Consider the following 57,671-nt stretch of genomic DNA (forward strand, 5'->3'; position numbering starts at 1 on the left):
AATTTCAGCTTTACCTTTTCGTTAAAAATCAAAGAAAAAATCACAATTTTTCATTGAAAACTTCACTTTCGGTTGGCATAGATCCCCGAGAGGTTGTCGTCCGGTGAACCAGTAAACGGTTCTTTCGGGGATTTTCTCGTTTTTCAGAGTAAAACGCATCTTTTGGAGAAGACTAAAATATGGCCTTGAATATTCTGGATACAAACGGCGCTACAATCACCAACACAGGCGCTGAATTCGAAGCCTACGACGTTATTCGCTACTCTGAAGCCACTCCTTCCGTACCTGTCTCTCTCATCGTCTCCGATTCCTCGGCTGCAGATCTGGCCGACGAGCTGGGCTCGGTATCGGCGAACGTGACCGGCTCGAGCGGCGACAACACGATTACGACGGGTGCCGGCAACGACACCATCTCAGGCGGCGACGGCGCAGACACGCTGACCGGCGGCGCTGGCGACGACACGATCTATGGCAACGCCGGCAACGACATACTGATCGGCGGCGACGGCAATGATCGGATCAGCGATGGCGGTTTTGGCTTTGTGCTCGGACCTGACGGCGGCCTGCAGCCAGAAATCATCGACATTGACGGCGGCGCCGGCGACGATCTGATAACCATTGAGCGATTCGCTCCACTAATATCGGGAACGATTGATGGCGGTGCCGGGATCGACATCTTGCGAGCCTCGGCGCTCCGCGGCCTGACGATCGAGAACGTCGAAGTGCTTGAACTGGCCGATTTCCAGGTAAGCGGCTCGAGCGCGCAGTTCGAGAGCTTTGATAGGATTGTCAGGTCGACCGACCCCTTCTTCAGTTATGACCCCTCGCTAGTGGTGACGGACAGCGCCCATCTCGATCTTTCCGACGAATTAGGAGATCTCGGAAGTCGTGTCCACGGCTTCTCCGGTATCGACGTCAAGACCGGCGACGGCAACGATGAGTTCACGGGCAGCGACGTCAACGACATTTTCGACGGCAGCGGCGGCAGCGACGTCATCAGTGGTCATGACGGCGACGATAAACTGACCGGCGGCGGCGGCAACGACACTATCGATGGCGGCTCGGGCATCGACACGGCTGTTTTCGCCGGCAATTTCGTCGATTATTCCTTCACGGTCGACAATGGCAGCCGCGTCGTGACGAGCGCGCTGGAAGGCACGGATACACTGATAGACGTTGAATTCGCGCGCTTTGCCGATGGCGTCTACGACTTCGCGACGGAAAGCTTCACGGTCAACAGCACCGAGCCGGGAACCCCGCTCAATATCCTGGACACCAACGGCGCCACGATTACCAAGACCGGGGCGGAGTTCGAAGCCTACGATCTCATCCGCGACTCCGAAATCAATCCTCTCGTTGCAGCTCACCTGGTCATCTCGGATTCCGGGACGGTAGACCTTTCGGACGAACTGGGCTCGGGCTCGGCAGATGTCACGGGCTCAGGCGGGGACAATGTGATCACGACAGGCGCAGGCAACGACACCATCGCAGGCGGCGACGGTTCAGACACACTGAACGGCGGCGCCGGAAACGATTGGATCAATGGCGGAGTTGGCAATGACACGCTGAATGGCGGTGACGGCAATGACCACATCTCCGGGGACATCGGAAATGATGTCATCAGGGGCGGCGCGGGCAACGATACGATCGACGATGGTGAGATTTTCGGCCCGAACCCTGAGGTCGTTGAGATCGATGCGGGAGACGGCGACGATTCCATAGCTGTAGAGACATTCGCTTCAATGAATTTCGGAACGATCGATGGCGGCGCCGGAATCGATACGCTACGAGCCAGCTCGCTTCTGGGCCTGACGATTAAAAACGTCGAAGTCCTGGAAACGGCAGGATATACCGTTTCCGGTTCGAGCGCGCAGTTCGAAAGCTTCGACAAAATCGTCTGGTCAACCGATCCGTTCGGCGATTTTCGCGCCTCGGTGGCCGTGACGGACAGCGCTCATCTCGATCTCTCCGACGAACTGGGAGATCTCGGATCTTTCGTCGCCGGCCACGCCTCCGGCATTGACGTCAAGACCGGTAGCGGCGACGACGAGTTTACCGGCACCGACGGCAACGACATTTTTGACGGCAGCGGCGGCAACGATATCCTCAACGGCAATGCCGGCAACGACAAATTGACGGGCGGCGCCGGCAACGACACCATCGATGGCGGCGCCGGTATCGACACCGCGCTCTTCTCAGGCAATTTCGCCAATTATTCCTTCGCGGTGAACAATGGCGATCACATTCTGACGAGCGCCGCCGAAGGCACGGATACGCTGACAGAGGTCGAATTCGCCCGCTTTGCCGATGGCATCTACGATTTCGCCACGCAAACTTTCACGAGCACCAATAACGCGCCAACCAACGTCCAGCTCTCGAAAACCGCCCTCTCCGAGGACACACCGATCTGGACAACGGTCGGTCTGCTCAGCGCCAAGGATGCCGACGGCGACGCCCTCACCTACACGCTGCTCGACGGTGCTGGTGATCACTTCCGGCTGAAGGGCAACCGCATCGTCACCTCGAAGGCGCTAGATTACGAGACGGCCAAGTCGCACACGATCAAGGTCGCCGTTTCCGACGGCAAGGTCACGGTCGAAAAAGACATCACGATCAACGTGCTCGATGTCGATGAGGCACCGGTCAACCAGGCGCCGATCAAGCTCTCCTTCTCGCGCAGCTCAATCTCCGAGAACGTCGCGATCGGCACCTCGGTCGGCCTTCTCTCCGCCGTCGATCCGGAAGGCGGCACGGTGAAGTGGCGGCTGACGGATGATGCCGACGGCATCTTCAAGCTCGTCGGCAACAAGATCCAGACGAAGGCTGCGATCGACTTCGAAAGCACCCACAGCCTTACCTTCACCGCCGAAGCCTATGACGCGGCCGGCAACATCACCAGCCACGACTTCACCCTCGCCGTGAAGGACATTTTTGAGCCGTTGGTTTCAGCCCCGTTGCATGAAGCGCTGATCTAGCCGCAACGCCATTGCCGCCGACGCAGAGATGCGTCGGCAAAATCCATCCTTTTGAAAGTTTCAATATGGCCTTGAATATTCTGAACACAAACGGCGCCACAGTTACCAAGACCGGAGCCGAGTTCGAAGCGTACGACGTCATCCGCTATTCCGCCGCTAATCCTCACGCCAAGGTCAGCCTAGTCGTCTCGGGTTCCGGTGCGGCAGATCTAGCCGATGAGCTCGGGTCGGTTTCGGCAGAGGTCACGGGCTCGAACAGTGACAATGCGATCACAACAGGCGCAGGCAACGACATCATTCGGGGTTATTCCGGAAATGACCAGTTGAATGGCGGCGACGGCGACGACCAGATCAGCGGCGGCGCCGGAAATGACGTCCTCAGGGGCGGTGCGGGCAACGACACGATCGGTGATGGCGATGCTGGTGTTGCCGCTGGCGTGGTCTACGATATCGATGCGGGCGACGGCGACGATACCGTGGTTGTAGGGAACGATTTCTACGGCTTCGCGAATTCCGGGATAATCGACGGCGGTGCCGGCATTGACAAACTGCACGCCTCAGATCTAACCGGCATAACGATCCAGAACTTCGAAATCCTTGAATCGCAAATAGACATTATCGCCACTGCAGCGCAGTTCGAAAGCTTCGACAAGATCACTTACTCCGAGATGCCGGGCGGCGAAAACCTTGCCGTCACACTGAAATTGGCAGACGACGATCATGCCGACCTTTCAGACGAGTTGGGAAGCCGCTCGGCCTACATCAGCGGCATCGGCTCCAGTATCGACGTCAAGACCGCCGGCGGTAACGACGTGTTGATCGGAACTGACGGCAACGACATTCTTGACAGTGGCACCGGTGAGGATGGGATCAATGCGGGAGCGGGCAACGACATCATCAAAAGCGGCGCAGGCAATGACACCATCATAGATGGCGAGTCTTACGGCTACGGCGAAGTCTTCGATATAGACGCCGGCAGCGGCAACGATATCGTGACCCTGACCGTATATGGATCCGGCATCGCGTTCTCGGGAACAATCGACGGCGGCGCCGACACCGATAGCCTGAATGCCGGCAGTCTTGTCGGTCTCACCGTGAAGAACTTCGAAATCCTGGAAACGTTCGAAGGCAACCTTCTTAGTGGTGGCGTGCTTGGTTCGGCCGCGCAGTTCGACAGTTTCGAACAAATCATCCTCTCCCGCGGATCGGTTTTCGAGGACATGATTATCTCCCTGAGGTTGGCGGACAGCGCCCATGCCGATCTCTCCGACGAGTTGGCAACCCGCTCGGTCTCCATCAGCGGCACCGCCTTCGGCATCGACGTCAAGACCGGCGGCGGCGATGACGTCTTCACAGGGACAGGTGGCAACGACACTTTCGACGGCAGCGCCGGCACCGACACGGCAATCTTCTACGGCAATTTCGCCAATTATTCCTTCGCGCCCGACAATGGCGCCCACATCCTAACCAGCGAGCAGGAGGGGACGGATACGCTGCGTGACATTGAATTCGCCCGTTTTGCCGATGGTCTCTACGATTTCGCCACGGAAACTTTCACACGCAACAACAGCGCGCCGACCAATATCCAGCTGTCGAAAACCGCCCTCTCCGAGGATACTCCGATTTGGACCACCGTTGGTCTGCTCAGCGCCAAGGACGCCGACGGCGACACCCTCACCTATACGCTGCTCGACGGCGCTGGCGATCACTTCCGGCTGAAGGGCAACCGCATCATCACCTCCAAGGCGCTCGACTACGAGACGGATCAGTCGCACACGATCAGGGTCGCGGTCTCCGATGGCACGGTGACCGTCGAAAAGGACATCACCATCAACGTGCTCGACGTCAACGAGGCACCGGTCAACCAGGCCCCGATCAAGCTCTCCTTCTCGCGCAGCTCGATCTCCGAGAATGTCGCGATCGGCACCTCGGTCGGCCTTCTCTCCGCCGTCGATCCGGAAGGCGGCACGGTGAAGTGGCGGCTGACGGATGATGCCGACGGCATCTTCAAGCTCGTCGGCAACAAGATCCAGACGAAGGCTGCGATCGACTACGAAAGCACCCATAGCCTGACCTTCACGGCCGAGGCTTATGACGCAGCCGGCAACATCACCAGCCACGACTTCACCCTCGCCGTGAAGGACATTTTTGAGCCGTCGAGCCTGCTGCACGATGCTTTGATCTAATCACGACAGGATTTCTGCCAGACGCCGATATGCGTCATGATCGGCTTTCAACGCCGGTGGGGCTCGCAGTCTTGCGGGCCTCACAGCGGCAATCTAAGGCATTTGCCTGCCGCCACCAGCAGGAGATGCAGAGGGGGCGGCCACGTCGAGACACCTCCGAAAATGCCGCTCCACCTCGACGCGCGTTTCGGCTATGATTCTCTGCTCATCCGAGGAACGTCCGCATGCGTCTGCCCGCTTTCATTCTCGCCCTCGCCGTCTCGGCGTTCGCGGCCGTGCCCGCCGCGGCGGAGACCTACAAGACGCCGAAGGCGCTGCTCCAGGCGCTTTACAGCTACGACACCGACAGGAGCGACGCCGAAGCGCCCTCGCCCTATTCGATCTTCTTTTCCGACCATCTTAACAAGCTTCTCCAGGCCGATCTCGACAATACGCCGGAGGGTGATGTCGGCGCGGTCGATTTCGACCCCGTCATTGCGGGCCAGGACGGCGAGGCGAGCAACGTCAGGATCGGCCAGCCGATCCTGCTGGATGACAGGGCCGAAGTGGAGGTGGAGTTCGAAAACGGCAAAGAGGTGACACTCTTCTACACCCTGGTCCGCGAGCACGGCGGCTGGAAGGTCGACGACATCGCCGATCAGCAGGGCGATAATCCCTGGAGCCTGAGTGCACTGCTGGGGGATGCGCAGTAAAGCCGCAGGCGCCAAAAGAGAGCCCTCCTGGTGAGGAGGCCCAAGGGGCCGTCTCGAACCACGAGGGCGGGAGCGCAACTCCTTACCTGCATTCCACAAAGCCCCTATGCAGAATCAAGGCAATGGGGCCGGTGAGCCGCCCCCCGTCCTTCGAGACTTCGTCCCGCGGGCTCCGCACCTTAGGGAGAGTGCGGAGCAAAGACGGGACCGGCAACACCAGAGGCAGGCTCTGCGATTCTCTTCACGATGAGGGCTGATCAATGTGGCCTGCCGCTTCGACCGCCGCTCCGCAAAATCCATGCGCGGCCACGTGCCCCTCATCCCGTTTCGGCACGGAATCCCGATATGGCACGTCGGCGCAAGGATCCGCTAACTTTTTGTCAAGTACCTGAATCTTCGGCATTTCCGGTCATTATCAAGGTCATGCCACAATATTGACGCTTGCATTTTGACCGAAATGATGGCACCAATCCACCTACTCGGGCATTTGCATGCCGGTGACTGGACTGATGTGGTATCTCTTCCGTTCCGGAAGGGGCGCGGGAATACCCGCCTGCGTAGACGTTCTTTCCCCGTACGTGACTTCTCCGACTGACCCTTCGTACCCAACCCCAATCGGGACGAAAGCTAAAGCCGTCCGCTTCCTCTCGGGGGCGCGGATAAACACAGACTAAGGGAAAAGGACTATCCCAATGGCCACCAAAGGCACCGTAAAATTCTTCAACCAGGACAAGGGTTTTGGTTTCATCACGCCGGACGGCGGCGCAAAGGACGTTTTCGTCCACATCTCCGCGCTGCAGGCTTCTGGCATCCAGTCGCTGCGCGAAGGCCAGCAGGTTACCTTCGACACCGAGCCGGACCGCATGGGCAAGGGCCCGAAGGCTGTCAACATCTCGGCTTCGTAAGCTAGATTATCGCTTCGGCGGCAGGAACGGCGCTCTGAAAGGGGCGCCGTTTTTGTTTGCCACGCTTGGATTTGTCCATCGCAAGGCCAGGTGTTATATGCGCCTTTAATGATGATCTCGCCGGAGCGGCGATGCAGGGCGCCAACATTGAGGCGCCGCGGCTACAAGGAACAATGGACCGTCGATGACTGAGAAGAGGCCGATATTTGCGGTCGCCCCGATGATCGACTGGACGGATCGGCATTGCCGTTATTTCCACCGCCAGATCAGCCGGGAGGCGCTGCTCTATACCGAGATGGTGGTGGCCGACGCCATCATCCATGGCCCGCGCGAGCGGTTGCTCGGCCATGACCCGGCGGAACATCCGTTGGCGCTGCAGCTTGGCGGATCGGATCCGGCCAAACTTGCGGAGGCGGTGAAAATCGCCGAACCCTATGGCTATGACGAGATCAACCTCAATGTCGGCTGCCCCTCCGACCGCGTGCAATCGGGCACCTTCGGCGCCTGCCTGATGCTGACGCCGGAGACGGTGGCCGAATGCGTCGCGGCGATGAAGGCGATCGCGACCGCGCCCGTGACGGTGAAATGCCGGATCGGCGTCGACGAGCAGGAGCCGGAAGAGGCGCTGCCGGAACTCATCACCCGCGTTCTCGATGCAGGCGCCGACGCGATCTGGATCCATGCTCGCAAGGCCTGGCTGAAGGGCTTGAGCCCGAAGGAGAATCGCGAGATCCCGCCGCTCGACTACGAAATCGTCTACCGGATAAAACAGCGCTGGCCCGATGTGTTCATCGGCATCAACGGCGGCATCCGCACACTCGACGAGGCCGCCCAGCACCTCGCCCATGTCGACGGCGTCATGCTCGGCCGGGCCGCCTACCAGAACGCGGCGATCCTCGCTGACGTCGACCGGCGCTTCTTCGGCGCGCCGGCGGTCGAGCCTGACTGGCAGGCGCTGTGCGACCGGATGATGGCCTATGCCGAGCGTCATATCGCCGCCGGCGGCCGGCTGCAGCACGTGGCCCGCCACATGGTCGGCCTGTTCACCGGCCTTCCCGGGGCGCGGCGCTACCGCCAGATCCTCTCTACCGACGCGGCAAAAAGCGGTGCCGGCCCGGAGGTCTTGGCGGCGGCCTTCGCGGCAGTGGATTTTTCCGGGACGGAGCCGGAGGCGGTCAGCGCCTGACGTAACGAAACGGTGTCTCTCTTTTCACCGCCAAGTCATGGCTGGCGCCTGGAGGGCTCCTTCTCAACGAGCCAGTCGCGGTCGCGCGCTCATTCGGTAAGCCGAGGCTGTCGGCAACGTTTCGTGGCAACAGTCATCATGACCGCGACATCGTCAGCAATATCTTCTTCTCGATCCGGCCGGATACTGAGAAAACCAAAATCTCGGTCTCCCTGCCGATCTTGCTGCCATCCATCAACCTGACGATATCGTCGACGCCGCCGACCGGGTTGCCGTCGATGGCGAGAATGTAATCGCCCTCCTGCAGCCCGCCTTTTGCAGCCGGCCCCTCCGGTTCGACCCTGCGGACGCGGACGGATGTCGTTTGAACCGTACCCGCCGCGAGCGCAACCCGGCGCGGCAACACGATCGTGTCGCCTGCTATACCGATGAAGGCGCGCCTGACTTGACCATAGCGGAGAAGCTCGGACACCACGAAGTTGGCGGTGTTCGATGCCACAGCAAAGGCGATGCTCTGTGCGCCCTGGATGACGGCGGTATTAACGCCGATAACCTCGCCGCCGGAAGACACCAACGGCCCGCCGGAATTGCCGGGATTGAGCGCGGCATCGGTCTGGATGACATCCTCCATCAGCCGGCCGCTGGCCGCCCGCATCGATCGGCCGAGCGCCGAGACGATTCCGGCAGTGACGGTCCATTCGAAGCCCAGCGGATTGCCGATCGCGATCGCGATATGGCCCCTGCGCAGCCGCTGGGAATCGCCGAGCCTCGCCCAGGCCCCGGTGCTGGCATTGGCGCGAATGAGAGCGATATCGGTATCGACATCCCGGCCGAGCACCCGGCCTTCGGTGACGAATCCGTCAGGCGTCGTGATGCGAACCACCTTGGCGTCGTCGACGACATGGCTGTTGGTAATGATCAGGCCGTCGGGCGAGACGGCAAAGCCCGACCCGTGCCCCTGCCGGCCACCCGCCCGCTCGATCCGGCTGACCGCCGGGCCGACCGTGTCGACTGCTGCTGCGATCGATTGCGAATAGGCATCGATCAGCGCCCCGTCATTCTGGGGCACTATATCCTTTTCCATGTAACCCATGTTCTGATCCTCAGGCGGCAGACGGCCGTCCCGCCGCCGGCAAAGCAATCGCAGTTGCGATCGTCGCTATGGCGTTGTTGTGAGGATTAGATGGTTGGGCGTCGATCCCTGTTCAAGTGAGCGCCAGCGCGCTGCATCCGCAACAACATAACCGAAGGCGAAACACACCTACCCGAACGTATAGATTGCAAGAACCGGAATAAAGTGGCTCATTGCGGACGTTGCCCGTTAGCTCGGCCGCCTCGCGGTGCTGCCGAGCTAACGTGATGAAGGAAAGTCGCAGGGCGAAGCAGTCGGGCAAGTGCCGCCATATTGCGTCGCCGTCACAGGTTAACAGGGCACTGAACGTCCTGGAACAGACCATGAAAACTTATGTTATACCAATAGCGTAGAACGAGGCATTCAATAAGCACATCATATTGTCCATTCCAGGCGCGATTTTTTTATCCCGGCGTCACGGCGCTCGTGGCGCTGCCAATCCCGCCTGCAGACAGCCTGCTAGTCAAATCCAACTATAAGGAGCCATGAGATGAGCACAGTCACAACCAAGGACGGCGTTGAGATTTTCTACAAGGATTGGGGGCCGAAGAGCGCCCAGCCGATCATGTTCCATCACGGCTGGCCGCTGTGCTCCGACGACTGGGACGCCCAGATGCTGTTCTTCCTCGACAAGGGTTACCGCGTCGTCGCCCATGATCGGCGTGGCCACGGCCGCTCCACCCAGGTGGCCGACGGCCACGACATGGACCATTACGCTGCCGATGCCGCAGCCGTCGTCGAGCATCTCGATCTCAGGAATACCGTCCATGTCGGCCATTCCACCGGCGGCGGCGAAGCGACCCACTATGTCGCCCGCCACGGGCAGCCGCAGGGCCGGGTCGCCAAGCTCGTCATTATCGGCGCCGTACCGCCGATCATGGTGAAAACCGAAGCCAATCCCGGCGGCCTGCCGATCGAAGTCTTCGACGACCTGCGCAGGCAGCTCGCTGCCAACCGCGCTCAATTCTATCATGACCTTCCCGCCGGCCCGTTCTACAGCTTCAACCGACCGGGTGCGAAAGTGTCGGAACCGATCATCAACAATTGGTGGCGCCAGGGCATGATCGGCGGCGCCAAGGCGCATTACGACGGTATCAAGGCCTTCTCGGAAACCGACTTCACCGAAGACCTGAAGATCATCACCGTGCCGAGCCTCGTCATGCATGGCGACGACGACCAGATCGTGCCAATCGCCGACTCCGCGCTGCTTTCATCCAAGCTCCTGCAGAATGCGACGCTCAAGGTCTATGAGAAATTTCCGCACGGCATGTGCACGACCCATGCCGATATCATAAATCCCGACATCCTCGCCTTTATCAAAGGCTGATCCGACGTGTCGCCGGGCGCTGATGATGCGCCCGCCGGCCGCGCCGCTTTTTGGCAAAACGGTTTTATCATGAAACCGTTTTCGTCGATTTGCGTTTAGCGGCCATGAAAAGAGAACGTGAACCCTCATCAAAGGCTTACCGGCAGGACCGTTTCGAAAATACCGAGCGTGCCGCAAAGGAAACCATCGAGGCGGAGCAGCGGGCTCGCCGGGAAAAGACCAAACGCCTGAAAGAGCTGCGCCTGTCGCAGCAGGGCGGTAAGGATCCCGCGGCCAAATAGAGATCTTCTGCCCCGCCTATTTCGTCCGGCCGAGGCGCCGATTGATTTCAGCTCCACCCCAGCGCCGCGTCTTGCCGCGGCTCCCATATTGGTCTGATTTCGGACGTTCGCCCATCTTGCGAAGCAAGGGCTGCGAAATTATCTTTTTGCACAATACCGATTCACGGCATCCCAAAAGGGCTGATTGCGATGTCAGACAAGCTTTTCAGCACGCGTGACGAACCACTCGCCTCCGCAGATCTCGATATTTGCAGGCGCGTGCATGAAGCCCTGTGTAGCGGGCTCGATATCGACAGAGCAGGCGGAGAAGCCGATCGTCTCGGAGCCCTGATTATCGAGCTTTATCGGCAGGGTGTGCATGATGAAGACCAGCTTCGACTGCTTGCCGGCGGCAAGCGAGTCTGACGGCACGCGTCAGTTTCCGCACGACACCCTGCCCGTGATCCTCGTTTCAGACGCACAAAAGCGCGCTAACAATTTGATCCACGTATCGGCCCGGAAATTTATGCCGATTTCGAACCGATACGCTAGCCATTTCCGGTGATTTAGAGGCCAGTCGCCTCGGTACTCGTTGCTGTGGCCGAGGTTTCGGTTGAATCTACAGCCGGCGCCGATTCGGTCGTTCCCGATACTTCTTCCGTGCTGCCCGTCTCGGCTTCCGGCGTTTCCGCGGTTGCGCTAGGATCTGTCGTCTCGCTGCCCTCGGCGGTTTCGCCAGTCGGAGTCTCGGTTGCCGGAGTCTCCGTCGTCGGGGTCTCCGCCATTGGTTCTTCCGCGACCGGCGCCGCAGCCGCCAACGCGTCTCTCATTTGGTCGATCGTGCCGACAGCCGTGCCGATGCCGAGCGTGTCCTTAGCCCAGGCCAAAGCTTCGGGGCTGAGCGTGCCCGTCTTGTTCGCCGAAGCCAGTGCTGTCGTCAGAGCGGCGTCGCCGAGAACAGGATCGTCCGCCGGCGGGGCAACCCCGTTGGCCAACTCATACTGAGCGTAAGCGGCAGCGTACGCCGCGATCGCTGCCATCTTTGGGTCCGCGGTATTCATCAGCGCGTGGTAATTGCGCTTCAGCGAATTCAGTCCCGCGAGTTCCGCCGCGGGCTTCTTCGCGGGCCTAGTCGCAGGCGCTGCGGCGATAGTCGTCTTCTTGGCCGCGCCTTTCGTGCTGACGGTCTGCTTGGTCGATTTCGTCTTCCCGGCCTCGACCGACTTGCCCGAGCTCTTCGCGCTGCGGCTGCCGGTCGTCTTGCCGCTGGAGCTGGCGCTATCCTTTCCGCCGCTGCTCTTGCTGCCGGCGCCGCCATGGCTGCCGCTGCTTCCACTGCCGCCGCCATGGCTGCCGCCGCCGCTTCCACCACCGCCACCGCCGCCGTTGCCGCCCTTGGCGAAACCTGGCGAGAGATCTGGAAAGATGGTGTTGAGGGGCGCGAGCGCCAAATTGGTGGAGAGACAGAGAACGCCAAAAATTCTGGAGAGCTGCATAATGATCCTTCCTACCCCGGCGCCGCAACGCCGCTACGTCGAGATCATCGAGCTTCCCAGTAAAGATCCAATTGGACATCTTTTTTCAATTTGAACTTTTCCCTGAATATTCAGCCACGAAAGGTGAATCCATCCCAAAATGAAACCAAATCCCTCCCGCAACGTTGTCCCTGATACATCGGTTTACCTAAGGTGAGTAACATGCAAAGATTCGCCATCATTGCCCTGTCGATTGCGACGGCATTCTCAGGAATGCCCGCATCTGCAGGCCCAGTCTTTGTACCGAGCTCGGTACAACAGGCGGTGCTGCCGGAGACCGGGGGCGGCGATGCTCGGATCATCGCGGTCGGCTGCAATAACTTCACGAACTGCCCTGGCCAGTTCAGCAATGGCCGCAGGTGGTATCCGCGACGCCATTACCACCGCGATCGCGACTATTACCGAGACGACCGCTACGGCTGGGATCGCCGTTATGACCACCGCTGGCACCACCACCACCACGACGACACCGGCGCTATCATTGGCGGCTTGGCGGCTGGCGCCCTCATCGGCGGCATCATCGCGTCGCAGCCGGGCGCCTACAGTTCACGTGGCTACAGCTCGCATGCTGAATATTGCTACGCCCGCTACCGGTCCTACCGAGCCTACGACAACACCTACCAGCCGAGCTACGGCCCGCGCCGTCAGTGCCGGTAAATTCAGTCGTCAGTACTGCAAAGGCCCCGCATCTACGTGCGGGGCTTTTTGTTGGTACGTAAATGCTTCCCAGCGGCTCTCCCTCGTGCTGTCTAGCCGGGATCGAACCTTCCGAGCGGCCGCATTTGCAAGGTGACCTATGACATCAGGAGACACCGCACTGTTGAATTTCCCAGCAAGGCCGTAAGCATCGCCCACCTCGGAAACGCCCGGGGAAACAAATCGATGGAAGCTGGAGACCGGTGAGCGAATTTATCGAGGGGGGTGCAACTGTCTAGACGGCCGAGCCGGAGAATTCGAACTTGTATCAAGCGATAAGGAAGGACAGGTTCGATCACCGGTGAAATCGACGGCCAGGCGTTGCAAGTCAATCTGAAAGAGCGGATTGGGAGCGACTATAACAGGCAGGAATGCCGACGGGGATTGAAATGGACTTACGAAAACGTAAGCAACAACAGGAAAATCCTATTGGAAGGTTGAAAACGATCATAACCCCAGCCCCACGAGTCGATGATCAAAGCGACAAGATTAGTTAGTCGCAACGCACACCTTCCACCACCACCCTTCGCCTAAATCACGCCACCTCAGCCGCCATCTTCTCCCGCACCACCAGAAATGCCGCCGTCAGCTTCGCCAGCACCGGCGAAGTCACCGTCCCGTTTGCCCCGCCGATCGGATCGACGATGTGGATCCGCCGAAGATCCTCCATGAATTCGTCCCAGAGTGGCTGTCCGCCCTCTTCCAGCAACTCGGCGCGAATGCTGAGGTCCTCGCTCACCGGCAGGTGACGCCTGCCCCAAGCGCCGATCATGGCGAACAGGGGAACGAGCTGGATTGCCGGTTCCGTCAGGCTGTAGATTGCTTTCTGGCTGTGGCTCGGATCGTCCCGCTTGCTGATGAAGCCGAGCGAGAGCAGCCGCTTCAGCCGGGCAGCCAGGATATTGGAGGCGATCCCCTCCTCCGAATGATTGAGCAGATCGCGGAAATGCCGGCGGTTGCCGAACATGATGTCGCGGATAATAATCAGACTCCATCGGTCGCCGAGCACCTCCATCGTCAGGTTGATCGGACAGCCGGACCGCAATTCTATATCCACGAAGCATCTCCTGCAGAAACCAGTTGCATTATAGGATCACTCGTGCGAGATAACAACTAGTTTCAATTCGCAATCAGATGGAGGAAAGCATGTCTAAGGTGCGCGTCGCGGGGTTTTCCGTTTCCGTGGATGGCTTCGGCGCTGGGCCGGAGCAAAGCCTGAATGATCCGCTCGGAAAGCGCGGGTCGGAAATGTTTCAGTGGTTCTTCCACACGCGCACCTTCCGCGCGATGATGGGTAAGGACGACGGTTCATCCGGAATCGACGAGGATTACGCATCCCGCACCATGGCCAATTTTGGCGCCTTCATTCTCGGGCGCAACATGTTCGGCCCGATCCGCGGCGAATGGCCCGACGACGCATGGAAAGGCTGGTGGGGTCCGAACCCGCCTTACCACGCGCCGACCTATATCCTCACCCATTATCCACGCGAACCGGTTGTCATGGAGGGAGGCACCACCTTCCATTTCGTCACCGGCGGCATTCATGAGGCACTCGACCAGGCGAAGGCGTCGGCCGGCGATAAGGATGTGAAGATCGGCGGCGGGGTGGCGACCATCCGCCAATATCTTCAGGCGGGTCTGATCGACGAGCTGCATTTCGCCGTCTCGCCCGTCGTGCTCGGCAAGGGCGAAGCGATGTTTGCAGGCATCGACCTTCCTGCTCTGGGCTTCCGCGTCGTCGAGCATGCCGCCAGCGAAAAAGCCACGCATGTCGTACTGGCGAAATAAGCGAGCCGCCGGTCCAGTCCGGCGATCTCGAGCGTGAGCATCGCCGGAAGAATATTTTTTCCGGCGTCAGAACCAGGCGTCTGCCATCGCCGTCTCGCCTCGCGTCGATCCCGTCACATTTTGCCCGTGCTTTTTTATGGGCTTCTCCACACGCATCTCGCGGTCGTCCATTTTCATGACGACTTTCATAAATCAACGGACTTGGGATTAGGCCGGCATCACCCGGTAGACGCATGCCATCCCTTCGACGCCCCGAAGCGGAGCTTCGAAGGCGACCACCCTGTGTCCGGAGAGCAGCCGGCTGACGTCAGGCGCCGAAAACAGGGCTTCGGAGAGACAGATCTCGCCGGCCTCGGCCAATGATTGCACCCGTGCCGCGACATTGACGGTCTGCCCGAAATAATCGAGGTTGTCGTTCAAGGTCACGGCGATCGACGGACCGCAATGGGCGCCGATCTTCAGGATGATGCTGGGATCGCCATGCTCGCCGTTGAAGCGCTCAATTTCTTCAAGCATATGCAGAGCAGCCGAGATGGCGTCGCTTGGGCGGGAGAAGGCCGCCATCACCGGGTCGCCGATCGTCTTGACGATCGCGCCCGAATGCTCCTGCACCGTGGCGCCGAGCAGGGCGAAATGCTTGCGCACCAGCGCATAGGCATTGAGATCGCCGAGCCGCTCGTACATCGCGGTCGAACCCTTGAGATCGGTGAAGAGAAGCGTCACCTGGCGAATGCCGAGGCCCTCCCTTTCATCAACGCATTCGGAGCGAAACAGCCTCCTAAAAGTCTGGCGCGCAAGCAGCATCCCGCCCGACATGTAAGGATCGAAATCGAGAACCGGCTTGGTGGTCTGCGCCAGGATCTCGGGCGGCCAGTTGATAAGGAGTAGTGAGCCGCGCGCGGCAGCCGAGTTCTCGACTTCGACGATGACCGGGCCGGGCCGAACCGCTGAGGACAAAGGGCAAAAATGCCGACCGTCGTACCCGATCCTGAGGAGTGCCGGCGCCGTAACGGGCTGGCCTGTCACCGGCAGCGTAAAGCTCGCCTGGGTCTCCACATTGATGCCAGCGAGCGCACCTGGGCCGAGTTCAGCCCTGATCGTCGTAACTGAACCCGGCGTCAGGAAGGAAAGGCCGCGCACCAGCCCTTTCAGGACGTCGAGGAACCGGACCTGCTGACCGGGGACTCGCGCATCGCTGAGAAACCGTGCCTTCCAGTGAAAATCCTCAACCGAGAGCGAGCCGGGATCGTGAAAAGACAGCCGGCGCAGCTGCGGCGACACTGTGAAGGTGACTTCGATGAAATCGTCGAGGTCGGTTTCGCCGGAGACGTCGCACAGGCCGCAGACATAGTGAGTCTTCAGCGTTCTCAAGGCGCCGAAACTATCGAGCACCATTCCGGATTGCGGACATACGACGTCCCAGCTCATCTCGAACAAACCGCTGCGCGTCGCATAGAGAAAGAGATCGATGCTTTCCGCCTCCGAAATGGAGACGTCGTGCGCGAAAGCCAGCGGGTTGATCCGGTAGAGGGACAGATCGTCACCGCTGCGGATCAGGTTTTCGAATTCGGCGAGGCCCCGCGGGCTCCAGGACCGGGCCTGCTGGATCTCAGTCATCTTGCTCTCAAGGAGCCGTTCCTGAACGTCAGTCATCTGACGCCTCGCAAAGTTCGGCCAGGCCATGCGACCGGGGATCGTCGCGATTATAACAGACGCTCGTCCGTGCGGATCAAACGGAGCCTCGCCGAGCAGAAGTCTTACGGGTTAGCCCGAAAAGGCGACGCCAGGGTCCCCGCTCGATCCCCTATCCCGGCATTCGCTATCTGCGACATCCGGATTGCCTCAGCGGACCATAACGCTCAGCAGTCCTGTTCGCGACCTGTGGTCAACTAAGCGTGTCCAAATAGCTGTGGCATTGCTGCAGAATGAGCGTAGAGTACGCGTCATCGGCCCATCGGATCATCGGCACGACCGCTTGAGAGACCGTCGTGCTCTTGCCGCTTCATAGAGGGTACGAAGATGCTCTTGTCACTTATTTCACTCGACGACAGCCAAATAACCATCGTCACCGATGCCGTTCGGCAATGGTGCTGCGAGAAAAAGCTCGACATCAATAGCCTCGAAGGACGCCGCGCCATCACCGTTGCCGTCGATCTGGTGCAGATGAACACGGCCCGCGACCGGCTTTTTGCCGGACTGTCGAAGCAGTTGGGTCACCAATAGGAATCCGAAATGGTCCATCAGGGCTGCCCCTGCGCCGTGACAGGGGCTGCGATAATCCGTGGCCGGCTCGCAGAAAGCCTCTCATTTGCCGTGTTGCGGTCCTTTGTTAGGAATTCACCGTGTCCTGGCCGCATTCGAGCTTTTCAAGATAGGCGGCGAACATGTCGGCCATGGCTTCGGCGTAGGTTTCGATCTCGCTCAAGCTTCGGGGAGCCTCCGAGAACTGCTTGCCCACCGTGGCGAGCGTCGTGACGATCAGGTCACCGGCAAGTGCCCGGCTTGCCTCCGGGACCGATGGCAGCACCTCCTGCATGAACAGCCCGATGATGCGGTCTCCCGACGCCCTCACCGCCTGCGCCTCCGGCGCATCGCGATAAAGCGGCGCTGCGTCGTGAAGTGCCACTCGCATCGCCGCCTCCTCACACTCGGAGCGAAGAAAGGCATGAACAAGGCTGCGCAGCCGTTCGAACGGCGGTCGTCGTGCATCGGCAAGAATATCGGCGAGCATGCCGTTCGTCTGCCGCCATTCGTCGCTCTGCAGCCGGAAGAGGATTGCCGCCTTGTTGGGGAAATACTGGTAGAGCGAACCGATACTGACGCCCGCCCTCTCCGCTACCCTCGCCGTGGTGAAGCGATGGGCTCCCTCACGCGCCAAAACCTGAGCAGCAGCATCGAGGATCGCCGCCACGAGCTCCGTCGAGCGGGCCTGCTTGGGCTGCTTTCGTGAAGAAATCCGGGTACTTGGCCGGTCGCTCATGGCGGCGCTCCGCAATGCGATTAGAAAATGCGAGGGAATATTCGTATTTTTCACCCAGCGCAAGAACCTCATCATTCCAAGGAACCCTTCAATGACGACACTGACCACCGCGCCGCTCGCGCCTCTCCTCAACCGCCTGTTCGAAGAAGCCGCCGCGGCGACGAGCCCCACCGTATCCGAGCTTACCAGCGAAGAGCGGATGCGCCTGATCAGCAGCAAGACGGAATATCTCGACCTTTACGGGCGACTGAAGGATCTCTGGCTTCCTGTCTCGCGCGAAGCTGGCAAGCTGCTCTATGTGCTGGCGCGCAGCTGCCGTGCTCAAACGATCATCGAGTTCGGCACATCCTTCGGCATCTCGACCCTCCACCTTGCTGCAGCACTGCGCGACAATGGCGGCGGCCGGCTGATCACCAGCGAGTTCGAACCGACGAAGTTGAGGCGAGCGCGCGAAAACTTGACGGCTGGCGGCCTCGTCGACCTTGTCGAAATCCGTGAGGGAGATGCCCTGTACACCCTCGGCACCGATCTTCCTGATACCATCGACCTCCTGTTTCTCGACGGCGCCAAGGGCCTCTATCGTGACATCCTGGAGCTGGTGGAAGACCGACTTCGACCGGGCGCCCTCATCGTCGCTGACAATGCCGACCTCAGCCCCGAATATCTCGCCCGCGTTCGCTCCGCCGCCGCTGGCTATCTGTCGGTCCCGTTCGAAGACGACATTGAGTTGTCGATGCGCGTCTGAGGATATTCGCAACCTGCTCCGCGCCCTCACCCTTGGATGTCCGCAATGGCATCAACGGTGAGGCCGCGCACAAGCATCGCACAGCACCATCGCAGCCACTTCCGGACAAAGCCGGTCGCGCTCAAAGACGCTTTTCGACGAACATATCCGGCTATGGATCGTCATTGAACCGCTCGATCTTGGTCCAGCCGATGCCGCGATAGAGCTGCTGGGCCTCGGGAAGCGCGCTGTTGGTATCCAGACGCAGGAGCCGGATGGACAACTCGCGGGCGATCGTCTCGGCAGCCGACATAAGCCGTTTTGCCATCCCGAGGCCGCTGGCTGCCAAAACTCGAAGTGTCAGGCGAATGCGCCGACCATCTTGCGCATTCCCACTCACTCACCTATGGCAACGCCCCCCCCTCCACAAGGCTGCCCCGTGCTCCGCTTTTTCCTCCACGCTCTGATCGTCATCATTCTGACGCTGCTCACCCAAATCGGCGGCCTCACCTATTTGATAACGCTTGCCGTCGCACGCGCCTTGCGCCTGCGCCGACTTGCCGCCAACCTCGCGCTCTTTCTGCTTCTCTACGCCGGCGGCACCTTCGTCGCGCACCTCACCGCTCCCGCGTTTGGCCGGGTTCCGCTTGCCTGCTTCGTCGGCACCGCCGATCCGCTGGTCATCCGCTCGCCGATCTACTGCGCGCTCAACCGCAACTACGTGACGCCTGAACTGCGCGATCTGGCAGGGGCACTCGCCGCCCACATGGATAAGCAGTTTCCCGGTACCGTTACCGTCGCGCTGGATGCGAACTTTCCCTTCGTCGACGGTTTTCCGCTGCTGCCGCATCTCTCTCATGCCGACGGCAAAAAACTCGATTTCGCCTATTATTACAAAGATGCCGACGGCGCCTTCCTGAACGGCGCCACACGCTCCCCGATCGGCTATTTTGCCTTCGAGGAGCCCGCCCAGGGCGACGAACTGCCCTGCGCGGGTCGCCACGACTGGCTCACCACGCGTTGGGATTTCGACGCCCTGCAGCCACTCTTCCCGGCCTACCAGATCGAGGAGCAGCGCACCGCGGCAGCGATCGCCTGGCTGACGACGGAAGGCGTCGCGCGCTTTGGCCTGCAGAAGATCTTCATCGAGCCGCATCTGAAGAATGCGCTTCGCATCACCGACGCCCCTGTCCGCTTCCAAGGCTGCCGAGCCGCGCGTCATGATGACCACATTCATGTCCAGATTGAATGAGCGGCTCGCTTACCTGACCTTTCGGTCAGGCACCGCCAAGCGTAGAGGCGCCCCTTTCCGGCTGCCGCCCGATTGGATATTCTCGCCGTCATTGTCCCTGAATGAGAGGTTTACTTGTGAGTGTCGGCCTGATTGCTCTCCTTGATGATGTCGCAGCGCTTGCGAAGACGGCCGCCGCTTCTCTGGACGACGTGGTTGCCCAGGCGGGCAGAGCCGGCGCCAAAGCCGCCGGGGTCGTGATCGACGACGCAGCCGTCACGCCGCGTTATGTAACCGGCCTCTCGGCTGCGCGCGAATTGCCGATCATCGCGCGGATCGCCATCGGTTCCCTCAAAAACAAGCTGGTCTTCCTCCTGCCGGCCGCACTCGTCCTTAGCCTGCTCGTGCCGCAGGCCGTAATGCCGCTGCTCATGCTTGGTGGGCTCTACCTCTGCTACGAAGGCGCCGAAAAGGTCTACGAACTCGTCGTGCCGCACGCGGCCCATGCCCATGAGCACGCTCTCGAGACGATCAGCGTCGACCCTAAGACCTTCGAGGACGAAAAGGTCGCGAGCGCCATCAGAACCGATTTCATCCTCTCGGCCGAGATCATGGCGATCACCCTCGGCTCCCTGTCCGATTCGGGTCTGGCGATGCAGGCGCTGATTCTCGCCCTGGTCGGTACTCTGATCACGGCCGCCGTTTACGGGGTCGTCGCCTTGATCGTAAAGGCGGACGACTTCGGCCTCTGGCTTGTCCAGCGCTCTTCCCGCTCCCGGACAGGCGCGTTCCCTCGCATGCTCGGGCTCGGCCTTGTGCAGGGCATGCCCTATCTTCTCAAGGTGCTGGGTCTGATCGGGACAGCGGCGATGATCTGGGTCGGCGGCGGCATCATTGTACACGGCGCCGAAAGCTTTGGCTTTGCCTGGCTGAGCCATCTGCTCCACGATGCCGGGGAAGGCGCCGCGCACGCAATGCCTGCCGTTGGCGGCGTGGTTTCCTGGCTGGTCCAAGCTGCCGGCTCGGGTCTCGTCGGCATCCTCCTCGGGCTTGCGACCATCCCGGCCGTCGGCTACGTCGTTGCGCCCGCATGGCGGTGGTGCGCAGCACGCCTGCGCAGGATGAGGACTGCGTAATCGCGGAACAGCAGATCTTGCTTACGTCGAACCTCCGGCACCATCAACCGGCATCCCTTTCATCATACGCCCACGCTGCGCCGCAAAGATTGCGTCCATGTTCTGCTCCGCCCAGTGAGCGAGTGCCGAAACCGTATCCCCACGCCCTATGTCATCCTGCCCCCGAACTGGTTTTCCGACAACTTCCACACCTTCTGGAAACCAGGCATCGACCACTCCAGATCGCGCTTCCCGCCGCCGAAGGCAAGTCGAGTTTCATCGACGCCCGAGACATCGCGGCAAGCGGCGTGGCAGCGCTCACCTCCTCGCCCTTCGACGGCAAGGCCTTCAACCTGACCGGCCCGGTAGCGCTCTCCTATGCCGAAGCCGCCGCCATCCTCTCCGAAGCAATCGGCAAGCCCGTCACCTATAACGCCGTCTCCGACGAGGCCTTCATTGAAATGCTGACGGGGGCTGGCGTGCCGGCCGGCTATGCAAGCTTTCTCGCTTCGATCTTCTATCCCGTCCGCCAGAACTGGACGGCCGCCTTGACCGGCGACGTCGAGACGCTCACCGCCAAGGCCCCGCGCTCACTGAAGTCCTACGCGGCCGACTATGCCGCCGCGCTGAAAGCATAGTTGCCGAATGAAGCGCAGGCGGCGGATCGCCGCCTTCCGCGCCGCTCCAGCCTCACCCCGAGGCGCCCCGTAGCAGCCTCGAAGGAGGGGGCTAGTCAACCCCGCGCTATATGGCTCCGAAACGCAATGCCTTAGAACGCTACCGCAACGGCAGTTCGAAGCTCCGCTTCAGTGTTTCCATCGGCACATCGGTCTTGACGTTGAGGACGCTCGGAATGCGCGTCAGGTGGTCGGCCTGAAAACGCCAGTAGCTGTGCAGATCGGCAGTGACGATCCGAAGCACGGCATCACACTCCCCTGCCGTCAGGTAACATTCCATCACCTCCGGAAAGCGCCTGACGGCTTCGGCGAACCGCAGCGTGACCTCGGCATCCTGGGTCTTGAACCACACGCGGGCGAAAACCGTCAGCCCTGCGCCGACCTTGGCCGGATCCAGTACGGCGACGTAGCGATCGATGATCCCAGCCTCTTCCAAAAGGCCCACGCGGCGCAGGCAGGGCGAAGGCGACAGCCCCACCTCTTTTGCCAGCTCGACATTCGAAATACGCCCGTCACGCTGAAGCACCCGCAGGATATGCCGATCGATCGAGTCCAAAGTGATTGGCATTTCATGGCCCCAGTTTATCTTGGAATGGCATAACATGCCAAATCTTCGCAATTCTCAGGAAGCTTCGCAAGCTCATTGCGTATGAGCTGGCCTATTGTTCCATTGGTCAAAGCGGAGAGGGACTGGTGGCGAAAAAAATAGAGAAAATCGTGCTCGCTTATTCGGGCGGGCTGGATACCTCGATCATCCTCAAATGGTTGCAGGAGACTTACGGATGCGAGGTCGTGACCTTCACCGCCGATCTGGGTCAGGGCGAAGAACTCGAGCCGGCGCGGTCGAAGGCGGCAATGTTCGGGGTCAAGGATGTCCGCATCGTCGACCTGCGTGAGGAATTCGTCCGCGACTTTGTCTTTCCGATGCTGCGGGCCAACACCCTCTACGAGGGTCAGTATCTCCTCGGCAGCTCCATCGCCCGGCCCCTGATTGCCAAGCATCTGGTCGCCATAGCCCGGGAGGTCGGCGCGGACGCCGTTGCCCACGGCGCGACAGGCAAGGGCAACGACCAGGTCCGCTTCGAACTGGCCGTCGATGCGCTCGATCCGTCGATCGGGGTCATTGCTCCATGGCGTCGATGGAACATCCGCTCCCGCACCCAGCTGCTGGAATATGCCGAGAAGCATCGGATCCCTGTGCCGAACGACAAGCGGGGCGATGCGCCGTTCTCGATCGACGCCAACCTGCTGCACACCTCGACCGAAGGCAAGATCCTCGAAGATCCGGCGGCGATCGCACCCGCTTATGTTTACCAGCGCACCGTCGATCCGCTCGACGCCCCTGATACCCCCCAGACCATCACCATCGGTTTCGAGAGCGGCGACCCGGTTTCCCTGAACGGCCAGGCGATGACGCCGGCAACACTGCTCACCGAACTCAATGGCCTCGGCGGCCAGCATGGCGTCGGGCGGCTCGATCTCGTGGAAAACCGCTTCGTCGGCATGAAGTCGAGGGGCGTGTACGAGACGCCGGGAGGAACGATCCTGCTTGCGGCGCATCGCGGGATCGAGTCGATCACGCTCGATCGTGCCGCCGCACATCTGAAGGATGAGATCATGCCCCGCTACGCCGAGCTGATCTATAACGGCTTCTGGTTCGCGCCCGAGCGGCACATGCTGCAGGCGCTGATCGACCGAAGCCAGGCCTTCGTCAACGGCGAGGTGACGGTCAGGCTCTACAAGGGAAGCGCCTCGGTTATTTCCCGCAGCTCGCCCTGCTCACTATATTCCGCCGACCTCGTCACCTTCGAGGAAAGTTCCATCGCTTATGATCATCATGATGCCGAAGGCTTCATCAAGCTCAATGGACTGCGGCTCAGGAATTGGGCTGCCCGCCATACACGGTGAGCGGCTGATCTTGAATCGGCAGCGCCATCTCTCAGCATCCACCAATGCCTTCATCGAAGGCATTGCTCCTAACGCTTCGAGTGCTTGTTGGAGCGCACTATGCGGATCTCGCTCGCGCGGCCGAACCACTGCCCAATCCATGGGAAACCGAGGAAGCTAATTCAAACGATTTTAAAAAACCCCACCAAAAGCTAATCGATTTTAATTTTATCATTCAAATTTTCTTGTTGCAGCGCAAGAGAATTTAACCATTAATTTCCGCAGATGCTCAGTATGAGGAACCCGCATGACTGTGACATTTCCGTTGACCGAGAAGCGCGACGCAGAAGCGCTGCTGAAGCACTTGACGGCGCACAAACTTAGCTTTCCGGGAAACTGCGTCGTATCGCTCAAGGCGCACGTCGCCCACGTCTCATCCTCTCATACAACAGCGCTCGGCACCGCCCGTACCGCCTGGTAGGATTGAATGTTCCCACCTTTGCGGGGTGCCTGGATTCTGATGATGGAGGCGTTTTGCCGCTGAGACTCCTTCCCACCTCATCGGTCTGATCCACTCTTCTGCCAGCGGGAGAAGAAGAGCATGACGCTATCTTTTCGTTCCAGCAGAAGAAGGAGGCAGAACGCGTTTCACGAGAAATCTTGGATACTCATCCCGGCTGACAATCGTTGCTGTACCGGTAAAAATTCCTATTCCGGCCGTCGCCGATGGCGATGAAAAACCCGGTGCTGCCGCCGCACGATAGGAAATCATATCTCGTCATGACTATTCTGATACCAATGCCCTATGTCAAACAAGCCATGCTCGCCGCGGCCATGATGCTGGCGACAATGATGACATTCCTGCCTCAGGCGCATGCAGAGCCATGCGAACAGGAAACTTTCGACCAGGCGGCGTACGTCGTTTGCACGCTGGAAGCAGGAAAAGCCGACCTGCGCCTGTTCTGGAAGGGCGCCGATGGCCAACCATACCGCGCTTTTTCACGCTTGGCCGAAGCCGTTCGCGCCGAGGGGAAAACGTTGGCCTTGGCCATCAATGCCGGAATGTACCGGGCCGATTTTTCGCCGATGGGACTGTATGTCGAAAACGCCAGGGAATTGAAGTCCGCCAATACCGCAGGGGCCGGAGGCCCCCCCGGTCAGGTGCCGAATTTCTACAAGAAACCGAACGGCGTGTTCTTTCTTGGTGAAGCGGGCGCCGACATACTCCCGACCGATGAATTTCTGAGGCGTGCCCCCAAGGTGCGGTTCGCCACGCAGTCCGGCCCAATGCTCGTCATCGCCGGCAAGCTGAACCCGATCTTCATCCTCGGCTCGACAGACCGGAGCCGTCGAAGCGGGGTCGGCGTCTGCGCGGGTGGCGCGGTTCGCTTCGCAATCAGCGAAGACGGGGTCAATTTCCATGAATTCGCACGGCTCTTCCGGGACCGACTGCAATGCCCTGACGCGTTGTTTCTGGATGGCGGACGAGGTGTTGGGCTTTACTATCCAGCATTAGACCGCAACGATTGGTCCTGGCATGGCGGCTATGGCCCGATCTTCGGGCTTGTGGAATAGGCACGACGAATTCGGCCTTTATCGAGACCCACAGCGCCGTCAGCCGGCCCTTGCATTTGACCGGAGTCGATATCGACCATGACCCCGTAGTGATCGCTCGGCCATATTCCATCCACCGGCTGATCGAGGACGCGTTCGCAGGACGGGATTTCCGCCCGCGGGCACTTCGACCTATAGGGCAGAGGTCTTTCGAGGAGAGGCCTTGTTGCCGCCGTAGGTCATTCGGTCAGCCTTCAGGCGAGCCGGCGATGGTTACTCGATTGTCTTCGGGAATGAAGCCCCCAGTCGTTACGCCGTCGATGGTAGCCGAATGCCCCAGATGACTGTCAGATTGATTGCTTCACCGCCATCGACGTCAGCGCCATGGCGATGACCACCCCTCGGAACGGCCACAGGCCCGTGAAAGGCAGCGGCCGAGCGATCGACGCGCCAATTGCGGTCGTTGCACGATTGAGGCAGGATGCAGCCGTTGAACGGGGAAGTGGATCCGAGCACTCCTGCTGACGGGCTCATGTCATTGCGGCAAGACGGGCTGGACCCTCGAAGGCGATCCGGGATCGATCACCGCCTGCAACTGCACCCTCTGCCGACGCTACGGCACGCTCGGGGCCTATGATTACGAAGGAGAGCGGATCACCCTTATCGGCCAGACCGCCTCTTATACCCGGTCCGGCAGGGCAGCGTCGTCGCTCGAATCTTGTTCTGCCCATCCTGTGCCTGCGTCTTGAACTGCGCGGTCTGCGCCTGCAAAAGAATGGCCGCCGCCGCATAGCGGTCAACATGCGGCTTGCACCGCCGGAACTCGTCGCCGATCTCCCCATCGATCATTTCGACGGGCTCGACACATTCAAAGATCTTCCCTCCGACGGGCGCCGCGTACGCGATCTCTGGTTCTGACAGCCCGACATCTGTCGGCCTCGGGGCGGGCGATGGCGCCTCAACCGCGCCGAGCCGCCTCGATCGCCGCGACATCGATCTTTCTCATCGTCATCATCGCGTCAAATGCACGCTTTGCCTGATCACCACCCGCCGAGAGCGCTTCTGAGAGGACACGCGGTGTAATCTGCCAGGACAAACCCCATTTGTCCTTGCACCAGCCACACTCGCTTTCCTGGCCGCCATTACCGACGATGGCGTTCCACAAACGATCGGTTTCTTCCTGATCCTCCGTAGCGATCTGAAACGAGAAGGCTTCACTGTGTTTGAATGCAGGGCCGCCGTTCAGACCGATGCAAGGGATACCGGCGACGGTGAATTCAACAACCAAAACATCTCCCTGCTTACCGTCAGGATAATCTCCCGGCGCCCGAGTGACAGCACCCACCGCGCTGTCGGGAAACGTCGCGGCATAAAAGCGGGCCGCGTCTTCAGCGTCTTTGTTGTACCATAGGCAGATCGTGTTTTTTGCCATTGCGGCGGTCCTTCCCTCTTGGTTTGCAATTCTACTGAAATAAGAGAGAGATCGCCTTTCTCCAGCCTATGCATGTTATTTCGGCAACGGCCTTGCGTCCTCGCCGCAAAAGGGTGTCAGAGTGGCAAGCATCGTCTGCGCGCGATTGAAAGGGCCGAAGCCATGCACAAGTTCACCGTTACCCTCACCCGCGAGATCGAGGCCGATACCGCCGAGGAGGCAGCCTTGCTCCTGTACCAGGAACTTTCGAAGGGACCTGTCCCTGACCGCTACTCGGTCACCGACGAGACGAAGGTGACCACGGAGGTAAATCTCGACCGGAACAAGGCTGATGAATTCGCCAGCATCGATCACACCGCCGATCCCGGCAACTGGTAAGGCCAGTCGTTCACAGGGACGGGGGCAACAAATCCCCTGCTTTACGTCGGCAGCGCAATTGCGGTAGGTCCAGAATGCCGTTCCGGCGCGAACCCCGGATGCAAGCGGCCGCTCCATCGTAAATATTCCAGCCAAGGAAAACACGTGACCTCCCCTGTCAAAATAGCCGTCGCCGGCGCGAACGGCCGCATGGGTCGCACCATACTGCCGCTGCTCGCGGCCGATCCGGCTTTTGTCGTCATCGGCGGCATCGGCCGCCCTGGCTCCGCCGGTGAAGGGTTGATCGACCGTGCGGCCGCAATTGCAGCCGCCGACGTGATCCTGGATTTCACGACGGGAAATGCCGCCGCCGAACTCGCCGGCCTCTGTGCCTCGGCAGGCGGGCCGGCCCTGGTGATTGGAGCGACAGGTTTCGAGCCGGGTGATATCCAAAGGATCGCAGCCGCCGCCCAAACGATTCCGATCCTGCGCTCCGGCAACTTCTCCATCGGCGTCAACATGCTGGTCGGCCTCGTGGCCCAGGCGGCGCGCGCTCTTCCCCAGCATGACTGGGATATCGAAATCCTCGAAGCCCACCACAACAGGAAGATCGATGCGCCGTCCGGTACGGCGCTGATGCTCGGTGAAGCGGCCGCCGAGGGCCGCGGCGTTTCCCTCGCATCCGTCGAGCGGCGTGGGCGCGACGGCGTCACCGGCGAGCGACTGCCCGGCGAGATCGGCTTCGCCGTCCTGCGCGCCGGCGGGATCGTCGGGGAACACAGCGTCCTGTTCGCCGCCGCCGAGGAAGTCGTGACGCTGTCGCATTCGGCTCTCGATCGCGGCATGTTCGCCCGCGGCGCGCTTGCCGCCGCCCGCTGGATTGCAGGGCGCGCACCCGGCGAATATGGCATGCGGGATGTGCTGGGCCTGACGGCAGAAGGCGCGAATAGATAGAATGAACAGAGGCTTGAAGGGCGTCTTTGACTCAAGGTCTACACCGACACCCCACCCTATCGAGCACCGCCGCGGCGACGACGACTTCAGTTCCGGCAAGGCCTACGGAGCAGAACAGCGTTATCTCTTCGGGCGATCTCCGCCCTGACGCTTTCCCCGCAATGATGTCGGCGAGATCGACCAGGCGGCTGTCGCTGCCGGAGCCTGTCAGGAAAAAGGGCGATGGGTATGCGCGCGTTTGTTCGGGAGAATCCGTCGCGATCACGGCCGCCGCGTCTGCGAGATCCAAGCCGAGTTCGCATCCGTGAAGCGTTTTCGGGCCGACAGTGTTGACGTGCGCGCCGGGCTTTAAATCGCCCGCATGGAGGACGGGCGTTTGGCTTGTCGTCGCGCAGATGACGATATCGGCCTCATCAACGGCTTTCGAGACGCTGTCGACAGGCTCCACCTTAAGACCCAGGGCGAGCTGCATCTCGCTTGCAAAGTCAGCACGATTTTTCTCATCGCGGCTATAAACGCGGGCGTGATCGAGGTTGCGAACGGCGGCAGCCGCTGCAAGCTGGGTTCGCGCCTGCGCTCCCCTGCCGATGATGCCGACGATTTTGGCGTCAGGCGCGCCGAGATGCCGGATCGCCAAACCTCCGATCGCGCCAGTCCTGAGGCTTCCCAAGAGCGATCCGAGAACGATCCCTTTGAGCCTGGCGTCGTCGGCCGACCATACGGCGACGATCTGCGCATGCTCAGCCCCATCGAATGTGTCGTAGACGCGAAAACCCGCGAGCGGCTTCTCGCCCATGATACCGCCAACGGTAAAAACGAGATCGCCTCGATCAGGAAACGACACATGATGCCTCGGTGGCGAGATCAACCGGTTGGCGGCCCTGGCATGGAAGGCGGTCTCCAGCGCGTCGATCGCGACCGCCATCAACCCGCTATCGTCAATGTCCTTGTCCATCAGGATTTTCATCACGGCGACCTCCGATTCAGGCTGCATCCTGCAACCCCAATCCCACTTGAGGTCAAGAGGCCGATGGTCCGCCGCGCCGCGACGGCCTAACCCATCAGCCGCCGCGCCATCATCACATCGTCGATCTCCCGGCGATCCTCCAGCACGCCGCCGGGGATACGGCCGATTTCGGCAAAACCTTGCCGCTGGTAGAACCGTATCGCCGCCGTATTTTCGGCGCTGACGAAGAGTTCCAATTGACGGATGCCGATATTGCGCGCGTGATCGGAAATCGCCTCCAGTAGTTTGACGGCAAGGCCCGTTCCGCGCAGCTTGGCGCGGACATAGACCATGACGATCGTGGCGCGGTGGGCCATCTTGCTCGACCGCTGCCGAAACAAGCCCATGATGCCGACGGGCTCGCCTTCGCGAAAGGCTATGAAAACCGGCTCGCTCAGCCGATCGCGCCACTCCTGCAGAGACAGAATTTCCCAGTCTTCGTAGCGGCTGGCAAAGGAGGACGGCTCGGCGCGGAGCGCTTCCAGGCGGATATGCCGGAAAGCCTCCACCTCGTCTGCACCTATGAGCCTGATCGTCACGCCGCCTGCATCCATCGCCACCTCCCGGAGTATCGGAGATATGTCATCGCAGCCGACTGCAGTGGATGCAACTCGGAAGCGCGAGTTCGATTGGCGCCTGGCCCCATCGCGGCCCGCCAACACACAAGAGAGCCTCATCCTGAGAGCCTGTGAATCTATCGATTTTACAATTTTTCGATGCGAGTTAAATCAATGGCTCAGCTCTTTCGAAAACGACGAAATCCAAAAGGTTCACAGACTCTGAGGTGCCCGCAGGGCCTCGAAGGATCATCCTGACGGCGGGTATATCGGCGGTTGATGAATGCAAGAAGCAGCGTTGAGCCGCGTGCTTCGAGGCTCCGCCCTCGCGGGCTGCACACCTTAGCATGAGGAGCCTTGGAGAAGGCCGCGCCCGAATGGCAGCGCCAACTCTACCTACTGCGCCGGCGTTCCCACCCGGCCGCCTTTGCGCACACCTGATTGATCGGGCTGCGCCTCCGGCTGATTGCCAAGCCGCAGATCCCATTGGTTGAGAGGCCGCATGGCGGGCTGGTCTGTCGTTGGTTCGCGGGTCGACCGCACGACCAGATCATCCGGTTCGAAGGCCGTTTGATCGCCAGGTCTCTCCATCTGAACCGGTGCAATCTGATGGAAGACGACGAGAAGAATTATCCCGACTACCGAGCACACGAGCGCATAGAGAATGAAATATTTCAGTGCATATCCCTCGCTGATCGACAGAGCGGCCTTGACAGCAGCGCGAATGATATTTCGTACATCATTGATGGATACTTCGAAAGAAGGCAATAGATTTCAGCAGATCCTTAGAAAATTTTGAAAACAGCCGGCATAAAATCAACATTTATTGGAGAAAATCGTCTTCCTCTTCACGTAATGCTTGATTTGTTCAAGATCGCAGCAAAGACCGCGATCCATACTGCAACAGCTCAACCTCGCTTATATCGCATCCGGAATTCACGGGGGCTGCAGCCCTCGCGCTCACGAAAGACGCGAGAGAAATAGAACGGGTCTTCGATACCGACCATGGCTGCGATGGTTTCGATCTTCTCGTCTGACATGGCGAGCAGTTGCTTGGCCTGGTCCATACGCGCTCGAAGCTGGAAGTCCTTTGGCGGCATGCCCGTTTCGGCTATGAATTTACGCCGCAGCGTGGCCGGCGACATGCCGTGCTCGGAGGCAAACGAGGCAAGGTCGAGCGGCTGCAGCGCCCTGCCCCGCAGCGTCTCGACGAGATCGGCGGACGCACCCTCGCCTTCGCGACCTGCGGCAGCGCTCGCCTGCCGCGCGGCGGTGATGACGATACGATGGAGCGCCAATGCCGCCGAGGCCTGTCCTAGATGGCTGTCGTCGACGAGATCGGCATGCAGCCGCGCGAAGAGCCGCACCACCTCCTCGAGATGGCGCAGCGTCACGAGGGGATGACGCTCGCCAATCAGCCGCATCCGCACGAAATCCCGCGTGAACGAACCTTCAAACAGCGCCCAGCGCTCGTCCCATCCAGCTTCGTCAGGCCCATAGGAATGCGGGCGGTTCGGAAACAACCAGAAGAGCGCCGGCCCCTCCACGGGTTGGCGCCCGCCCGCAGCGGTTTCGAGAAACCCCCGCCCGCGCTCCACCAACACGGCCGCAAAGCTCGGCAGCCTCCTGTCCTTCACGGCATGGCGCGCATGCTGCCTGCCGCTGCCCGTCACAGCAAGCCCGCCGGCCGCGGCAAGGGGAGATCGATAGATGGCCTCTGCTTCTCTCATGAGCGAAAAATCCAGCTGCAGCTTTCCTCCATGGCGATCGGCCCACGCAACCGACAAGCTGGAGGCAGGTAAGTCAAAGCAAGGATGAATGAAATGTCAATTGTCGCGAATGCTGCCGGGATGAAAGTGATGCAATCGCCCCTCGCCGCCCGTGGCAAGACAATCCCTGCAGAAAGGCTCGGCCTGCTGACGCAGACCGATCCTGCCATAGGCGTCGAGGCCATCCGCCGCCGCTATGAGGAGGATGGTTATGTCTGGCTGAAGGGCCTTCTGCCGCGCGCCGAAGTGATCGATTTCCGCCGCTGGGTCTTCGCCCACCTCGCCGAAACCGGCCTGCTGGCGCCCGGCCATGATTTCGCACTTGGCATCGCGGCCGCCGAAGGCTTCGACTGGAACCTCGCCAACCGCCGCCTAATGTCGATCGTCCGCTCCGCCGCCTATGAAGGCTTCTGCGCCCAGCCGCGGCTCGTTCGCTTCATGGACGCCTTCCTCCAAGGCATCTCCTATCTCCACAAACGCAAGCTGATGCGTTATGTCCAACCCGGCACGGTGGTGGCGACCCCCGCCCACTACGATCTCGTCTACCTCCGCGGCGGCACCAGCCGGCTCGTCACTGCCTGGATCCCGATCGGAGACATCCCCGCCGAAATGGGCGGCCTCGTCTATCTCGAAGGCTCGCATGCGCTCGGCCGCAGGATGGAGGCGGAATTCCAGGCGAACAGCGGCACTCTCTCGCCGGAAGAGCGGATCAGCGCCTATAACAGTCAAATGGCCGAAGGCGGCTGGATCTCCAAGGACCTGCCTGATATAGCCGAGCGCTTCAACGCCCGCTGGCTCGCCGCCGATTACGAGGCTGGCGACGTCGTGCTGCACTCCCCCTACATAATCCACGCCGCCACCAACAACGAAGACCGCACCCGGCGGCTGCGCCTCTCCACCGACATCCGCTACCAGAACGTCGACGACGAAATCGACGCCCGCTGGAGCAACCACTGGAGCCTTGGGGATATGCTGTAAGCCTTTGGGTCCGCGCCGCAACGCTTCAGCCGAAGCCAAACCCGCCTGGATCGATTCTTCGCGAACCAAGACAGCGATGGCGATATCGGATAGACTTGCCGGCGCCGGCAGCTTGCCTGGAGGCGGTCCCCAGGACCGGCGGGCGTCCGGCGCAGGGGGATCGCATGTCGGCAATCGCATCTCTGTTTCAGGACGCCGCGCGGCTTGCAGCCGGGTTTCGTGAGCGCGCGCCGGCCCGCCATGTGCCCCGGCACGACTATGCCGCTTCGCTCGCCACCTTCGACGAGCCGCTGCCGGCGGCCGGCGCCGATATGGCCGATGTCATCAGGCAGCTCGCCGCGAACGCCGAACCCGGCCTGCATTTCACCACGGGCCCACGCTTCTTTGGCTGGGTCATCGGCGGCTCTCATCCGGTCGGCGTGGCGGCCGACTTCCTGACCAGCGCCTGGGGCCAGAATGCCGGAAACCACGTCGCCGCCCCGGCCGCGGCCGCCGTCGAAACGGTCTCGGCGAGATGGCTTCTCGACATCCTGAAGCTGCCGCCCGAAAGCTCCGTCGGCTTCGTCACGGGAGCCACGGTCGCCAATTTCACTTGCCTTGCCGCTGCCCGCGGCGATGTGCTGCGCAAGGCTGGCTGGGATGCGGACGCAAAAGGCCTGTTCGGCGCGCCCGAGATCACGGTGCTGATCGGCGACGACGCCCACACGACCGTCTTCTCGGCGCTTCAATTCCTCGGCCTCGGCCATGACCGGGTGTTGCGCCTGCCGACTGATCCAATGGGCCGGATCGATCCGGCCGCGCTCGGCGACGCGCTTACGTCGGTCATCGGCCCTTGCATCGCCATCCTCCAGGCCGGGCAGATCAATACCGGCGGTTTTGACGATTTTCGTCGGATCATCCCGACCCTGAAGGAAAAAGGCGCCTGGGTGCATATCGACGGCGCCTTCGGCCTCTGGGCGCAGGCTTCGGAGAAATTCAGCCACCTCAGCCGCGGGGTCGAGGCGGCCGATAGCTGGGCGACGGATGGTCATAAATGGCTGCAGACGCCCTATGACTGCGGCTATGCGATCGTGCGCAACGAGCTTGCCCACCGCCGCGCCATGACGATCGCCGCAAGCTACCTGCCACTCGCAGCCGAGGGCGAGCGCGATCCCTCCCATTACGTGCCGGAGCTTTCCCGGCGCGCTCGGGGCTTCGCCACCTGGGCGATGCTGAAACATCTCGGCCGCGATGGCATCGCCGCCCTCATCGACCAATGTTGCGCGTCGGCCCGCCTGCTGGCCGAGCATCTCCAGCGCGAACCAGGCATCACCATCTTGAACGAAATCACACTGAACCAAATCATCCTCCACTTCGCCACAGACCGCCCGGACGAAGAGAGCGATGCAATCACCCGCAAGACCATCGCAAAGATCTGTGAAAACGCCACCCTCTTCGCAGGCGGCGCCAAATGGCGCGGCCGCGACGTTATGCGGCTCTCCGTCACTAATTTCCAGACGAACGCAGACGAAGCCCGGCTGGCCGCCGACAGCATCATCGCTGCCTTCCGCAGTGTCAGCCGCGACTGACCTTGTTCCACTTGCAACCTCAACCATTGACGTCTTCCAGAGCAGGATTACGGTCCTCACTTCAGCACTGAGAATTCAACCAGCCCCTCCCTCGCCACGTGTCCTCAACGGTTTCCCATGTCTCGATATCTCCCCGCGATTGCCGCTCTTCTCACGCTGATTCCAGCCACCGGCGATGCCAGTGAGGCGCGCGGAAAATCGACGCCTCCTCCTGCGAAGGGCTGCGTGGAGATCGGCGGAACGGTACTACCAGGAATGGTCGGAGGCCCAGCCTATGCGGCAGCCGAGCTAAAATGCGGCGCAAAGCTTTTGCTGGTGCTTCGACGCCAGACCGGCATGAATGGAAGTCTCCCCGTCTGGACCGTGATCGACCAGGTAACGATCTCAAAGCCGAGCCCCCACCACGAACTTCTGCAGCCGGCCTTTTGCTCATCGAGGCGGTTTCCTGATGCCCCCATCTTTGCACTCGGCAGGATGGCGGAAGAGCCAGATGGCTCTTATCGATCCGAGAATCTGGTCAAAGCCTGGCGATTCGACATCACGCGCGAAAGGCTGGCCTCAATCCCAGTCGATGGCGTGCTATGTGCGTTGGACGGGTTTGATTGATGATCGGTGCGCAAATTCCGACGATAAGCCGCCCCTCTTCGAGGCGCAGCCTCCGAACCTCAGCACGAGAGCCGACCGTTGGGCCAGGTGCCAATCAACAGAACGGCTTTATCGTCGAACGGCAACGACCGAGCTGGCGCGGTAGCGTGACAGCTGGACGCGGTTGGATTGGTTGCCGCCGAAGAGATAGACGTACTGGCGCCGCTGATCGAAGTGATCGAACAGGCTGACATGGAACCGCCTGCCGCTTCGGATCACAACGACATCTCCCCGCCTTGCCGAACGAAAGAAGACAGGTTTGCCGAAGCTTTTCCAGGAAACTGCCATATTGGGATTGGGCGGCGGCTGGCGTGACGATCGTTTGGCGACAAAGGCGAGGAATGCTCCGCACCACGACGTTCTGCGGGGATTGATGCTGAGAAATGAAATAGAACGTTCGTGCATGCGATTATATTTCGAAGCCGTGACGAGCATGTCGGCCTCACACGGCACGGCAAAAACCGTGAGGGCTATGACGAGAATAATTTTCATTGTTTCTCACCATTGTTTGGATAATTTCAAACATCCGAAATGTGGCGAAGAAAAAATCGCGGCTGGAACGTATATTTGAATCATGGCGGCAATTAGAAGCAATTTGACCGCGTATTTTTTCCTGTATTTAAAGAAATAAAACTTAGGCGACCGGCGACGGCACCCGCAAAACGGACGAATATTGGCAATCTGCAAACGCTCAGCTGGCGAAGTCGAAAAATGGAGAATTCGATGTTGGGGGTGACGAAAGCCCGATGCCATATGGGAGCCGAAGCGGAACAATCCGCCGGAATCTCGCAACGATCCGGTGGAACGGCATTAGTTGCGATGGGATTTATATTTCCAGGATCGCATCGAATACTTCGAATGCAGTGCGTATTTTTACCGGCCGTCTTCGATCTGACTCGATTGCAAACTCAGGCTTTAGCTGAAATCGCGCTCAATTCCTCCAGATCGAGATCCCGTTCCAGCTCCTCCAGCGTCTCGTCGTCGATATCACCGGCGCGGTGGAGCCGAATGAGTTCCCGACGGCCGGTCGCAACCGCCTCGAGAACGACATCAAAATGGGCGTGAAGCATCGGGATATAATGTTCCGTTCTCGCGGCGTAATCGACGATAGCGGTGGCTCGGCGTTGGTATCGCTCCAGCAATTGCGGGTGGATGAGATTTCCCTCAGGGTCGTATGCCAGGTTTTGGACGGTTCCAAGCTGCGCCTGCGCCATGGCGGCTTCGGCCTGACTCATTGTGAGACGCGCCCTTTCCGTCTCCGGCTCCACCAGCCGTGCCCAGGCAATTATCCGCCCCAAACTCGTTCCCTGGACGAGCACGGTTCCGACAATGACGGCAAATGATGTTGCGAGGATGAAGTCGCGGCCGGGGAATTCTTCTGGCAGGCTGAGCGCCAGGGCAAGCGTCACCACGCCCCGCACGCCGGCCCAACTGAGGACGGTGGCGCCGCCGGCGCCCAGCGGCTCAGCGCGTTTGAACCCCAGCGGAGCACAAAGGCGGATGACGAGATCTGAGGCGAAGACCCATGCAAAGCGGGCGATCACGAGCGTCACGAGGATCGCCAGCATCGGTAGTCCCATGGTCGCGATAACTGTGGTAAAACCACCGCCGCGCTCAACGACGTCGCGCAACGACAGCCCGATCAATGTAAAAACTGAAGCTTCCATCAGGAAGATCATCACAGTCCAGAACGACGTGCCTCGCATGCGCGTTGCGGCCGAGAATACGGTGTGCTGGTGCCAGGAAGCGATTAGACCCGTGGTAACCGTGGCAATGACGCCGGAAACGTGCAGCAATTCGCCGAGCAGATAGGAAATCCAGGCGAGCAGCACAGTGGCGGCGATGATGAGATATTCGTCGCCCAGGCGCCGGACGAATTTCACCCACACCGTTCCGACAACGACGCCGACGACCATGCCGCCGAGCGCCAGCACAAGGAAGCTGGAAGCCGCCTCCATCGCGCTGAAACTTCCCGTTGCGGCGGCGGCGACGGCAAAGCGAAATAGAACCAGACCGCTCGCATCGTTCAGCAAGCTCTCGCCTTCCAGCAGAATCTGCAGCCGCCGCGGCAGCCTGACGCGCTCCAGCACGGCGCGGGCCGACACCGCATCCGGCGGTGCAACGATGGCGCCAAGTGCTGCACAGGCGGCCCAGGGAAGTGACGGAAAGAGAAGATGGGTCACGACGGCCACGACGGCACAGGTGAAGAATACTGCTCCGACGGCGAGCGAGGCAATGCCGATCATATGGCGCCGCAGCCGCACGAGAGCAATGGCCCAGGCGCCGTCCATCAAGAGCGGTGGCAGGAAGATGACAAGCACCAGCCCGGGATCTACGGTGATCGCCGGTAGCCCCGGCACGAAGGCTAGCAGAGCGCCGCCGGCCAGCAGCGCAACGGACGGTGGCAAACCCAGCCTGTGAGCAGCGTAATGCAGCGCGATGATCGCGAGAAACATCGCAATGACCAGCTCGAACAATTGAGTGGGTTCCATCTCACTCGCCCCCTGCCTGAAAAGTGATTTCGAATGCCTACTATATTATTTTCCGGGCCGAAATCGCTTCATTCCGAACTCCTCGCGGCAGACATGTCGGGGCCGACAGTCATGCTTCGCTTCGCCACGAAAAGATTGCACCGACACGAATTTACTTGCCCTTCTCCAATGCGGCATATGTTTCTGTCTGTAAGCAAGAGGCGTGAGCGGGGAAACATGACTTCAACACATGCGGACAAGAGCAGTGACCTCGGCAGTCGGAGCGGCTTTGTCGGATTGGTCGTCGGTGCAGTCGGCGTCGTATATGGCGATATCGGCACCAGCCCGCTCTACGCCTTTCGCGAGGCGCTCAGGCCTTTTGCTGCCGATGGCATACACGAGCCGGAAGTGATCGGCCTGATCTCTCTGATGGTCTGGACGCTAACCGTTATCGTGACTTTCAAATATGTGCTGTTCCTTCTCAGGGCGGACAATGACGGCGAAGGTGGTACCCTCTCGCTTCTTGCCCTCCTGATGAAGAAGATGGGACGAAACGTGCCGGTCCTGTTCTTCGCCGGGCTGATCGGGGCAGCCCTCTTCATCGGCGATGCAATGATCACGCCTGCCCTCTCGGTCATGTCAGCGCTCGAAGGTCTGAAGCTGGTCACGCCGACCTTTGCCGATTATGTCCCGCTCGCCTCGGCTGCGATCATGATCGTTCTCTTTGCCGCGCAGTCGAGGGGGACTGCAGCTGTCTCCATGTTTTTCGGGCCGATAACGGTCTTATGGTTTCTGGCCATGGCTGCCGGCGGCTTGATCCATATCGGCGACGACTGGAGGATTCTGGCCGCCCTCAATCCGATCAATGCGCTTTCGTTCCTCGCCCATGCCGGCACGGTCGGCCTCATCGTGCTCGGCGCCGTTTTTCTGACGGTGACGGGTGCCGAAGCGCTCTATGCCGATCTCGGGCATTTCGGCCGCCGCCCCATCCAGACGGCGTGGTTCGTACTCGTCTTTCCTGCATTGCTTCTGAACTATATCGGCCAGGGCGCGCTCGTTCTCGCCCATCCCGAAACGGCCACCAACCCATTCTTTCTGATGTATCCGGATTGGATCCTGTTGCCAGTTGTCATACTGGCGACGATGGCGACGATCATCGCCAGCCAGGCCGTCATCACCGGCGCTTTTTCTCTCGCCCGCTCGGCGGTTCATCTCGGCTTCCTGCCGAGGCTGCGGATCAAATTCACGTCCGAGACCAACACGGGCCAAATCTACGTACCGAGCGTCAATCTCCTCCTGCTGGTCGGCGTGCTGATGCTGATCTTTTCCTTTGGCGACTCCGAGTCGCTGGCGACTGCCTACGGTATCTCGGTAACTGGGACCATGGTCATCTCGACCATGCTGTCCTTCCAATTCCTGCGGGCTGTCTGGGGCTACTCGCTCACGCTCGCCGCCATGCTGCTGCTGCCGCTCTTCATTATCGAAGTCTTGTTCCTGGCAGCCAATCTGCTGAAGATCCACGATGGCGGCTGGGTTCCGGTCGCCCTGGCGCTGGCAATCATGATTTTGATGTGGACTTGGACCCGGGGGCAAGCCTACCTCAAGAGACTGCGGGCCAACAACGAAATTCCGCTCGATTCCTTCATCCGGTCGATCGAGCGGAAGTCGGATCATTCACCGGTTACCGTTCCGGGAACGGCGGTTTTTCTTACCAGCGTGCCAGACCGGACGCCGAACGTTCTGCTCCACAATCTCAAGCACAATCATGTGCTGCACGAACAGAACGTCATCCTCACTGTCTGGACCGAGGACGAACCCTATGTTCCCGACAACAGGCGCATCAAGATAAGCCAACTCTCGCCGCGTTTCGTGCGTCTCGATATCACTTTCGGCTTCATGGACGATCCTGATGTCACCAGGGCGCTGGCGCTCTGTAGAGAAGGAGGTTTCAAGTTCGAGATCATGAAAACGTCCTTCTATCTCGGCCGCCGCAACCTCGTCAGGACGCCGAACACCGGCCTGCCCGGCTGGCAGGAACGCATATTCATGGCGCTGGAAGGCTTTGCCATCGATCCCTCCGACTATTTCAACCTGCCGTCAAACCGCGTTGTCGAGCTTGGCGAACAGGTTGCCATCTAAGGTCTGATGGCATCGCCCTGCTTCGCCGACAGCCTCGTCACCGTGATCATTGCCGGGATTTAACTGAAGGTGCTGGCCTGCCCCCTTACACGCCAGGTCTTGAGACAAAGGAGGACATATGAAGAGGCGCACTCTTGTACTTGGCGGCGCCGCGATTGCCGCATCCTCGGTTGTTGCGACGGCAATCTGGCCGCGGCGGCATGCCGCGGCGGCAGCCAGGACATTCGACTGGAAGGGCACTGATTTTCTGAGCGGCGGCACCAAGTCTGTCGCCTTGGAAAAGCTGCCCGCGCCGCTCTTCCGCACTCGCCCGAATTGCGTCGTGACCCTGGCCCAGACCCGTGGCCCCTGCCATGTCAACGACGTCCCGGCCCGCCAAGACATCTCTGAAGGAGAAGCCGGACTGCCGTTGCGGCTGGCCCTCCGTATCGTCCATGCCGCCGACTGCCGGCCGGTCGAAAACGCCGATATCGAAATCTGGCATACCGATCACCGTGGCATCTATTCCGGCCGAGAGGCTGCGAAGATGTGTACGCTTAGTGACGCCGAGGCAATCAGCGGGCTCGCATTTCGCGGTCGCCAACTGACCGACGAGGCCGGGCAGGCAAGTTTTTTGACCGCCTATCCGGGATGGTATAGTGGCCGCACGCCGCATGTTCATTGCCGCATCCTCGCAGACGGCAAGGAGCTTCTCGTCAGCCAGCTCTATTTCGACGACGCCCTGAGTGACATCATCTATGGTGAGCATCCCGACTATCGTGAACGCCCCCGCCGCGATACGCGCAACGACAATGACGGCCTCATTCCGCAGGACGCTACCGATCACATCTTCGATTTTGAGAAGCTCGATAGCGGCGTGCTTTCCGCCACGATTACGATCGGCCTCTCTTCCTGAGCCGATGGCGGCGAGCGACAAGAGGCGTTTTCCACCGAACGCTGCTCGGCGACCTCTGATGCCGCCACGGCTTCTCCCCGTAGCGGCGATGCTCCCTGCTATCCTCAGTGCAGCATGCCGTGTTGAAGGATAGAGACGATCAGCGGATCCGCTTCTGAATGATGCAACGGCTGAGGCGTGATCTCATGGTGTGAAATTTCGCTGCCGTTTTCCGGGCCAGCAAGATCGGCGGCTTCCATGGTGACGCCGTGATCGCCGTTGCCAAATGTCGACCCGTGCTTTTCGACAGCAGCCTTGCCGAAGTGACGAAGCAGCAGGGTTTCATCCGATATGCCGTTTTCCCAGATTGGATTGTCATGATGAGCGCCGACTTTATCCGCTGCAATCTTGTCGGCAGCAAGTTTCAGGTCGTTGTGGGATGTGAGCCCGGTGTCCGATACGAGGCTGACGCTCGCATCCGCGGCGGCGAGGCTGTCGGCGCTCGCAAGTGTAGTAGGACCTTCTTCGACGATCGTGTTATCGCTGACGGGAAAGGTGCCTGCAGCGATGATCGAGGGGGAAATGCTGTATGGCGTGACATCGCTCGCGATAAAATTGTCATGGAAGGATCCGGATGCCGGCCGGTCGACCTTCAATGCCGCCTGGGTCAGGTCGTCGAAGAGATTGCCGTAGATCTCGATACCCTCGCGGACATAAGTGGTCGTGCCCGCGGCGCTGACTGCCACGCCCCAGGCGCCGTCATGGATGTAATTTCCAGCGATATCGTAATTACGCGTATCCCCCTGGTCGCCGAGGCCGATCGCATAGGACCAGCTGTAGCCGCCATAGCCTGAGATGTCGTTGTCATGGATGGCGACATTTGTGCCGGCTTGTGCGCTGATCCCGAAGCCGCCGCCGAGGATGGTGTTCCCCTCGATCACAGCATCCACAGGCCGGACGAGCGTCAGGACGCCCTTTGGCGTGACTGCACCCGTTTGATCAAGATAATTACCGCTGATGACGATGTTGCTGCTGTCGTTGATCTGGACGGCGTCGGCAGTGGTTCCGTGGGCATTGGTGACGGTGTTGTTGAGGAGCGTGACACCGTTGAACTTCTCGACCCAGATGCCGTCGCCATTGACGTCGTTAATCGTGCTGTTTTCGATCGTGATGTTCGAGCCGGTACGGAAGGTGATAGAACCGGATTTGGATAATCCGGTGTGATCAACCTCGACATTTCGGATGGTCCAATTTGAGACATAGCCACCATAGATGGCCGCGCCACCAGTATCTGATATCTTGATATTCTCAATGACGATATTCGATGCGTATAGGCTGTGAATGCCGTCATTAGGGCTCGTGATGACGGGCGCATCGCCGACGCCGTAGCTGCCGATGGTGATTGGGGCAGCGGCGGTGCCGGAATATTTCAGGTCAAGCTGGTCGTTATAAACAGTACCCGCCGCGAGCAGCACGCTGTCGCCCGGCTGCAGCTTCAAGTTTTCCACTGCCGAGAATGACGCAAAAGCCGCTTCTGCGCTGGTGCCGGCATTGGTGTTGGAGCCCGTCGCTGAATTCACATAATAGATTGTCATATCGCCGTGTTCTCGCATTGTCGCGCAGCCGTCTGGTTCGGCTGCAACGAGTGGATCTGATGCGATCGGGAGCTGAAGCCATGCTCAACAACATGGCGTTCCATTGCCGTTACGTTACGGCAGCCAGCAGACCATGGGCCTGCCTTATTCCCGAGAAGCGCCTGGCGGAGGCTGCTCCCCTGGATAATACAACTTACGAGAAGATAATCTAGGAAATAACGACTAAAAGGTGAATGAACGGTAAGCGCCGTGCTGCCGCTTGACGGTCAGGACGAGGCCAAGGCGTCCGGCCAAAGGCCGGAGCCTCGGAACACGAGGGCGGGATCAACCCGCTCCTCGCACTCGGGCCACTCAGCTCAGCAAGCCATCCATATGGATGTAAACGGTCAGCGCATCCGCGTCACTATGATGCGAGTTGCCATCATTGATTTCGTAACTGAAGGATTCGCTCACATGTCCATCATGGTCGGGGAGCTTCGTTTCATCGAGCGTGTAGGAATAGTTGCCATCGCGCTCCACATGGATGACGCCATAATCGCCCGTCAGAGTCAGTCCGTGCTTGCCGACGGTTTCGTGGCCGAAGCGACGGAGCGCCAGGGTTCCTTTGTCTGAGCTGTCGTTTTCGAGAAGATTGCCGTGATGGGCCGCACCGGTGTCAGTGATGATCTTCAAATTGTCATGGGCAGCGACGACCGCGGCATCCATGGCCGCTTCCGTCGTAGCGGCAGCCTTGGTAGCCGAGATCGCCAGCACAGTCTCGACATTGGCGATGGTCTGGTTGTTGCTGACGGAAAAGGTGTGCGCGTCGGCAACGGAACGCGCAATGCTGGTGGCCGTGACGCCACTCTCGACGGTATTGTTGTAAAAAGAGCCCGATGCCGGCCTGTCGAGCTTCAGCGCCGCCTGAGACAGGTCATTGAAGACATTGTCGTGGACCTTGATATTCGTGCGGACATAGCTGGGGCTGCCGATGGGGGCGGTGATGACCACGCCCCATGCGCCATCATGGATATGATTGCCGGCGATATCGTAGTCTCGCGCGTCGCCCTGGTCGCCGAGACCGATGGCAAAGGACCAGTCGTAACCATGATATCCCGAGATGTCGTTGTCGTGGATCGCGACGTTCTTGCCCACTTGCGCGCTGATACCGAAGCCGCCGCCGGTGAGCACATTGTCCTCGACCACGGCATTTGCAGCCCCGATTAACGCGATAACGCCCTTGGGGCTGCTGGCATGGGTCTGGTCGAGATGATTACCCTTGACCAGAATACTGCTGCTGTCGTTGATCTGCACGGCATCTGCCGTCGAGCCATTCGCGCTGGTAACGGCGTTGTTCAGAAGTTTGACACCTTCGACTTTCTGAATCCAGAAGCCGTCGCCCCTGACGTCCGATATCTTGCTGCCTTCGACCGTGACATTCTTGCTGGTCCGGAAGGTGATCGCACCCGCACTTTTCAATAATCCGGTTTTGGCAATCTCGACGTCCCGCACCGTCCAATTCGTGACATTGCCGCCATAAATGCCCGCACCGCCGGTGTTCGATATCTTGAGGTTCTCGATCACGATGTTGGAGGCATAAAGACTGTGGATGCCGTCGCCGCCGCTGTGGATGATGGGGGCCGCCCCCGTCCCGTAACTGCCGATCTTGATCGGCGCGCTCTCGCTGCCGGAATATTTGATATCGAATTGTTCGTTGAACACGCTCCCCTTGGCGAGCAGCACGCTGTCGCCTGGTTTCAGAGCCAAGGATTCCACTTTGGACAAAGTCGCAAAAGCCGAGTTCTGGTTCGTCCCACCGTTGCGGTCGGAGCCAGTCGCTGAGTTCACATAGTAGATTGTCATATCACCAATGTTGCCCTGTTCGTCGGATCGCTATGTCGCCACTGAGACCGACCGGGATCGGCCGATCGTCCTGCGGCCGGGGCAACCGTCCACGGCAAGAAGGCGAGAAGATGTTGTCAATGCGGCAGCGACCGGTTTACGGGTTTTGTTCCACAGGCAACGGCGCCCGGTCCGACAAGGCGCTGAAAAGCCGCAACCAAAACAGGGAAAATGGCGACTCAGAGGCGAATAAATCGAGGAACGTCGGGCAGCGAGATATCTTCCTTCCAGGCTGTACCGCAGTGATTCTGCTCGCGATTCGCATGAAGCCCCAGCGCCAGCTTGGCCAATCAGCCCCGATCGTGAGCAGGCCAGAGGGCCTCTCGAATGACGGGGCGGGCGATCATCTCTGCGCTATTTCTCCCCTCGCCTGCAGCGCCGAAGTCAACGGCAGGCGAGCGGCGGCAATCGCCGGCAGGGCGCCGCCCAGGATGCCGATGGCAAGGCCAAGAAGGCCGGCGGTGAACACCACGTCGGGAGTGACGTCGAGCTGAAAGGCCATGCAGGTCGTGTTGCCGCCCATCGTGCTTGCCTGCAAACCATCGAAAGCGAGCTTGGAGGCGAAGACACCGAGTCCGGCGCCGGCCGCCGACAGGAGTACCGCCTCCACCCAGGTAGCGACGAAGGCCGGCAGGCGGGCAAAACCGAGGAGACGCAGTGTCGCGATTTCGACGCTGCGGTCGGAAACCGAACTCATCATCGTATTCAAGGCACCCGCCGCCGCACCGATCGCCATCAGCAGCGCGATCGGCCAGCCGAACAGGCGGATCAGGCTCTCGGTGCGCTCGGCCTGGCCGGCGTAGAGCTCAATCTCGGAAACGGCCACGAGCGGCGTGCCAGGCAAGGCCGACAGCCGATCGCGCAATGCCGCCAGTGCTCTTGCGGGATCGCCTTCGCCGTCGAGCCGCACACGCAGGCTCTGCACCTGCCCCTGCCGGTCGAAAGCCGATTGCACCGCCTCCAGATCCGCCCAGATCTCGGATTCAAAGGCGCTGCCGTCTGAAGTGAAATGCCCGACGATCCTCCAGTCGAGCGCGCCAAGGCGGATCGTGTCGCCAACTGCGAAACCAGGAAAAGTATCGGCGATGCGGGCACCGACGACGATCTCACGCGCGCCTTGCGAAAACAGCCGCCCCCGCGAAAGCCGCGCGCGTTCACGCAAGCCGGGGCCCGCCGGATCCATGCCTCTGAGCGACAGCGTCTGCTCGACGCCTTCGCCTTGCCTGACATCGACGGGAACGACGGTCTCGCGCGACAATGCCGGATTGCTCGCGCCGTCGCGCGCGATCCCGGTCTCGCCGCTCATGGCCGCAAGGCTGCGGATTGCCTCGGCCGGCACCTCCGAACCAGTCTCCTGGTTGGTGCCGCCGCCGAGAATGACGGCGATATCAGCCGACCCGGCGCCAGCGAGCGCGGCCTCGAAACCGCGCGCCATCGCCAGGAAACCTGAGAGCACCGCCACGACGAGAGCGACCGACAGTACCATCGACAACGAGATCCACAGGCGGCGCGGCAAGCTGCCAAGGTTGACTCTGATCATAAGAAAGGTCTGCTTAAGCGTTGATGACATTGGATTATCTCGTTCTGAAGGCGTTGATGATGGGCAGGCGCACGGCGGTCACCGCAGGCAGCAGCCCGGTCAGCAGGCCGAGCCCTGCCATGATGGCGAGAGATTTCGCAAGCACGCTCGCGCCGAAGACGAGGCCGAACTCCGGTCCGATGGAAAGCGTCGCAAGCTTGGCGAGAACAAGTCCGCCCGCGCCGCCGACAAGAAAGATAAACAATGTCTCGCCAAGAATGAGCGCGAGAATCCGCGGACTGGAAAAGCCGAGCACCTTCAAGACGCCGATCTCGAAACGCCGCTCTCTAACCGCGAAAAGCATAGTGTTGACCGCGATCATCAGGATGGTGACGAAGGCCGCCCCCACGACGAGGCTCACGATCAGGCCGATATCAGCGAATTGCCGGAGAAACGCTTCAAGGAACTGCTTTTCCGACTGCGTCCTCGTCTGCGCCGCCGAATTGGCGAATAGAGCATCGATCCGCGCTGCCAGTACACTTGGTGACACGCCTGGGCGCGGACGCACCACAAAGGCGTCGACAGTATCCTTGTCGCGCGCACGAGCGGCATTGAGGGCGTCGTAGCGGGCGAGCATGAAATAGGTATCGGTGCTGGCATCCGCGCCCTCAAAAAAACCCGCGATCGTGAAGCTCCAATTGCGGCTGCCGTCAGCCCTGGCAAGCTGACCGGTAAAGCCGATGCGCTGGCCGATCGACCAGCCCTCGGCTTCCGCCAGTGCCCTGCCGACCAGCACCCGATCACCGGCCTCTTCCAATGCCGCGATCAACTCCGGCGTCAGTTTGAGCTCGTCGCCGTTGGCGGCGGCGATCGCCTGTGGATCGACGGCGCTGACGGCAACCACATTCTTTTCGACCTCGACGAAGCCCCGCATGCGTGCGGTATAGGCGACTGCGGCGACATCCCGGTCGGCCGCGATCCGGTTGAGATAAGCAAGCGGCAACGGCAGCCCGCGGCTCGCTTTGTTGAAGACGCCGAGCAGATTGTCGCTGGCGCCGGCCGCTCCTTGGCTGCCGCTGACGAAGCTCGCCGTAAGCCCGTAGATCAGGAAGGCGACGCCGACTGAAAACATTAGCAAAATGGCGCGCAGCCGCTTGCGCCAGACATTGCGACGCATGAGCTGAAAGATGGTCATCGGCCCGTCCTTTCCTCGCTGACGAATTCGCCCTTGTTGAGACGCAGCGTGCGCCGGGCAAAGGAAGCGGCCTCGGGATCATGTGTGACCATGATGATGGTCTTCTGAAGCTCGCGATTGAGAAAACTCAGCATCTCCAGGATGTCATCGGCCGATCTGCGATCGAGATCGCCGGTCGGCTCGTCGCAGAGAATGAGATCGGGATCGGTGACGATGGCACGGGCAATGCCGACGCGCTGCTGTTGCCCGCCCGACATGCTCGACGGAAACTGCCGCTGCCGGCCCGCAAGTCCGACGAGATCCATGACCGTATCGACGCGAGCCCGCCGCTCCTTGCGGCCGAGCGGCTTCAACAGCAGCGGCAACTCGATGTTTTCCGCCGCATTCAGCATCGGCAGTAGATTGTAAAACTGGAAGACGATGCCCATGGCATGTGCCCGCCAGACCGCCCTTGCTCCTTCGCCCATCTGCTCGATACGACTGCGGCCGACCCTGATTTCGCCGGCATCCGGGCTGTCGATACCACCGAGCATGTTGAGCAATGTCGATTTCCCGGAACCAGAGGGTCCCATGATCGCAACGAAATCGCCACGCGGAATGGAGAGATCGAGCCCGGAAAAGATCGGAATCGTCTCCGCTCCGATTCTGAAGGACTTGCTGACGCCGACAAGGGCGATATAGGATTCTGTGGTGTCTGTCATGGTTCTGCTCCTTGGTGTTGCTTGACTAATCCGAGATTTGAGGGACGGAGAGGCTGCCGTGAACGCCCTTCTCCCCAGCGGGGAGAAGATGCCGGCAGGCAGATGAGGGGGTGAGCGACGAGAGGAGCGAGTGCGCTGAGCGCAAGCGAAGGGCAATGAACGGAGTGCCGTGCGCCCCCTCATCCGACCCTTCGGGCCCCCTTCTCCCCGCTGGGGAGAAGGGGGGGCAAGCGCAGACTTTGCGCGGGCACGTCCTCTCTCTCCGGCCAGAAGGCCTCCCGGAGGGGACAACCGCGGCATCCACCATTCTCATCTTGACCCGCGATCCGCAGGATCGCCTCTAAAAACAGGAACACCCGCCTCCTCGGCCACCACCAGCCGAATGCGCGCCGCCATTGCAGGCCGCATGCCCGGCGGCGGCGAAGAGGCCGACAAGCGCAACGTCACCGTGCCCTTCTCCTTGGAAAGGACCGGTGCAATTTTCGCCACTTCGACCGCGAAGGGCTTATCGGGAAAGCCGTCGAGCACGGCCTCGCCGTTGAGACCCGGGTGCAGCAGCGCCATATTGGCCTCGGCCACATCGGCATCAATGACCAGGCTTGCGGTGTCGGTGATGGTGAGCAGGCTTTCGTTCTCCCGCACGCTATCCTCGCGCGACAGCACAGTGTCGCCGACATGCGCATCAAGCCGCGTCACGGTGCCGGAAATCGGCGCCCGCACGGTCAGCGCCTCCATCTGCTCGCACGCCCTGTCGATATCGAGCTTCGCCTTTTCGAGATCCTGCCTTGCCTGTGCCGCGGCATTCCCGGCCGTATCGAACGCGGTGCGCGCCGCCTCCAGCGCCTCGCCCGACATGGCGTCGCGCCCAGCCAACCGCTCTGCACGATCCAGCGAAGACCGCGCCTGGGCAAGCTCGATATTCCTCGCCTCCAGCGCCAACTCCGCCGCTCGCCCAGCTATGTAAGCGCCACGGAGCGCGAAGCGTGCACCAACATCATCAAGCCGCACGAGCACCTGGCCGGTTACGACCGGATCGCCGGCCGCGACCTCGATGGCGACGATTCGCCCCTCATATTTGGAAAAAACGGTGGCGATGTCGGGCGCCACGACATAACCGGAGCCTGTGATCTCGCGGCTTGCCGCGGTCGTACCCCTGGTCAGTGCGACGCTGTCCTGATTTGGCGTGGCTTTTTCAACCGTCGCATCCTCAGGCAAATCCATGATTGGCAACGCCGCTCCATCAGCCGGTAACGCTGCGTCATCGCCCACAAGCCTTGCAAGCGCCACCTCGATCCGCTCGAGCGCATCTGGCCGGTAAACCGCCGCCAGCGACACCGCCCCCGCAAGGGCCAGCATCGTTGCCGCTCTCAGCCGCCAGGCTCGGCGCTCCGGCGGCTTTGTCTCCAGGGCCGCGGGCTCGATCGAAAGCGATCTGAGCCTGGCGGCAAGGTGTCGTTCATGTTCCGATGTCGTGTTCATGCCGACAGAATGGCCACCGGCGATAAAGCCGCGACCTCGAACATGTTTCAGGCGGTCCTCGATCGCGATTGTGTACTTGGATAGGAAAGATTGGCGCAGTGGCCGTCCTCTTCCTTCGAGGCCCCTGCGGGGCACCTCAGCAACCGTGTTGTTGCGGTGCGTAGGCCGGAGGCCGGAGCCTCGAAGGACGAGGGCGGGTGATTGCCGCTCACCTATTCCTCTGCCGCCAAGCCACCGGCGTCATATCGGTCACGCGCCGGAACTCCCGATTGAAATTCGACTTGGTCTGGAAGCCGACCTCGAACATCACCTCGGTCACCGATTTTTCGGTGGCGGAGAGCAGGCGGCAGGCCTCGCCGATTCTGTAGTCGTTGACATACTGCGAGACGTTTTTGTCCATCGCCCGATTGATCGCTGCCGAGATCTGACGGGCGGGGATTCCGGCCTTGCGGGCCAGCCGGTCGAGGTTGAGATTGGCGTCGCGATAAAGCTTCTTTGCCTCCATCAGCGCATCGACCGCCGCGATCGTCCCCTTGTCCTCGCTTGTATCAGACCTCGGCGCTACCTCTGTTATTTCCGGCGGCACCCGGCTGCGGCTAGCGGCTGCCGCAGCAATGCCGAGGATAACGAGGGCGGCGAGATTTCCCACGCTGATCAGTGCCAGCGCCCGCTCGCTATGCGCTGAGATGAAATCGAGGAAGACCAGAATATCGACAGCGGCCGAGAGACAAAGCGCGGCTGCCGCGAAGATGATCGCCCGATAGGCCGGCACGGCGCCTTCGAAGGGCGCGAGCCGCAGCGCGTCCGCCCCCGGGCGCATCAAAAGCAGGATTGCCACGGCGTAACCGAAGAAGATGAGCACCAGCGCCACGTCGATCGCATCCCGCCAGAAGGTCACCAGCAGCAGGATGAAGATAGCGGGCGCGGCATGCAGCCCGATCCGCCCAGCAAGCGACCGCCGGCTCGTCCTCACCAGCCTGGAAACCCCGCCATAGGCAAGCGGCGGCACCACTGCTGCAATCACGGGCGCAACCAGCCCCACGCCCTGCACACCATAGCCCCAACGCAGGCCGGAAAGCGCGGATTGCAGCGCCGAGACCAGGATCAGCGCCAGAAAAGGCAGGTTCGGCGCCACCTCCTCATCGCGCCTGAGAACAGCGACGAAGAGGATGAGCAGCAGGAGAGCAACGACGAAGGGAAGCGGAATGAAGATCATGGGACTCCAAGATCGGAATGACAAACGGCGCCATCATTGCCGAGTCCGGCGCCCGGCGCGACCTCCATCATGTTTCAGGACATATTTTATATGGGAATTTTAGATTTACGGTCGCGGGGTTCGAGCGGGCCATCAACGCCGGATCAGACGCGCTCCAGAAACGCAAGCACACGGGCAGTGAGCAGCGCGGTAGCATCCGCGTCATATGTCGGAAGCGAGCTGTCGGCGAAGTAGTGCTGGTCGCCGGGATAGAGGAAAAGCTCCGCGTCCGCGACCTTCGCCACGATTTCGCGGGCGGCATCGATGTCACCCTCGCCGACGAAGATCGGATCGTTGTCCATGCCGTGGATCTGGACCGGAACGCTCTCCGGCCAGGGTCCGAAGGCCCACTCGCCGCTGATCGGCAGGCAGGAATAAAAAAGCAGAGCCCCGCGGGCTCCAGGCCGTGTTTGCGCCAGCTTCTGCGCTGGGAGCACGCCAAACGAGAAGCCGACATAGACCAGTTCGGGAGGCAGTTCGTCGGCGAGCCGGACGCCGTGTTCTCTGATGGTGTCGAATCCGATCTCGCCGATATAGGCGAGCCCCTCCTCGATGCTATGGAACGTGCGTCCATCGAATAGATCAGGCGTGTGGACGATGTGGCCCGCCGCCCTGATCTCGTCTGCGAAGGCATGCACTCCAGGGGTCAACCCTTGTGCGTGGTGGAACAGCAAGATCTCAGCCAAAGGCGTCTCCCGTCGAGGTGTTGGCCCGTTCGATAAGAAAGTTCAGAGGAGTTCAGACCGGGCCTGCGGCAGTCATCTCGGACGTCGCACTCAGCCCCCGACGACAATATTTAAGGGGCCGCGCCGAAAAAGGCGAGCCGCGTAAAGATCGTGTATTGCGATTCCGATACCATCAGTGCCACGAAGACCAGCACCAGCACCGGCGGCAACAGGATGGCGTAGACGAGCGCCAGGCGCTCCCAGGCCATATGCATGAAGACCGCGACGATCAGCCCGGCCTTCAGCATCATGAACAGAAGGATCAGCGTCCATCTGAGATAGCCCTGGATGCCGAAATAATCGACCAGGTAGGAAAAGGCGCTGAGCACGAAGAGTAGGCCCCAGACGAAGAGATAGAGCCGGATCGGATGTTGCTGTCCCGTCTGTGCTTGTGCATGCGCCGTTTGGGTTTGGGCATGCGCCGTTGTCTCGCTCATGACGACCTCACCATAGATAAAAAAACGCGAAGATGAAGACCCAGACCAAGTCGACGAAGTGCCAGTAGAGGCCCATGATCTCGACGGCCTCGTAGCGGCCTTTCCGGCTGGTGAAGAAGCCGCGCCGTTCCACGTCGAAATCGCCCCGCCAGACCTTGCGGGCGATGATGAGGAGGAAGATGACGCCGATCGTCACATGGGTGCCGTGGAAGCCGGTGATCATGAAGAAGGACGATCCGAACTGGGCTGCCCCCCAGGGGTTCTCCCAGGGGCGCACGCCTTCGGTGATCAGTTTCGTCCATTCGAAAGCCTGCATGCTGACGAAGGTTGCGCCAAGAAGCGCCGTCAGCAGCATCAGTATCGCAGTCACGCGGCGGTCGCGGCGATAGCCGAAATTGACCGCCATCGCCATGGTGCCGCTGCTGGAGATCAGCACGAAGGTCATGATCGCGATCAGGATCAGCGGCACGTCCTGGCCGCCGATGTGGAGCGCGAAGACCTCGCTTGGATTGGGCCAGGCGACGGGCGTCGACATGCGGGCGGTCATATAGGCGATCAGGAAACAGCCGAAGACGAAGGTGTCGCTGAGCAGAAAAATCCACATCATCGCCTTGCCCCAGGAGGCGGACTTGAAGGCGCGCTGATCCGAGCTGAAATCGGCCGCAACTCCGCGAAGGCCCGCGGGCCTGAGGTCTGCCTCACCGTGTGTCTGGACAGAATGTGCCATCTGCAAATCCCCTAGCTTATCAACGTGCGGCAGAGATCGACGAAATCATTCGCCCAGCCGGCAAAGAGCGCGAAGAGCAAAAGCCAGACGGCAAGCATGAAATGCGAATAGATGGCCGAAAGGTCGACGCTGAGCCGCAGTCTCTCCGGCGGAACATCGGCTGCGAAGGCCTTGACCGTCGTATGCGCGAGGACGGCAAGCCCGCCCAAAATATGCAGCCCGTGCAGGCCGGTGAGCATATAGAAGAAGCTGTTGGCGGGATTGTCGGCCAGGATGTATCCTGCCGCCGTCAATTCCCGCCATGCCTGGATCTGCCCGGCGAGAAAGAAGACGGCTAGCGCAAATCCTGTCGCAAGCGCCGGCCGTAGGCTTTCCATGCGACCATGCTCTGCTTGATGTTTGGCCCATTGCAGTGCCGCGCTGCTTAAGGCAAGTGCCGCGGTGTTCACCCAGAGCAACCGCGGAACCGGCATCCCCCACCAGTCCGCTGAGGCCGCGCGCATGAAATAGGCGCTGACGGCAAGGCTGAACACCGCGCCGACGACTGCTAGAAACACGAAGAGGCCGATTTTCACCGCAGGCACAGGCGGCCGGTCTGCACCATGATGATCCGGCTGCTGCAGCGAGCCGGTTTCAAGCCAGGGCTTCGAGGTCAGCCGCTGTCCGGCCAGCCACCAGATCATGATGGCGGCTATGGCAGCGAGGAAGATCAGCACGGCGTTCATGCCGGGACCTCCCGCGTTCCGCCGCCGCTTGCCGGCACATTCTGCGGAATGAAATCCTCGTCCGCCCCCGGCACGCTGTAATCATAGGCCCAGCGGTAGACGACGGGCAGATCGCTGCCCCAGTTGCCGTGTGCGGGCGGCGTCTCAGGCGTCTGCCATTCGAGCGTCGTCGCCCGCCAAGGATTGCCGCCAGCCTCCCTGCCCTGGAAAAGGCTCCAGACCAGGTTGAACAGAAAGACGATCTGCCCGGCCCCGACAACGAGCGCCATGACGGTGATAAAGATGTTCAGCGTATGAGCAGACGGTGGCACGAAGGCCGTCTCTCCCATCTCGAAATAACGGCGCGGCACACCAAGCAGGCCGAGATAATGCATTGGAAAGAAGATCGCATAGGTGCCGAGGAAGGTGATCCAGAAGTGGATGTGGCCGAGCGTCTCGTCCAGCATGCGTCCCGTCACCTTAGGATACCAGTGATAGATCGCCCCGAAGATGACGAGGATCGGCGCCACGCCCATGACCATGTGAAAATGCGCAACGACGAACATCGTATCCGACAGCGGCACGTCGACGACGACATTGCCGAGGAATAGGCCGGTCAGACCGCCGTTGACGAAGGTGACGATGAAGGCGAGCGCAAAGAGCATCGGCAGCGTCAGATGGATATCGCCGCGCCAGAGCGTCAGCACCCAGTTGTAGACCTTGATCGCCGTCGGGATGGCGATGATCAGCGTCGTGGTGGCAAAGAAGAAGCCGAAGGCCGGGTGCATGCCGCTGACATACATGTGGTGCGCCCAGACGACGAAGCTCAAGCCCCCGATGATGACGATCGCCCAGACCATCATCCGGTAGCCGAAGATGTTCTTGCGCGCATGCGTGCTGATGAGATCCGAAACAATGCCGAAAGCCGGCAGCGCGACGATATAGACCTCCGGATGCCCGAAGAACCAGAACAGGTGCTGGAACAGGATCGGGCTGCCGCCGCCATGCTTGAGCTGCTCGCCCATCTCTACGATGGCGGGCATGAAGAAGCTGGTGCCGAGCAGGCGGTCGAACATCATCATGACGCAGGCGACGAACAGCGCCGGAAAGGCCAAGAGCGCCATAACGGTCGCTGTGAAGATGCCCCAGACGGTGAGCGGCATCCGCATCAGCGTCATGCCGCGCGCGCGTCCCTGCAGCACGGTCACCACATAGTTCAGGCCGCCCATGGTGAAACCGATGATGAAGACGATCAGCGAGGTCAGCATCAAGAGGATGCCCCAGTCCTTGCCGCCGGGTGTGCCTGACAAAACGGATTGCGGCGGATAAAGCGTCCAGCCGGCCCCCGTCGGGCCGCCGGGCGCGAAAAAGCCGGCGACGAGGATCAGCACCGCCAGCAGATAGATCCAGTAGCTCAGCATGTTCGCATAAGGAAACACCATGTCGCGCGCACCGACCATCAGCGGGATGAGGTAGTTGCCGAAGCCGCCGAGGAAGAGCGCAGTGAGCAGATAGATCACCATGATCATACCGTGCATGGTGATGAACTGGTAATAGTGATCGGCATCGATGAAGGCGAAAGTGCCGGGAAAGGCGAGCTGAATGCGCATCAGCCAGGAGAGCACCAGCGCCACTAGGCCGATCGAGATGGCGGTCAGCGAATATTGGACGGCAATGATCTTGGCATCCTGGCTGAACACATATTTCGTCCACCAGCTGTGCGGATGATAAAGCTCGACATCCTCGACTTCGGCGGTCGGGATGACACCTGCGCTGCCGGACGGAATCTCGACCATGATATCTCCTCCTATGTCAGCCCTTGGTTAGAGCGGCCTGCGGCCTCCGGCCGTCTTCCCGCCAGTTCAGTTTGCCGGCGGCGGCTCTCCCGATGACGCCGTCAGCTGGGTGAATGTCTGCTGCTGCCCGAGCCAGGTCTGATAGTCCGCGTCGCTGTCGACAATGACGGTGCCGCGCATCTGCGGATGACCGACGCCGCAAAGTTCGGCACAGAGGATCTCGAACGTGCCCGTGCGTGTCGGTGTCAGCCAGAAATAGGTGACCATGCCGGGGATCATGTCCATCTTGGCGCGGAATTCCGGCACGTAGAAATCATGGAGCACATCGACGGAGCGCAGCAATATGTGCACGGGCTTTCCGATCGGCAGATGAAGCTCGCCGCCTTCGACGATGATGTCGTCGAGGCCGTTTGCATCGTTCTTGTCGAGGCCCAGCGGATTGTCGGAAGTGACGTCACGCGTCTCGGCGCGGCCGAGCTTTCCGTCCGCGCCCGGCAGGCGGAAGCTCCACAGCCACTGCTGGCTGACGACTTCGACCGATCCGGCATCGGCGGGTACTGTGATGAACTGGTTCCAGACGATCAGGCCAGGCGCCAGCATTGCCGCGACGCCAACCGCCGTTCCCGAGGCCAGAAGCAATTCCAGTCTGCGATTTTCAGGCTCATAATGCGCCCGATTGCCCGGTCTGTGGCGGAAGCGGAAGACGCAATAGGCCATGAACGAAACCACCGCCACGAAAACGATGCCGGTGATCCAAAAGGTGATGACGAGCGTGTTGTCGATATAGCTCCAGTTGGACGCGATCGGCGTCCACCACCACGGGCTCAGCACGTGGAACAGCACGGAGCCAATGACAACCAAGACGAGAATCAGCACAACAGCCATTTCCGCCCCTCCTGGGCCGACCGACCGTGAAACCGCACTCCACAAAAATGTCGAGTTTATTATCGCACAAATAGAAAATGTCGGCAATTACGGCGATTTAGGCATGCGCCGCCGCCGGCAAATCGTCATTTGGACTATTGCCCGTCATTGAGAATATTGTTTGAGATAGGCAATGAGATTGGTGATTTCCTGGTCATCCTTCACTCCTGCGAAGGCCATCTTGGTGCCCTTCACTTTGGCTTTCGGATTATGCAGATAGTCACGCAACGTCGCCTCGTCCCAAACGAGACCACCCTCGCCGGCCGCCTTCATCGCCGCAGAATAAGCAAAATTAGGATGCGTTCCGGCCTTTCGGCCGAACAGCTTGTTCAGTGACGGACCCACCTTGTTCGTATCGGACTCGACGACATGACAGGTGGCACATTTCTTGAAAACGGTGGCGCCAGCCGTCGCATCCCCCTCCTGCGCTCCAGCGTTGAGAGGGAAAAGGGCAATGACGGATGCAGTAATCAGCAGAACAGCACGGTAATCCACGGCAAACCTCATCCTCCTCAAGGTCGCCAGCCACTCTCACCCTCGGCCATCATTCGCGCGGGGGTGGTGGTTGCTAGGGGTTAAAGTTAGTCCTTCGCGGATGCAAGTCAATCGCTTCCACGATTGCTGGCACTTGGGCGCAATCCGATATCTTGTGGCCCGATGCAAATACCGGGTCCGAAACCCGGTCAGCACGCGGTGATCTGCTGGAGAATGGCGCCGCGCCACCCGACTTATACTCCGATCGAAAGCGCCTCTTGCACGGCCAATTCGGCCATGGCAAGCGCCGCCTCCCGGGTTTTGGCGGCAGCGATAAAGCGGCCGTTATGGCAGAAGCTAGCGCCCTCGATGCCGCAGACCGCCTCCAGCTCACTATTGGTAAGGCCGGCCCAGGTTGCCGGCAGATCGGCCCGGAGCTCGAACCCGTCGTCGCCACGGCGAATGCCGGTCACGCACCAATCCTTTTCGCGCGGGTGGACGACGAACAGCAGGTGATCGGCGCCGGCCTTGACGATGGCGGGACGGAAGGGCATCCCTCTCGGCAATTCCAGAATACGCCCCTGCCCAGCAACCTCGATCGCCCGATACACGATCGCCTCGGCTCGCAGTTTTGCGGCCCTCTGAGCGATCCCGGCATCGATGAAACTGCGGGCAATGGCCAGCGCCGCACGGAAGGCACGATCGTCAGCCTCGGGTTCCTCCTCATCGAACACCGGTTTCAGGGTCTCGAGCAGCGCCGGCAGCGTCAGGCTGGCCAAAGGGCCCGAAGGGCTGAGCGCGCCATTGTCGGTCAGGTCGATCGGCAGCACGAAACCGATGTCGAAAGTGGAGTGCAGGGCTTCGACATGATGATCGGGGAGACCGGAGGCTACGAGATATTCGCGGCCGTAGTGCTTCCAGATCAGGCCGAACGAACTGTAGGGCTGGCCGTCGTCTCGCAGTGGCGCGCCGCGCTGATGATGATCGAATATGCCGGCGGCAGGATCATAGGCTCCGCCGACATCATAGATGATCCGGTCCGGGGCTGGCGTGATCCATTCCGGCGCCCGGCTGCGGATCAGACGCGCCTGCGGGAAAAGCCGCGTCAGGATGACGCTCGACAGCAGCTCGTCGGCATGGAAACCACCGGAATGGGTAACGAGGAAATCGGGGCTCATGGAAGCTATGCGCCTTATGGTTTGGCGGAGGATCCGCTTGCGGGTCTGAACGAGATAGCCGTTGCCGGCCGCTATCTCAACCCGGCTTCGCGCATTCTGCATAGTGTCGGAAGGCGACAGGGCAGCTTTGAACCGATATGTGTGGAGGCAATGGCCTAAGGCAGCGCCGGTCCCGGCTGTGCTGCAACGAGCGCGCGCCCGGCCGCTGCGCCGATATGCAGGCAGATCAGCCCGATTACGGCCAGAGAATTGATCAAAAGAACCTCGGCGACGACCGCTGCCGAAAACGCGCCATCGCCGGACGGAAGCGCTACCGTCGCTGCAAAGAGCACTGCTTCATACGCGACGAACCCGGCGATAAAGGCGGCGGCCATGGTGGCGGCAAGGCTGGCCTTGAGGCGAAGCACGCCGAGCGATGCCACGAGCGATGCAAATGCGGCGACACCGATCGTCAGCCCCCAGGCAAAGCTGTCGAAGGTCTGGGGATAGCCGAGTATGAGATATCCGACCGTCTGGTTGGCAAGCCAGGCGAACAGCACCGCCATTATCGCCATCTTCCGGGAAAGAACGACCGCCGAGACTGCCGCTAGGGCAACGAAAGGCGTAACGCAGGCAAAAAGCAGGCTGATAGCGACGCTGGCGCCGGCAATGACCGTGACCCAGGCGACCGCGAAACCGGGTGCTGTCGGGCGCAAAGGAAGCTGATTTCGTTCGAGCATTTCGAAACTCCGTTCGAGCGGGCGCACACGCCCTCCGGCGCCGCGCGTCCTATCAGATGCGCAAAGCACGGGGCGGTAGGAAATCATAGGCCAATCCGGGAAAAAGGCCAGCGAGCTCATGGCGGCCGTCGCCGCCTCGCCGTCGCCGTCATAAAGCATCCAGCGGGATCTTGAGATACCGGCGGCCGTTCTCCTCTGGTTCCGGCAGCCGACCGCCGCGGATGTTGACCTGCAGCGCATGCAGCATCAGCTTCGGCTTGGGCAGCGTACGGTCGCGCGCCTCACGCAGCGCCACGAAGCCGGCCTCGTCCATTCCCGCAATATGCGGATTGGCGCGCTTTTGGGCTGCGACCGTGCTTTCCCAGCGCGGGTGACGACCCCCGGGCTGATAATCGTGGCCGGAAAAGAGGCGGGTCTCCTCGGGCAGCGATAGGATCGCCTGAATCGAGTGCCAGAGGGCGGTCGCGCTGCCGCCGGGAAAATCGGTGCGCGCCGTACCCGAATCCGGCGTGAACATCGTATCGTGCACGAAGGCGGCGTCGCCGACCACATAGGTCACCGATGCCAGCGTATGGCCGGGCGAAAACATCACTCGGGCCGTAAGACCGCCGATTTCAAACGAGTCGCCATCGGCAAAGAGCCGGTCCCATTGCGAGCCGTCGGTCGCGAGCGCCGGCCAGTTATAGATCTCCTTCCAAAGCCTCTGCACATCGGTGACATGGACGCCGATCGCTGTCGGCGCGCCAGTCTTTTCGTTGAGAT

General features: G+C 60.7%; 54 protein-coding genes and 3 pseudogenes (1 of these 57 only partly in view). 26 read left to right on the forward strand and 31 right to left on the reverse strand.

Annotated elements, in window-relative coordinates; genetic code table 11:
• Positions 1-179: 179 nt before the first annotated feature.
• From PH551_RS26910 to dusA, 5 genes are all read left to right on the forward strand, one after another.
• The gene (locus PH551_RS26910) at positions 180-2,975 is read left to right on the forward strand and encodes a metal-binding protein (RefSeq protein ID WP_085778542.1); all 2,796 of its coding nucleotides are present in this window, start codon (positions 180-182) and stop codon (positions 2,973-2,975) included.
• 65 nt (positions 2,976-3,040) lie between these two features.
• On the forward strand, positions 3,041-5,161 hold the full coding sequence (locus PH551_RS26915) for a calcium-binding protein (protein ID WP_085780103.1): 2,121 nt from the start codon (positions 3,041-3,043) through the stop codon (positions 5,159-5,161).
• A gap of 224 nt (positions 5,162-5,385) precedes the next feature.
• A complete protein-coding gene (locus PH551_RS26920) occupies positions 5,386-5,853 on the forward strand; it encodes a DUF3828 domain-containing protein (protein ID WP_285195713.1) in 468 nt (155 codons plus the stop codon).
• A 692-nt stretch (positions 5,854-6,545) separates the two neighbouring features.
• Positions 6,546-6,758: a cold-shock protein gene (locus tag PH551_RS26925; RefSeq protein ID WP_003540801.1), complete on the forward strand. Its 213-nt coding sequence runs from the start codon at positions 6,546-6,548 to the stop codon at positions 6,756-6,758.
• 184 nt (positions 6,759-6,942) lie between these two features.
• Positions 6,943-7,944, forward strand: a complete 1,002-nt coding sequence (gene dusA, locus PH551_RS26930; RefSeq protein WP_285195757.1) for a tRNA dihydrouridine(20/20a) synthase DusA — start codon at positions 6,943-6,945, stop codon at positions 7,942-7,944.
• 136 nt (positions 7,945-8,080) lie between these two features.
• Here the strand turns inward: dusA and PH551_RS26935 are convergent, their stop codons facing one another.
• A complete protein-coding gene (locus PH551_RS26935; protein ID WP_285195758.1) occupies positions 8,081-9,037 on the reverse strand; it encodes a S1C family serine protease in 957 nt (318 codons plus the stop codon).
• Positions 9,038-9,566: 529 nt separating this feature from the next.
• Here PH551_RS26935 and PH551_RS26940 point away from each other — a divergent pair.
• The 3 genes from PH551_RS26940 to PH551_RS26950 all read left to right on the forward strand — a co-directional run bounded on the left by PH551_RS26940 (position 9,567) and on the right by PH551_RS26950 (position 11,089).
• Positions 9,567-10,403, forward strand: a complete 837-nt coding sequence (locus PH551_RS26940; RefSeq protein WP_285195759.1) for an alpha/beta fold hydrolase — start codon at positions 9,567-9,569, stop codon at positions 10,401-10,403.
• A gap of 50 nt (positions 10,404-10,453) precedes the next feature.
• The gene (locus tag PH551_RS26945) at positions 10,454-10,684 is read left to right on the forward strand and encodes a hypothetical protein (protein ID WP_082240303.1); all 231 of its coding nucleotides are present in this window, start codon (positions 10,454-10,456) and stop codon (positions 10,682-10,684) included.
• A gap of 189 nt (positions 10,685-10,873) precedes the next feature.
• Complete coding sequence (locus PH551_RS26950; protein WP_085778548.1) at positions 10,874-11,089, forward strand: hypothetical protein; 216 nt, start codon at positions 10,874-10,876, stop codon at positions 11,087-11,089.
• A 140-nt stretch (positions 11,090-11,229) separates the two neighbouring features.
• On the opposite strand, the gene PH551_RS26955 is transcribed toward PH551_RS26950, so the two are convergent.
• A complete protein-coding gene (locus tag PH551_RS26955) occupies positions 11,230-12,159 on the reverse strand; it encodes a hypothetical protein (RefSeq protein ID WP_285195760.1) in 930 nt (309 codons plus the stop codon).
• 201 nt (positions 12,160-12,360) lie between these two features.
• Between PH551_RS26955 and PH551_RS26960 the strand changes: the two genes are divergently transcribed.
• Complete coding sequence (locus tag PH551_RS26960) at positions 12,361-12,855, forward strand: BA14K family protein (protein WP_285195761.1); 495 nt, start codon at positions 12,361-12,363, stop codon at positions 12,853-12,855.
• Between the two features lie 574 nt (positions 12,856-13,429).
• Here the strand turns inward: PH551_RS26960 and PH551_RS26965 are convergent.
• Entirely contained in the window at positions 13,430-13,951 is a 522-nt protein-coding gene (locus PH551_RS26965) for a winged helix-turn-helix transcriptional regulator (protein ID WP_085778551.1), read from the reverse strand.
• 89 nt (positions 13,952-14,040) lie between these two features.
• On the opposite strand from PH551_RS26965, the gene PH551_RS26970 reads away from it, so the two are divergent.
• Entirely contained in the window at positions 14,041-14,682 is a 642-nt protein-coding gene (locus PH551_RS26970) for a dihydrofolate reductase family protein (RefSeq protein WP_285195762.1), read from the forward strand.
• Positions 14,683-14,889: 207 nt separating this feature from the next.
• Here PH551_RS26970 and PH551_RS26975 read toward each other — a convergent pair whose 3' ends face one another.
• Positions 14,890-16,335, reverse strand: a complete 1,446-nt coding sequence (locus PH551_RS26975) for an adenylate/guanylate cyclase domain-containing protein (protein ID WP_285195763.1) — start codon at positions 16,333-16,335, stop codon at positions 14,890-14,892.
• A 366-nt stretch (positions 16,336-16,701) separates the two neighbouring features.
• Between PH551_RS26975 and PH551_RS26980 the strand changes: the two genes are divergently transcribed.
• Complete coding sequence (locus tag PH551_RS26980) at positions 16,702-16,905, forward strand: hypothetical protein (RefSeq protein ID WP_285195764.1); 204 nt, start codon at positions 16,702-16,704, stop codon at positions 16,903-16,905.
• A 106-nt stretch (positions 16,906-17,011) separates the two neighbouring features.
• On the opposite strand, the gene PH551_RS26985 is transcribed toward PH551_RS26980, so the two are convergent.
• Positions 17,012-17,662: a TetR/AcrR family transcriptional regulator gene (locus tag PH551_RS26985; protein ID WP_285195765.1), complete on the reverse strand. Its 651-nt coding sequence runs from the start codon at positions 17,660-17,662 to the stop codon at positions 17,012-17,014.
• 91 nt (positions 17,663-17,753) lie between these two features.
• Between PH551_RS26985 and PH551_RS26990 the strand changes: the two genes are divergently transcribed.
• On the forward strand, positions 17,754-18,407 hold the full coding sequence (locus PH551_RS26990) for an O-methyltransferase (RefSeq protein WP_085780105.1): 654 nt from the start codon (positions 17,754-17,756) through the stop codon (positions 18,405-18,407).
• A 151-nt stretch (positions 18,408-18,558) separates the two neighbouring features.
• On the opposite strand, the pseudogene PH551_RS26995 reads toward PH551_RS26990, so the two are convergent.
• Positions 18,559-18,729: pseudogene (locus PH551_RS26995) on the reverse strand (GNAT family N-acetyltransferase); the annotation flags it as partial.
• A 63-nt stretch (positions 18,730-18,792) separates the two neighbouring features.
• Here PH551_RS26995 and PH551_RS27000 point away from each other — a divergent pair.
• The 3 genes and pseudogenes from PH551_RS27000 to PH551_RS27010 all read left to right on the forward strand — a co-directional run.
• A complete protein-coding gene (locus PH551_RS27000) occupies positions 18,793-19,638 on the forward strand; it encodes a hypothetical protein (protein WP_285195766.1) in 846 nt (281 codons plus the stop codon).
• A gap of 116 nt (positions 19,639-19,754) precedes the next feature.
• Complete coding sequence (locus PH551_RS27005; protein WP_285195767.1) at positions 19,755-20,753, forward strand: DUF808 domain-containing protein; 999 nt, start codon at positions 19,755-19,757, stop codon at positions 20,751-20,753.
• 141 nt (positions 20,754-20,894) lie between these two features.
• Positions 20,895-21,370: pseudogene (locus PH551_RS27010) on the forward strand (Rossmann-fold NAD(P)-binding domain-containing protein); the annotation flags it as partial.
• Positions 21,371-21,509: 139 nt separating this feature from the next.
• On the opposite strand, the gene PH551_RS27015 reads toward PH551_RS27010, so the two are convergent.
• Positions 21,510-21,977 carry an Lrp/AsnC family transcriptional regulator gene (locus PH551_RS27015; protein ID WP_285195768.1) on the reverse strand — a complete coding sequence of 156 codons (468 nt, stop codon included), beginning with the start codon at positions 21,975-21,977 and terminating at the stop codon, positions 21,510-21,512.
• A 125-nt stretch (positions 21,978-22,102) separates the two neighbouring features.
• Between PH551_RS27015 and PH551_RS27020 the strand changes: the two genes are divergently transcribed.
• The 4 genes and pseudogenes from PH551_RS27020 (at position 22,103) to PH551_RS27035 (ending at position 25,768) form a co-directional block, all read left to right on the forward strand.
• The gene (locus tag PH551_RS27020) at positions 22,103-23,317 is read left to right on the forward strand and encodes an argininosuccinate synthase (RefSeq protein WP_285195769.1); all 1,215 of its coding nucleotides are present in this window, start codon (positions 22,103-22,105) and stop codon (positions 23,315-23,317) included.
• A 286-nt stretch (positions 23,318-23,603) separates the two neighbouring features.
• Positions 23,604-23,777, forward strand: coding sequence for a hypothetical protein (locus PH551_RS27025; protein ID WP_176536321.1), 174 nt, complete (start codon positions 23,604-23,606; stop codon positions 23,775-23,777).
• Between the two features lie 317 nt (positions 23,778-24,094).
• Positions 24,095-24,871 carry a phosphodiester glycosidase family protein gene (locus tag PH551_RS27030; protein ID WP_285195797.1) on the forward strand — a complete coding sequence of 259 codons (777 nt, stop codon included), beginning with the start codon at positions 24,095-24,097 and terminating at the stop codon, positions 24,869-24,871.
• 497 nt (positions 24,872-25,368) lie between these two features.
• Positions 25,369-25,768, forward strand: a pseudogene (locus PH551_RS27035) (GFA family protein).
• A 40-nt stretch (positions 25,769-25,808) separates the two neighbouring features.
• Here PH551_RS27035 and PH551_RS27040 read toward each other — a convergent pair.
• A complete protein-coding gene (locus tag PH551_RS27040; RefSeq protein WP_085778555.1) occupies positions 25,809-26,282 on the reverse strand; it encodes a VOC family protein in 474 nt (157 codons plus the stop codon).
• Between the two features lie 162 nt (positions 26,283-26,444).
• Here PH551_RS27040 and PH551_RS27045 point away from each other — a divergent pair, with 162 nt between their 5' ends.
• Together PH551_RS27045 and dapB are read left to right on the forward strand one after the other, a co-directional pair.
• Positions 26,445-26,660 carry a hypothetical protein gene (locus PH551_RS27045; protein WP_085778556.1) on the forward strand — a complete coding sequence of 72 codons (216 nt, stop codon included), beginning with the start codon at positions 26,445-26,447 and terminating at the stop codon, positions 26,658-26,660.
• Positions 26,661-26,804: 144 nt separating this feature from the next.
• Positions 26,805-27,593, forward strand: coding sequence for a 4-hydroxy-tetrahydrodipicolinate reductase (gene dapB, locus PH551_RS27050; RefSeq protein ID WP_285195771.1), 789 nt, complete (start codon positions 26,805-26,807; stop codon positions 27,591-27,593).
• Positions 27,594-27,624: 31 nt separating this feature from the next.
• Here dapB and PH551_RS27055 read toward each other — a convergent pair whose 3' ends face one another.
• The 4 genes from PH551_RS27055 to PH551_RS27070 all read right to left on the reverse strand — a co-directional run bounded on the left by PH551_RS27055 (position 27,625) and on the right by PH551_RS27070 (position 30,886).
• Complete coding sequence (locus PH551_RS27055; protein ID WP_085780106.1) at positions 27,625-28,563, reverse strand: ornithine cyclodeaminase family protein; 939 nt, start codon at positions 28,561-28,563, stop codon at positions 27,625-27,627.
• Between the two features lie 83 nt (positions 28,564-28,646).
• Positions 28,647-29,153: a GNAT family N-acetyltransferase gene (locus tag PH551_RS27060; protein ID WP_285195772.1), complete on the reverse strand. Its 507-nt coding sequence runs from the start codon at positions 29,151-29,153 to the stop codon at positions 28,647-28,649.
• A 399-nt stretch (positions 29,154-29,552) separates the two neighbouring features.
• On the reverse strand, positions 29,553-29,924 hold the full coding sequence (locus tag PH551_RS27065) for a hypothetical protein (RefSeq protein ID WP_085778559.1): 372 nt from the start codon (positions 29,922-29,924) through the stop codon (positions 29,553-29,555).
• 140 nt (positions 29,925-30,064) lie between these two features.
• The gene (locus PH551_RS27070; RefSeq protein ID WP_085778560.1) at positions 30,065-30,886 is read right to left on the reverse strand and encodes a helix-turn-helix transcriptional regulator; all 822 of its coding nucleotides are present in this window, start codon (positions 30,884-30,886) and stop codon (positions 30,065-30,067) included.
• A 93-nt stretch (positions 30,887-30,979) separates the two neighbouring features.
• Between PH551_RS27070 and PH551_RS27075 the strand changes: the two genes are divergently transcribed.
• The 3 genes from PH551_RS27075 (at position 30,980) to PH551_RS27085 (ending at position 34,077) form a co-directional block, all read left to right on the forward strand.
• A complete protein-coding gene (locus PH551_RS27075) occupies positions 30,980-31,903 on the forward strand; it encodes a phytanoyl-CoA dioxygenase family protein (RefSeq protein ID WP_285195773.1) in 924 nt (307 codons plus the stop codon).
• A gap of 164 nt (positions 31,904-32,067) precedes the next feature.
• Positions 32,068-33,471, forward strand: a complete 1,404-nt coding sequence (locus PH551_RS27080; RefSeq protein ID WP_285195774.1) for a pyridoxal phosphate-dependent decarboxylase family protein — start codon at positions 32,068-32,070, stop codon at positions 33,469-33,471.
• Between the two features lie 117 nt (positions 33,472-33,588).
• Positions 33,589-34,077 carry a hypothetical protein gene (locus PH551_RS27085; RefSeq protein WP_285195775.1) on the forward strand — a complete coding sequence of 163 codons (489 nt, stop codon included), beginning with the start codon at positions 33,589-33,591 and terminating at the stop codon, positions 34,075-34,077.
• Between the two features lie 108 nt (positions 34,078-34,185).
• On the opposite strand, the gene PH551_RS27090 is transcribed toward PH551_RS27085, so the two are convergent.
• The gene (locus PH551_RS27090) at positions 34,186-34,608 is read right to left on the reverse strand and encodes a TIGR02594 family protein (RefSeq protein ID WP_085778563.1); all 423 of its coding nucleotides are present in this window, start codon (positions 34,606-34,608) and stop codon (positions 34,186-34,188) included.
• Between the two features lie 416 nt (positions 34,609-35,024).
• The gene (locus PH551_RS27095) at positions 35,025-36,608 is read right to left on the reverse strand and encodes a Na+/H+ antiporter (protein ID WP_085778564.1); all 1,584 of its coding nucleotides are present in this window, start codon (positions 36,606-36,608) and stop codon (positions 35,025-35,027) included.
• 216 nt (positions 36,609-36,824) lie between these two features.
• Between PH551_RS27095 and PH551_RS27100 the strand changes: the two genes are divergently transcribed.
• Complete coding sequence (locus tag PH551_RS27100) at positions 36,825-38,726, forward strand: potassium transporter Kup (protein WP_085778565.1); 1,902 nt, start codon at positions 36,825-36,827, stop codon at positions 38,724-38,726.
• 118 nt (positions 38,727-38,844) lie between these two features.
• Complete coding sequence (locus PH551_RS27105; protein WP_285195776.1) at positions 38,845-39,621, forward strand: dioxygenase family protein; 777 nt, start codon at positions 38,845-38,847, stop codon at positions 39,619-39,621.
• Between the two features lie 104 nt (positions 39,622-39,725).
• Here the strand turns inward: PH551_RS27105 and PH551_RS27110 are convergent, their stop codons facing one another.
• The 17 genes from PH551_RS27110 to blh all read right to left on the reverse strand — a co-directional run.
• A complete protein-coding gene (locus tag PH551_RS27110) occupies positions 39,726-41,195 on the reverse strand; it encodes a right-handed parallel beta-helix repeat-containing protein (RefSeq protein ID WP_285195777.1) in 1,470 nt (489 codons plus the stop codon).
• A 351-nt stretch (positions 41,196-41,546) separates the two neighbouring features.
• A complete protein-coding gene (locus PH551_RS27115) occupies positions 41,547-43,037 on the reverse strand; it encodes a right-handed parallel beta-helix repeat-containing protein (RefSeq protein WP_285195778.1) in 1,491 nt (496 codons plus the stop codon).
• Positions 43,038-43,419: 382 nt separating this feature from the next.
• Positions 43,420-44,646, reverse strand: coding sequence for an ABC transporter permease (locus PH551_RS27120; RefSeq protein WP_285195779.1), 1,227 nt, complete (start codon positions 44,644-44,646; stop codon positions 43,420-43,422).
• Positions 44,647-44,650: 4 nt separating this feature from the next.
• A complete protein-coding gene (locus PH551_RS27125) occupies positions 44,651-45,790 on the reverse strand; it encodes an ABC transporter permease (protein WP_285195780.1) in 1,140 nt (379 codons plus the stop codon).
• Complete coding sequence (locus PH551_RS27130; protein WP_285195781.1) at positions 45,787-46,491, reverse strand: ABC transporter ATP-binding protein; 705 nt, start codon at positions 46,489-46,491, stop codon at positions 45,787-45,789. The genes PH551_RS27125 and PH551_RS27130 overlap by 4 nt, the downstream gene beginning before the upstream one ends.
• Before the next feature lie 309 nt (positions 46,492-46,800).
• Positions 46,801-48,069: an efflux RND transporter periplasmic adaptor subunit gene (locus PH551_RS27135; RefSeq protein WP_285195800.1), complete on the reverse strand. Its 1,269-nt coding sequence runs from the start codon at positions 48,067-48,069 to the stop codon at positions 46,801-46,803.
• 109 nt (positions 48,070-48,178) lie between these two features.
• Positions 48,179-49,186 carry a helix-turn-helix domain-containing protein gene (locus tag PH551_RS27140; protein ID WP_285195782.1) on the reverse strand — a complete coding sequence of 336 codons (1,008 nt, stop codon included), beginning with the start codon at positions 49,184-49,186 and terminating at the stop codon, positions 48,179-48,181.
• A 143-nt stretch (positions 49,187-49,329) separates the two neighbouring features.
• Positions 49,330-49,911, reverse strand: coding sequence for a dienelactone hydrolase family protein (locus PH551_RS27145; protein WP_285195783.1), 582 nt, complete (start codon positions 49,909-49,911; stop codon positions 49,330-49,332).
• A gap of 110 nt (positions 49,912-50,021) precedes the next feature.
• Positions 50,022-50,387: a cytochrome C oxidase subunit IV family protein gene (locus PH551_RS27150; RefSeq protein ID WP_183705870.1), complete on the reverse strand. Its 366-nt coding sequence runs from the start codon at positions 50,385-50,387 to the stop codon at positions 50,022-50,024.
• 7 nt (positions 50,388-50,394) lie between these two features.
• Entirely contained in the window at positions 50,395-51,114 is a 720-nt protein-coding gene (locus PH551_RS27155) for a heme-copper oxidase subunit III family protein (protein ID WP_285195784.1), read from the reverse strand.
• An 11-nt stretch (positions 51,115-51,125) separates the two neighbouring features.
• Positions 51,126-51,839, reverse strand: a complete 714-nt coding sequence (locus PH551_RS27160; RefSeq protein WP_285195785.1) for a cytochrome c oxidase subunit 3 — start codon at positions 51,837-51,839, stop codon at positions 51,126-51,128.
• A complete protein-coding gene (gene ctaD, locus PH551_RS27165; RefSeq protein WP_285195786.1) occupies positions 51,836-53,614 on the reverse strand; it encodes a cytochrome c oxidase subunit I in 1,779 nt (592 codons plus the stop codon). The genes PH551_RS27160 and ctaD overlap by 4 nt, the downstream gene beginning before the upstream one ends.
• Positions 53,615-53,680: 66 nt before the next feature.
• Positions 53,681-54,499, reverse strand: a complete 819-nt coding sequence (locus PH551_RS27170; RefSeq protein WP_285195787.1) for a cytochrome c oxidase subunit II — start codon at positions 54,497-54,499, stop codon at positions 53,681-53,683.
• A gap of 144 nt (positions 54,500-54,643) precedes the next feature.
• Positions 54,644-55,033 carry a c-type cytochrome gene (locus tag PH551_RS27175; protein ID WP_285195788.1) on the reverse strand — a complete coding sequence of 130 codons (390 nt, stop codon included), beginning with the start codon at positions 55,031-55,033 and terminating at the stop codon, positions 54,644-54,646.
• Between the two features lie 233 nt (positions 55,034-55,266).
• Positions 55,267-56,190, reverse strand: coding sequence for an MYG1 family protein (locus PH551_RS27180; RefSeq protein ID WP_085780108.1), 924 nt, complete (start codon positions 56,188-56,190; stop codon positions 55,267-55,269).
• 155 nt (positions 56,191-56,345) lie between these two features.
• Entirely contained in the window at positions 56,346-56,909 is a 564-nt protein-coding gene (locus PH551_RS27185; protein WP_285195789.1) for a hypothetical protein, read from the reverse strand.
• A gap of 148 nt (positions 56,910-57,057) precedes the next feature.
• On the reverse strand, positions 57,058-57,671 hold the 3' portion of the coding sequence (gene blh, locus PH551_RS27190) for a bifunctional sulfur transferase/dioxygenase Blh (RefSeq protein ID WP_085778581.1). Its footprint extends 667 nt past the window's final position; only the last 614 of its 1,281 coding nucleotides appear in the window; its start codon lies beyond the right edge, outside the window; the stop codon is at positions 57,058-57,060.

The sequence above is a fragment of the Rhizobium atlanticum genome, from assembly GCF_030182485.1.
GTDB lineage: Bacteria > Pseudomonadota > Alphaproteobacteria > Rhizobiales > Rhizobiaceae > Rhizobium.

Bases quoted from the DNA above. Each gene is read 5' to 3' on its own strand.
- PH551_RS26910 (WP_085778542.1), top strand. From the start codon at position 180: ATGGCCTTGAATATTCTGGATACAAACGGCGCTACAATCACCAACACA.
- PH551_RS26915 (WP_085780103.1), top strand. From the start codon at position 3,041: ATGGCCTTGAATATTCTGAACACAAACGGCGCCACAGTTACCAAGACC.
- PH551_RS26920 (WP_285195713.1), top strand. From the start codon at position 5,386: ATGCGTCTGCCCGCTTTCATTCTCGCCCTCGCCGTCTCGGCGTTCGCG.
- PH551_RS26925 (WP_003540801.1), top strand. From the start codon at position 6,546: ATGGCCACCAAAGGCACCGTAAAATTCTTCAACCAGGACAAGGGTTTT.
- dusA (WP_285195757.1), top strand. From the start codon at position 6,943: ATGACTGAGAAGAGGCCGATATTTGCGGTCGCCCCGATGATCGACTGG.
- PH551_RS26935 (WP_285195758.1), bottom strand. From the start codon at position 9,037: ATGGGTTACATGGAAAAGGATATAGTGCCCCAGAATGACGGGGCGCTG.
- PH551_RS26940 (WP_285195759.1), top strand. From the start codon at position 9,567: ATGAGCACAGTCACAACCAAGGACGGCGTTGAGATTTTCTACAAGGAT.
- PH551_RS26950 (WP_085778548.1), top strand. From the start codon at position 10,874: ATGTCAGACAAGCTTTTCAGCACGCGTGACGAACCACTCGCCTCCGCA.
- PH551_RS26955 (WP_285195760.1), bottom strand. From the start codon at position 12,159: ATGCAGCTCTCCAGAATTTTTGGCGTTCTCTGTCTCTCCACCAATTTG.
- PH551_RS26960 (WP_285195761.1), top strand. From the start codon at position 12,361: ATGCAAAGATTCGCCATCATTGCCCTGTCGATTGCGACGGCATTCTCA.
- PH551_RS26970 (WP_285195762.1), top strand. From the start codon at position 14,041: ATGTCTAAGGTGCGCGTCGCGGGGTTTTCCGTTTCCGTGGATGGCTTC.
- PH551_RS26975 (WP_285195763.1), bottom strand. From the start codon at position 16,335: ATGACTGACGTTCAGGAACGGCTCCTTGAGAGCAAGATGACTGAGATC.
- PH551_RS26980 (WP_285195764.1), top strand. From the start codon at position 16,702: ATGCTCTTGTCACTTATTTCACTCGACGACAGCCAAATAACCATCGTC.
- PH551_RS26985 (WP_285195765.1), bottom strand. From the start codon at position 17,662: ATGAGCGACCGGCCAAGTACCCGGATTTCTTCACGAAAGCAGCCCAAG.
- PH551_RS26990 (WP_085780105.1), top strand. From the start codon at position 17,754: ATGACGACACTGACCACCGCGCCGCTCGCGCCTCTCCTCAACCGCCTG.
- PH551_RS27000 (WP_285195766.1), top strand. From the start codon at position 18,793: ATGGCAACGCCCCCCCCTCCACAAGGCTGCCCCGTGCTCCGCTTTTTC.
- PH551_RS27015 (WP_285195768.1), bottom strand. From the start codon at position 21,977: ATGCCAATCACTTTGGACTCGATCGATCGGCATATCCTGCGGGTGCTT.
- PH551_RS27025 (WP_176536321.1), top strand. From the start codon at position 23,604: ATGACTGTGACATTTCCGTTGACCGAGAAGCGCGACGCAGAAGCGCTG.
- PH551_RS27030 (WP_285195797.1), top strand. From the start codon at position 24,095: ATGCCCTATGTCAAACAAGCCATGCTCGCCGCGGCCATGATGCTGGCG.
- PH551_RS27040 (WP_085778555.1), bottom strand. From the start codon at position 26,282: ATGGCAAAAAACACGATCTGCCTATGGTACAACAAAGACGCTGAAGAC.
- PH551_RS27045 (WP_085778556.1), top strand. From the start codon at position 26,445: ATGCACAAGTTCACCGTTACCCTCACCCGCGAGATCGAGGCCGATACC.
- PH551_RS27060 (WP_285195772.1), bottom strand. From the start codon at position 29,153: ATGGATGCAGGCGGCGTGACGATCAGGCTCATAGGTGCAGACGAGGTG.
- PH551_RS27070 (WP_085778560.1), bottom strand. From the start codon at position 30,886: ATGAGAGAAGCAGAGGCCATCTATCGATCTCCCCTTGCCGCGGCCGGC.
- PH551_RS27075 (WP_285195773.1), top strand. From the start codon at position 30,980: ATGTCAATTGTCGCGAATGCTGCCGGGATGAAAGTGATGCAATCGCCC.
- PH551_RS27080 (WP_285195774.1), top strand. From the start codon at position 32,068: ATGTCGGCAATCGCATCTCTGTTTCAGGACGCCGCGCGGCTTGCAGCC.
- PH551_RS27085 (WP_285195775.1), top strand. From the start codon at position 33,589: ATGTCTCGATATCTCCCCGCGATTGCCGCTCTTCTCACGCTGATTCCA.
- PH551_RS27090 (WP_085778563.1), bottom strand. From the start codon at position 34,608: ATGAAAATTATTCTCGTCATAGCCCTCACGGTTTTTGCCGTGCCGTGT.
- PH551_RS27095 (WP_085778564.1), bottom strand. From the start codon at position 36,608: ATGGAACCCACTCAATTGTTCGAGCTGGTCATTGCGATGTTTCTCGCG.
- PH551_RS27100 (WP_085778565.1), top strand. From the start codon at position 36,825: ATGACTTCAACACATGCGGACAAGAGCAGTGACCTCGGCAGTCGGAGC.
- PH551_RS27105 (WP_285195776.1), top strand. From the start codon at position 38,845: ATGAAGAGGCGCACTCTTGTACTTGGCGGCGCCGCGATTGCCGCATCC.
- PH551_RS27110 (WP_285195777.1), bottom strand. From the start codon at position 41,195: ATGACAATCTATTATGTGAATTCAGCGACGGGCTCCAACACCAATGCC.
- PH551_RS27115 (WP_285195778.1), bottom strand. From the start codon at position 43,037: ATGACAATCTACTATGTGAACTCAGCGACTGGCTCCGACCGCAACGGT.
- PH551_RS27120 (WP_285195779.1), bottom strand. From the start codon at position 44,646: ATGTCATCAACGCTTAAGCAGACCTTTCTTATGATCAGAGTCAACCTT.
- PH551_RS27125 (WP_285195780.1), bottom strand. From the start codon at position 45,790: ATGACCATCTTTCAGCTCATGCGTCGCAATGTCTGGCGCAAGCGGCTG.
- PH551_RS27130 (WP_285195781.1), bottom strand. From the start codon at position 46,491: ATGACAGACACCACAGAATCCTATATCGCCCTTGTCGGCGTCAGCAAG.
- PH551_RS27140 (WP_285195782.1), bottom strand. From the start codon at position 49,186: ATGATCTTCATTCCGCTTCCCTTCGTCGTTGCTCTCCTGCTGCTCATC.
- PH551_RS27150 (WP_183705870.1), bottom strand. From the start codon at position 50,387: ATGAGCGAGACAACGGCGCATGCCCAAACCCAAACGGCGCATGCACAA.
- PH551_RS27155 (WP_285195784.1), bottom strand. From the start codon at position 51,114: ATGGCACATTCTGTCCAGACACACGGTGAGGCAGACCTCAGGCCCGCG.
- PH551_RS27160 (WP_285195785.1), bottom strand. From the start codon at position 51,839: ATGAACGCCGTGCTGATCTTCCTCGCTGCCATAGCCGCCATCATGATC.
- ctaD (WP_285195786.1), bottom strand. From the start codon at position 53,614: ATGGTCGAGATTCCGTCCGGCAGCGCAGGTGTCATCCCGACCGCCGAA.
- PH551_RS27170 (WP_285195787.1), bottom strand. From the start codon at position 54,499: ATGGCTGTTGTGCTGATTCTCGTCTTGGTTGTCATTGGCTCCGTGCTG.
- PH551_RS27180 (WP_085780108.1), bottom strand. From the start codon at position 56,190: ATGAGCCCCGATTTCCTCGTTACCCATTCCGGTGGTTTCCATGCCGAC.
- PH551_RS27185 (WP_285195789.1), bottom strand. From the start codon at position 56,909: ATGCTCGAACGAAATCAGCTTCCTTTGCGCCCGACAGCACCCGGTTTC.